Origin of the sequence: Halomonas sp. LES1 (genome assembly GCF_031846005.1) — a bacterium.
Taxonomy (GTDB): domain Bacteria; phylum Pseudomonadota; class Gammaproteobacteria; order Pseudomonadales; family Halomonadaceae; genus Halomonas.
Map to the genome: position 1 here is coordinate 396,268 of NZ_JAVRGC010000002.1, position 57,121 is coordinate 453,388.

49 protein-coding genes (2 of these 49 running past the window's edge) are annotated in these 57,121 nt (G+C 65.3%); 30 read left to right on the forward strand and 19 right to left on the reverse strand.

The window, feature by feature from the left end; translation table 11 throughout:
• On the forward strand, positions 1-811 hold the 3' portion of the coding sequence (gene xthA / locus RM463_RS06070) for an exodeoxyribonuclease III (RefSeq protein ID WP_311429371.1). 26 nt of this gene lie to the left of the window's left edge; the window shows 811 of its 837 coding nt (coding positions 27-837); its start codon lies beyond the left edge, outside the window; its stop codon occupies positions 809-811.
• 95 nt (positions 812-906) lie between these two features.
• On the opposite strand, the gene RM463_RS06075 is transcribed toward xthA, so the two are convergent.
• On the reverse strand, positions 907-1,983 hold the full coding sequence (locus RM463_RS06075) for a 3-deoxy-7-phosphoheptulonate synthase (protein WP_299231618.1): 1,077 nt from the start codon (positions 1,981-1,983) through the stop codon (positions 907-909).
• A gap of 323 nt (positions 1,984-2,306) precedes the next feature.
• Here RM463_RS06075 and rpoE point away from each other — a divergent pair, with 323 nt between their 5' ends.
• The 11 genes from rpoE (at position 2,307) to acpS (ending at position 12,935) form a co-directional block, all read left to right on the forward strand.
• Entirely contained in the window at positions 2,307-2,912 is a 606-nt protein-coding gene (gene rpoE / locus RM463_RS06080) for an RNA polymerase sigma factor RpoE (RefSeq protein ID WP_195687697.1), read from the forward strand.
• 189 nt (positions 2,913-3,101) lie between these two features.
• Complete coding sequence (locus RM463_RS06085; RefSeq protein ID WP_311429372.1) at positions 3,102-3,830, forward strand: sigma-E factor negative regulatory protein; 729 nt, start codon at positions 3,102-3,104, stop codon at positions 3,828-3,830.
• A gap of 13 nt (positions 3,831-3,843) precedes the next feature.
• On the forward strand, positions 3,844-4,815 hold the full coding sequence (locus RM463_RS06090) for a MucB/RseB C-terminal domain-containing protein (RefSeq protein WP_311429373.1): 972 nt from the start codon (positions 3,844-3,846) through the stop codon (positions 4,813-4,815).
• 113 nt (positions 4,816-4,928) lie between these two features.
• The gene (locus RM463_RS06095; protein ID WP_311429374.1) at positions 4,929-6,344 is read left to right on the forward strand and encodes a DegQ family serine endoprotease; all 1,416 of its coding nucleotides are present in this window, start codon (positions 4,929-4,931) and stop codon (positions 6,342-6,344) included.
• 156 nt (positions 6,345-6,500) lie between these two features.
• Positions 6,501-8,318 carry a translation elongation factor 4 gene (gene lepA, locus RM463_RS06100; protein ID WP_195687693.1) on the forward strand — a complete coding sequence of 606 codons (1,818 nt, stop codon included), beginning with the start codon at positions 6,501-6,503 and terminating at the stop codon, positions 8,316-8,318.
• A 28-nt stretch (positions 8,319-8,346) separates the two neighbouring features.
• A complete protein-coding gene (lepB, locus tag RM463_RS06105; protein WP_311429375.1) occupies positions 8,347-9,150 on the forward strand; it encodes a signal peptidase I in 804 nt (267 codons plus the stop codon).
• 210 nt (positions 9,151-9,360) lie between these two features.
• Positions 9,361-10,050, forward strand: a complete 690-nt coding sequence (gene rnc / locus RM463_RS06110; protein ID WP_311429376.1) for a ribonuclease III — start codon at positions 9,361-9,363, stop codon at positions 10,048-10,050.
• Positions 10,047-10,946, forward strand: coding sequence for a GTPase Era (era, locus tag RM463_RS06115; RefSeq protein ID WP_195687690.1), 900 nt, complete (start codon positions 10,047-10,049; stop codon positions 10,944-10,946). Before rnc ends, era begins: the two co-directional genes overlap by 4 nt.
• Positions 10,947-10,952: 6 nt before the next feature.
• Complete coding sequence (gene recO, locus RM463_RS06120) at positions 10,953-11,654, forward strand: DNA repair protein RecO (protein ID WP_311429377.1); 702 nt, start codon at positions 10,953-10,955, stop codon at positions 11,652-11,654.
• A 102-nt stretch (positions 11,655-11,756) separates the two neighbouring features.
• Positions 11,757-12,554: a pyridoxine 5'-phosphate synthase gene (gene pdxJ, locus RM463_RS06125; RefSeq protein ID WP_311429378.1), complete on the forward strand. Its 798-nt coding sequence runs from the start codon at positions 11,757-11,759 to the stop codon at positions 12,552-12,554.
• A 3-nt stretch (positions 12,555-12,557) separates the two neighbouring features.
• Positions 12,558-12,935, forward strand: coding sequence for a holo-ACP synthase (acpS, locus tag RM463_RS06130; RefSeq protein ID WP_311429379.1), 378 nt, complete (start codon positions 12,558-12,560; stop codon positions 12,933-12,935).
• Here acpS and RM463_RS06135 read toward each other — a convergent pair.
• Positions 12,875-15,595, reverse strand: coding sequence for an ATP-binding protein (locus RM463_RS06135; protein ID WP_311429380.1), 2,721 nt, complete (start codon positions 15,593-15,595; stop codon positions 12,875-12,877). The two genes, acpS and RM463_RS06135, sit on opposite strands and share 61 nt — an antisense overlap.
• Before the next feature lie 110 nt (positions 15,596-15,705).
• Between RM463_RS06135 and cysM the strand changes: the two genes are divergently transcribed.
• From cysM to ppc, 5 genes are read left to right on the forward strand one after another with little or no spacing between them, the layout of a single operon-like run.
• Entirely contained in the window at positions 15,706-16,602 is an 897-nt protein-coding gene (cysM, locus tag RM463_RS06140; protein WP_311429381.1) for a cysteine synthase CysM, read from the forward strand.
• A 3-nt stretch (positions 16,603-16,605) separates the two neighbouring features.
• Positions 16,606-18,057 carry a TRAM domain-containing protein gene (locus RM463_RS06145; protein WP_311429382.1) on the forward strand — a complete coding sequence of 484 codons (1,452 nt, stop codon included), beginning with the start codon at positions 16,606-16,608 and terminating at the stop codon, positions 18,055-18,057.
• A gap of 13 nt (positions 18,058-18,070) precedes the next feature.
• Positions 18,071-20,353, forward strand: coding sequence for a GTP diphosphokinase (gene relA, locus RM463_RS06150; RefSeq protein ID WP_311429383.1), 2,283 nt, complete (start codon positions 18,071-18,073; stop codon positions 20,351-20,353).
• On the forward strand, positions 20,350-21,273 hold the full coding sequence (gene mazG / locus RM463_RS06155) for a nucleoside triphosphate pyrophosphohydrolase (RefSeq protein WP_311429384.1): 924 nt from the start codon (positions 20,350-20,352) through the stop codon (positions 21,271-21,273). Before relA ends, mazG begins: the two co-directional genes overlap by 4 nt.
• On the forward strand, positions 21,270-23,918 hold the full coding sequence (gene ppc / locus RM463_RS06160; RefSeq protein WP_311429385.1) for a phosphoenolpyruvate carboxylase: 2,649 nt from the start codon (positions 21,270-21,272) through the stop codon (positions 23,916-23,918). Before mazG ends, ppc begins: the two co-directional genes overlap by 4 nt.
• Before the next feature lie 113 nt (positions 23,919-24,031).
• Here ppc and RM463_RS06165 read toward each other — a convergent pair whose 3' ends face one another.
• The 3 genes from RM463_RS06165 to RM463_RS06175 form a co-directional block, all read right to left on the reverse strand.
• Positions 24,032-24,655 (reverse strand): hypothetical protein, encoded by a 624-nt coding sequence (locus RM463_RS06165; RefSeq protein ID WP_311429386.1) that lies wholly within the window; start codon positions 24,653-24,655, stop codon positions 24,032-24,034.
• Between the two features lie 184 nt (positions 24,656-24,839).
• Complete coding sequence (locus RM463_RS06170) at positions 24,840-25,757, reverse strand: 2-dehydropantoate 2-reductase (protein WP_311429387.1); 918 nt, start codon at positions 25,755-25,757, stop codon at positions 24,840-24,842.
• Entirely contained in the window at positions 25,757-27,688 is a 1,932-nt protein-coding gene (locus tag RM463_RS06175; RefSeq protein WP_311429388.1) for a DNA topoisomerase III, read from the reverse strand. Before RM463_RS06175 ends, RM463_RS06170 begins: the two co-directional genes overlap by 1 nt.
• 119 nt (positions 27,689-27,807) lie before the next feature.
• Here RM463_RS06175 and RM463_RS06180 point away from each other — a divergent pair, with 119 nt between their 5' ends.
• Together RM463_RS06180 and RM463_RS06185 are read left to right on the forward strand one after the other, a co-directional pair.
• Positions 27,808-29,049: an AarF/ABC1/UbiB kinase family protein gene (locus RM463_RS06180; protein WP_311429389.1), complete on the forward strand. Its 1,242-nt coding sequence runs from the start codon at positions 27,808-27,810 to the stop codon at positions 29,047-29,049.
• 66 nt (positions 29,050-29,115) lie between these two features.
• A complete protein-coding gene (locus RM463_RS06185; RefSeq protein WP_311429390.1) occupies positions 29,116-30,948 on the forward strand; it encodes an SEC-C domain-containing protein in 1,833 nt (610 codons plus the stop codon).
• A gap of 28 nt (positions 30,949-30,976) precedes the next feature.
• Here RM463_RS06185 and RM463_RS06190 read toward each other — a convergent pair whose 3' ends face one another.
• Positions 30,977-32,344 (reverse strand): AmpG family muropeptide MFS transporter, encoded by a 1,368-nt coding sequence (locus tag RM463_RS06190; protein WP_311429391.1) that lies wholly within the window; start codon positions 32,342-32,344, stop codon positions 30,977-30,979.
• Positions 32,345-32,481: 137 nt separating this feature from the next.
• Here RM463_RS06190 and rfaH point away from each other — a divergent pair, with 137 nt between their 5' ends.
• The 3 genes from rfaH to ccoM all read left to right on the forward strand — a co-directional run bounded on the left by rfaH (position 32,482) and on the right by ccoM (position 33,808).
• Positions 32,482-33,015 carry a transcription/translation regulatory transformer protein RfaH gene (gene rfaH, locus RM463_RS06195; RefSeq protein WP_311429392.1) on the forward strand — a complete coding sequence of 178 codons (534 nt, stop codon included), beginning with the start codon at positions 32,482-32,484 and terminating at the stop codon, positions 33,013-33,015.
• Between the two features lie 47 nt (positions 33,016-33,062).
• Positions 33,063-33,569: a peptidylprolyl isomerase gene (locus RM463_RS06200; protein WP_311429393.1), complete on the forward strand. Its 507-nt coding sequence runs from the start codon at positions 33,063-33,065 to the stop codon at positions 33,567-33,569.
• Positions 33,570-33,697: 128 nt separating this feature from the next.
• On the forward strand, positions 33,698-33,808 hold the full coding sequence (ccoM, locus tag RM463_RS06205; RefSeq protein WP_311429394.1) for a cytochrome c oxidase subunit CcoM: 111 nt from the start codon (positions 33,698-33,700) through the stop codon (positions 33,806-33,808).
• Between the two features lie 488 nt (positions 33,809-34,296).
• Here ccoM and RM463_RS06210 read toward each other — a convergent pair whose 3' ends face one another.
• Positions 34,297-35,205, reverse strand: coding sequence for a DMT family transporter (locus RM463_RS06210; RefSeq protein WP_311429395.1), 909 nt, complete (start codon positions 35,203-35,205; stop codon positions 34,297-34,299).
• Positions 35,206-35,285: 80 nt separating this feature from the next.
• Complete coding sequence (locus RM463_RS06215) at positions 35,286-35,990, reverse strand: SDR family oxidoreductase (RefSeq protein WP_311429396.1); 705 nt, start codon at positions 35,988-35,990, stop codon at positions 35,286-35,288.
• A 106-nt stretch (positions 35,991-36,096) separates the two neighbouring features.
• Between RM463_RS06215 and RM463_RS06220 the strand changes: the two genes are divergently transcribed.
• Positions 36,097-36,978: a LysR substrate-binding domain-containing protein gene (locus tag RM463_RS06220; protein WP_311429397.1), complete on the forward strand. Its 882-nt coding sequence runs from the start codon at positions 36,097-36,099 to the stop codon at positions 36,976-36,978.
• Between the two features lie 492 nt (positions 36,979-37,470).
• Here the strand turns inward: RM463_RS06220 and RM463_RS06225 are convergent, their stop codons facing one another.
• Entirely contained in the window at positions 37,471-37,692 is a 222-nt protein-coding gene (locus RM463_RS06225; protein ID WP_311429398.1) for a hypothetical protein, read from the reverse strand.
• On the opposite strand from RM463_RS06225, the gene RM463_RS06230 reads away from it, so the two are divergent.
• Positions 37,677-38,888 carry a PqqD family protein gene (locus RM463_RS06230; protein WP_311429399.1) on the forward strand — a complete coding sequence of 404 codons (1,212 nt, stop codon included), beginning with the start codon at positions 37,677-37,679 and terminating at the stop codon, positions 38,886-38,888. The genes RM463_RS06225 and RM463_RS06230 overlap by 16 nt on opposite strands.
• A 10-nt stretch (positions 38,889-38,898) precedes the next feature.
• Here RM463_RS06230 and RM463_RS06235 read toward each other — a convergent pair whose 3' ends face one another.
• On the reverse strand, positions 38,899-39,507 hold the full coding sequence (locus RM463_RS06235; protein ID WP_409228283.1) for a lytic transglycosylase domain-containing protein: 609 nt from the start codon (positions 39,505-39,507) through the stop codon (positions 38,899-38,901).
• A 40-nt stretch (positions 39,508-39,547) separates the two neighbouring features.
• On the reverse strand, positions 39,548-41,272 hold the full coding sequence (locus tag RM463_RS06240) for a proline--tRNA ligase (protein ID WP_311429400.1): 1,725 nt from the start codon (positions 41,270-41,272) through the stop codon (positions 39,548-39,550).
• 252 nt (positions 41,273-41,524) lie between these two features.
• Here RM463_RS06240 and RM463_RS06245 point away from each other — a divergent pair, with 252 nt between their 5' ends.
• The gene (locus RM463_RS06245) at positions 41,525-43,069 is read left to right on the forward strand and encodes an acetyl-CoA hydrolase/transferase family protein (RefSeq protein WP_409228281.1); all 1,545 of its coding nucleotides are present in this window, start codon (positions 41,525-41,527) and stop codon (positions 43,067-43,069) included.
• Positions 43,070-43,162: 93 nt separating this feature from the next.
• On the opposite strand, the gene RM463_RS06250 is transcribed toward RM463_RS06245, so the two are convergent.
• The 4 genes from RM463_RS06250 to RM463_RS06265 form a co-directional block, all read right to left on the reverse strand.
• The gene (locus RM463_RS06250) at positions 43,163-43,924 is read right to left on the reverse strand and encodes a DUF3307 domain-containing protein (RefSeq protein WP_311429401.1); all 762 of its coding nucleotides are present in this window, start codon (positions 43,922-43,924) and stop codon (positions 43,163-43,165) included.
• Positions 43,921-44,589 (reverse strand): hypothetical protein, encoded by a 669-nt coding sequence (locus RM463_RS06255; RefSeq protein WP_311429402.1) that lies wholly within the window; start codon positions 44,587-44,589, stop codon positions 43,921-43,923. Before RM463_RS06255 ends, RM463_RS06250 begins: the two co-directional genes overlap by 4 nt.
• A 101-nt stretch (positions 44,590-44,690) precedes the next feature.
• A complete protein-coding gene (locus tag RM463_RS06260) occupies positions 44,691-45,881 on the reverse strand; it encodes a VWA domain-containing protein (RefSeq protein ID WP_311429403.1) in 1,191 nt (396 codons plus the stop codon).
• A gap of 3 nt (positions 45,882-45,884) precedes the next feature.
• Entirely contained in the window at positions 45,885-46,739 is an 855-nt protein-coding gene (locus RM463_RS06265) for a MoxR family ATPase (RefSeq protein WP_311429404.1), read from the reverse strand.
• A 200-nt stretch (positions 46,740-46,939) separates the two neighbouring features.
• Between RM463_RS06265 and RM463_RS06270 the strand changes: the two genes are divergently transcribed.
• The 4 genes from RM463_RS06270 (at position 46,940) to RM463_RS06285 (ending at position 50,793) form a co-directional block, all read left to right on the forward strand.
• A complete protein-coding gene (locus RM463_RS06270) occupies positions 46,940-47,260 on the forward strand; it encodes a cupin domain-containing protein (protein ID WP_195687660.1) in 321 nt (106 codons plus the stop codon).
• Between the two features lie 79 nt (positions 47,261-47,339).
• A complete protein-coding gene (locus tag RM463_RS06275; RefSeq protein ID WP_311429405.1) occupies positions 47,340-48,110 on the forward strand; it encodes a metallophosphoesterase family protein in 771 nt (256 codons plus the stop codon).
• Positions 48,107-48,409 carry a DUF1294 domain-containing protein gene (locus RM463_RS06280; RefSeq protein ID WP_311429406.1) on the forward strand — a complete coding sequence of 101 codons (303 nt, stop codon included), beginning with the start codon at positions 48,107-48,109 and terminating at the stop codon, positions 48,407-48,409. The genes RM463_RS06275 and RM463_RS06280 overlap by 4 nt, the downstream gene beginning before the upstream one ends.
• Positions 48,410-48,414: 5 nt before the next feature.
• A complete protein-coding gene (locus RM463_RS06285) occupies positions 48,415-50,793 on the forward strand; it encodes a DNA polymerase II (RefSeq protein ID WP_311429407.1) in 2,379 nt (792 codons plus the stop codon).
• An 18-nt stretch (positions 50,794-50,811) separates the two neighbouring features.
• On the opposite strand, the gene RM463_RS06290 is transcribed toward RM463_RS06285, so the two are convergent.
• Both RM463_RS06290 and RM463_RS06295 read right to left on the reverse strand, forming a co-directional pair.
• Positions 50,812-52,587 carry an ABC transporter transmembrane domain-containing protein gene (locus RM463_RS06290; protein ID WP_311429408.1) on the reverse strand — a complete coding sequence of 592 codons (1,776 nt, stop codon included), beginning with the start codon at positions 52,585-52,587 and terminating at the stop codon, positions 50,812-50,814.
• Positions 52,588-52,597: 10 nt separating this feature from the next.
• Positions 52,598-53,611, reverse strand: coding sequence for a nucleoid-associated protein (locus tag RM463_RS06295; protein WP_311429409.1), 1,014 nt, complete (start codon positions 53,609-53,611; stop codon positions 52,598-52,600).
• Between the two features lie 164 nt (positions 53,612-53,775).
• Between RM463_RS06295 and RM463_RS06300 the strand changes: the two genes are divergently transcribed.
• Positions 53,776-54,396, forward strand: a complete 621-nt coding sequence (locus RM463_RS06300) for a hypothetical protein (protein WP_311429410.1) — start codon at positions 53,776-53,778, stop codon at positions 54,394-54,396.
• A gap of 122 nt (positions 54,397-54,518) precedes the next feature.
• On the opposite strand, the gene RM463_RS06305 is transcribed toward RM463_RS06300, so the two are convergent.
• On the reverse strand, positions 54,519-56,519 hold the full coding sequence (locus RM463_RS06305; RefSeq protein ID WP_311429411.1) for a VWA domain-containing protein: 2,001 nt from the start codon (positions 56,517-56,519) through the stop codon (positions 54,519-54,521).
• A 150-nt stretch (positions 56,520-56,669) separates the two neighbouring features.
• Positions 56,670-57,121 carry the 3' portion of an ABC transporter permease gene (locus RM463_RS06310; protein WP_311429412.1) on the reverse strand. It continues 310 nt past the right edge of the window, so only the last 452 of its 762 coding nucleotides appear in the window; its start codon lies beyond the right edge, outside the window; the stop codon is at positions 56,670-56,672.

Sequence of the window (57,121 nt, forward strand, 5' to 3'; positions counted from 1 at the left end):
TGGCATTCGTGCGCGCCTTCATCAGCTGGAGGCATTGGTCACGGCCCAGCGGCCGGCGCTGATCGGTCTGCAGGAGACCAAGGTGCAGGACGCCGAGTTTCCCCGCGAGGCGGTGGAGGCGCTGGGCTATCGAGTCGTCTACCACGGCCAGAAGGGGCACTACGGCGTCGCGATGATGCTCGATACGGCCCAGTGCGGCGAGCCCGAGGCGGTCCACTACGGCTTTCCCGATGACGCTGATGAGGCTCAGCGCCGCATGATCGGCGTGACCCTGCGGCTATCAGACGGTGAGCCGCTGACGGTATGGAATGGTTACTTCCCCCAGGGCGAGAATATCGAGCACCCGCTGAAGTTCCCCCACAAGCGGGCGTTCTATGCCCAGCTGAGGTCGCTGCTCGAGCGCCACCATCGCCCCGACGAGCGTCTGGCGGTGATGGGCGATTTCAATATTTCGCCCGAGGATATCGATATCGGCATCGGCGAGGCCAATCGCAAGCGCTGGCTGCGCGAAGGCAAGACCAGTTTCCAGCCGGTGGAGCGTGAGTGGCTGGCGGGTATCAAGGCCTGGGGCCTGGTGGACAGCTACCGGCTGCACTATCCCGAGGTGGCCGACCGCTACAGCTGGTTCGACTATCGCTCCAAGGGATTCGATCGCGACCCGAAGCGGGGCCTGCGCATCGACCATATCCTGGTGACCGCGCCGCTGGCGGAGAAGGTGGTCGACGCCGGCATCGACTATGAGCTGCGCGGCATGCAGAAGCCCTCCGATCATGCCCCCGTATGGACCGAGCTTTCTCTGCCGAAAGCGTGACGGCATAACGAGAAAGCCCACGCCGCGGAGGGGCGTGGGCTTTCGTGGTAGGCGCCTGCACCGGGTGGGTGGGCCGGCGCCATCGGCCGTGTCGATCAGCGCTCGATACGCTTGGCCAGGACCGGTGCCAGCTTCTCGTTCATCTCCTTGAATGCCTGCTCGGTGGTCTCCCAGTCGATGCAGGCATCGGTGATGGAAACGCCGTACTGGAGCTGGTCGAGATCCTCCGGCAGCTTCTGGTTGCCCCAGCCGATATTGGACTCGACCATCAGGCCGATGATCGAACGGTTGCCGTCGAGCAGCTGGTTGGTGACGTTCTCCAGCACCAGCGGCTGCAGCGCCGCATCCTTGTTGGAGTTGGCGTGTGAGCAGTCGATCATGATGTTGGGCTTGATGCCGGCCTTGTTGAGCTCCTGCTCTGCCAGAGCCACGCTGACGCTGTCGTAGTTGGGCTTGCCGTTGCCGCCGCGCAGCACCACGTGGCCGTAGGCGTTGCCGCGGGTGCGAATGATGGCCACCCGCCCCTTGTAGTCGATGCCCAGGAAGTTGTGCGGATGGGCCACCGATTGCAGGGCATTGACCGCTACACCCAGGCTGCCGTCGGTGCCGTTCTTGAAACCGACCGGGCAGGAGAGGCCCGAGGACATCTCGCGGTGCGTCTGGGACTCTGTCGTGCGTGCGCCGATGGCCGACCAGCTGATGCAGTCCTGAATGTACTGAGGCGAGATCGGGTCGAGTGCCTCGGTAGCCAGCGGCAGGCCCATCTCGGACAGCTCCACCAGCAGCTTGCGGGCCGTATGCAGGCCCTTCTCGATCTCGAAGGAGCCATTCAGGTTGGGGTCGTTGATCAGCCCCTTCCAGCCGACGGTGGTGCGCGGCTTCTCGAAGTAGACGCGCATCACGATATACAGGCTGTCCTTCACCTCGTCGGCCAGGCGGCGCAGGCGGCGGGCATAGTCGAGGGCGGCATCCACGTCGTGGATGGAGCAGGGGCCCACCACCACCAGCAGGCGCGGGTCTTCGCCGTCCAGGATGCGCTGGATGGTATGGCGCCCTTCGATCACGGTCTGCTCGGCGGCGTCGGTAAGCGGAATCTCCTGCTTGAGGGCTTCCGGGGTGATAAGCACGTCCTGGGAGAGGACGTTGAGGTTGCTGACCTGTTGATCTGTCATGCGATTTCCTGTGGGTCGTGTCTGCGCTGAAGGCCTGACGGCATGGTTGTTTTGGCTCTACTATACACCGGCCGGGGTAGGCCGGATCAATCACGGGAACCTGCGAAGGGCCGCCGGTGTCATAGCGGCCGCGTCCGGTGAGGATCCGCGGCTTGATGGATGAACAGGAAAAGGGAACACTTGTGCGACTCTTGATGATGGTCTTTGACCCCCAAACGCCCAGGCTTCAGGTAGACGCTATGCAAGCACGCCGTATTGTTGAAGTTTCCATGCCTTCCGGACGACGCTCCCTTTCCCGTCGTTTGATGACGGGGAGGGGTTAGATGGGCGCCAGGGAAACCGACCAGCAGCTCGTCGAACGGGCTCAGAAGGGGGATACCCGCGCCTTCGACCTGCTGGTGAGGAAGTATCAGCACAAGATCATCGGCCTGATCGGGCGCTATGTGCATGATCATGCCGAGGTGCAGGATGTCGCCCAGGAGGCCTTTATCAAGGCCTATCGTGCCCTTGGCAAGTTTCGTGCCGAGAGCGCCTTCTATACCTGGATGTATCGAATCGCCATCAACACGGCCAAGAATCATCTGGTCTCCAGGGGGAGGCGCCCGCCCGGCAGCGACCTGGATATCGTCGATGCCGAGATCCTCGACCAGAGTGGCCGCCTCTCCGACACCGAGACCCCCGAGTCGGCCATGGCCCGCGACCAGCTGAAGGGGGCCATCTTCGAGGCGATCGAGGGCCTGCCCGATGACCTGCGTACCGCGATCACGTTGCGAGAGCTGGAGGGCCTCTCCTATGAGGATATTGCCACCATCATGGAGTGTCCGGTGGGTACCGTGCGCTCGCGGATCTTTCGGGCACGAGAGGCGGTCGACCAGCATATCCAGCCGCTGGTGACCACCTCGCGCAACCGTGAACCGGTGGGCGAGTGATGCTCGGCAGTAATTTGTCGATTTATTGTCGATTCGCTGAACTGACCGATGCTTTTGGCGTCTCAAGCAGTGTTCGACCCGCCAACGGCGGTTCAGAGTGTCGGCATTCGTGGGGTGGCTACCGTGAATGGCGATATCTGGGTGATAACGGATGCAAGGCCGGGGCCTTGCCAGGTTGAGGTGTAAAGAATGAGTCAGAACGCACGGGAATCGCTTTCTGCCCTGATGGACAACGAGGGCGACGAGCTGGAACTTCGCCGCGTGCTGAAATCGCTGAGTGATGAACCCGATGCCGCCGACGCGTGGCGACGCTACCATCTGATGCGCAGCCTGATGAGGCAGGAATCGGATGTGGATGTCAGTGTCGACCTGTCGGCGGGCATCCTGGCGCGCCTCGAGAGTGAGCCGGCCCCCGTCCTCGATGAGGGGCATCGCGACGATGAGGTTCGGCCAGCTGCCGTTCGCCGCTCACTGCCGCTGGCACGCAGCGCCGGCATTGCCGCCGCGGTGTCGTTGATGGTGATCACCGGAGTGCAGTTCTACAACGGTGGCGGCCTGCCCGGCGGCGGGGGAAGCCCGTCTGCCGAACTCGCCGGAGGCGCCCCGGAGGGCGCCACCCAGGCGTCGCCCGCCAGCCTGGCAGCCACCGGCATGCAGCGTCCGTCATTGGCGGACCTGCCACTCTTCCAGTTGCCCCAGGGAGGCTCCAGCGGCCTGATGACCGTTGGCGCCGGCATGCAGAGCACGCCGATGTTCCTGGCTCCCAGCCAGCGGCAGTCGTTGATGGCCGATGAGGAGCAGGCGCGCCTGTTGCAATCCTACCTGGATCGTCACGCCGAAGGGACCGCCTACCGCAGCGGTGATGCCTGGATGCCGCTGCTGCGCGCCAGCGGTGGCGACAGCCTCGGTCAGCGCTGACGGGAGGTCGGCGATGCGCGTCTTTCGCAGCTGCGCCATGGTGCTTCTGCCGCTCCTGCTGGCGGCGGCTGCTCCTTCGGTCGTCGCCCTGGAGGCCACTCCCGATGATGACCGTTTCGACTGTCGTCTTCTCGCCACGGAGCCGACCCCGCAGACCGCCCGCGACTGGTACGAGCTCAATCTCTGGGCCGGCCACTGCTACCGCTACGATGCCCACGCGGTGCGCATCGGTTTCGATGGGGTGCGCACCCTCGTGATCAGTCACGACGTCAACGATGGGGTCGAGCGGGGTAGGGCGCGCTTCCTGGATGGTCCCCCCGAGGCGTTCGAGCGGCGCAGTCGCATCGGGCGCCTGGGCTGGTCGGAGGGCGGCTCGGCCCCCACGACCCCGGCCGGCATCGCGGCGAAGATCTCGTCTCACTACCGCTTGAGCCTGACAGGTGAGGAGCGTATCGCCAACCGGCGGGCCTATCGTCTGGATATCTCGCCGCTCGACAGCTTTCGCTACGGCAAGCGGCTGTGGCTCGATGCCGAGACCGGCCTGACCCTCAAGCAGAGTCTGCTCGATGAGACCGGGCGCGCGGTGGAGACCTTTCAGCTGACGGTGCTCGAGCGGCCACGGCTGCACCAGGGCGAGGTGAGCATCGACGCTCCCCGCGAGGCGCCTCGAGATGCCTGGCGCACCGGCTGGCTGCCTGCCGGGTTCAGCCCTCAGCCAGTGGAGACGCACAGTGGGCGTCATGGCAGCGACGTGACCCACCGCCTGTTCAGCGACGGCCTTTCCACCTTCAGTCTCTTCGTCGCGCCACTCGGCGAGATCGAGCCCCTGGCCCCCGGGCTGCACCGGCTCGGCGTCTCTCATGCCGTTGTGCGACACCGCGACCTGGACGGTACCCCGCGTCAGGTGGTGGTCATGGGGGAGATGCCGCCGCGGGTGCTGCTGCGGGTTGCCGATGGCTTGAGCTGGGCCGCCGCGGACTCCTGATGCGGTGACGCCGTGATATTGTCATTACGCTTTTCGCCTTGCCTATTTCAACCTGGTTCATCCCAACTCGATTCATTCCAACCCTGTTCATCCCAAGCTACGCAGGAGCCAACATGATGCGAACGCTGCGACACTTCTCCCTATGGATGCTGCTGGCCGTGACGCTGATGGCCTGGCAGGGGGCCATGGCCCGTGAGCTGCCCGACTTCACCGAGCTGGTGAAGGAGGCGGCACCCGGTGTGGTGAATATCTCGACGACCCGCATGGTGCAGAGCCGCAATCCCTTCCAGGGATTCGGTGGCGAGGAGGTTCCCGAGATCTTTCGTCACTTCTTCGGCGATCGCTTCCCGATGCCGCCGGACCATGGGTCGGGAAGGCCTCAGGAGCGTCAGTCGCTGGGTTCCGGCTTTATCATCAGCGAGGATGGCTACATCATGACCAATGCCCATGTGGTCGATGGTGCCGACGAGATCCTGGTGCGCCTCAATGATCGCCGTGAGCTGCCCGCCGAGCTGGTGGGCAGCGACGAGCGTACCGATGTGGCGGTGCTCAAGGTCGATACCGAGGACCTGCCCACACTGCGCCTGGGTGACTCCGATGGCCTCCAGGTGGGTGAGTGGGTCGCGGCCATCGGCTCCCCCTTCGGCTTCGATCATTCGGTCACGGCGGGCATCGTCAGCGCCATCGACCGAACCCTGCCGCGGGATGCCTATGTGCCGTTTATCCAGACCGACGTGGCCATCAATCCGGGCAACTCGGGTGGCCCGCTGTTCAACCTCGAGGGTGAAGTGGTGGGGATCAACTCCCAGATCTTTACCCGTAGCGGTGGCTTCATGGGGCTGTCGTTTGCCATCCCCATCAATGTGGCCATGGACGTGGCCGACCAGCTGCGCAGTGACGGTGAAGTGCGGCGCGGCTGGCTGGGCGTGATGATCCAGCCGGTATCGCGCGACCTGGCGGAGTCCTTCGGCATGGACGAGCCCCGCGGTGCGCTGATCGCCGATCTGGACCCCGAGGGCCCGGCGGCCGAGGGTGGCCTCCAGGCCGGCGACGTCATTCTCGAGGTTGATGGCGCCCGGGTGCATGACTCCAGCACCCTGCCGCGGCTGATCGGGCGTACCGCCCCGGGGAGCGATGTCGAGCTCGAGCTGATGCGTGACGGCAAGCGTCGCTCCCTCGAGGTGACGCTGGGGGACTGGCCCGACAGCGGCAGTGTCGCCGAGGAGAAGGGGGGTGACAGCCAGCAGGCGCGCCTGGGGATCACCGTGACCGAGCTGGACGACGCCGAGCGCAAGCGTCTCGGGATCGAGGGTGGTGTGCGCATCGCCTCGGTCGACCCCGCCGGGGCCGCTGCAAGAGCGGGAGTGCGGGCCGGTGACATCCTGGTCAGCATCGATCACCGGGACATAACCGACGCCTCACAGCTGGTCTCCCTGGCGCGTGATCTACCCACGGATCGTGCCGTTCCGGTGCGCCTCTATCGTGATGGTCGTTCGCTGTTTGTCGCGCTGCGCCTGGCCGGCGACTGATCCTCTCTCGACGCCAACTCACCAGCAGCCCGACGGTCTTCCCGTCGGGCTGCTGTATCTGGCACCGGCATACCGGTACAATGCGCCTATCCTGGCCGCCGGCCAGCGTCGCTGTGCCCGGCCCCGGCCCGAACTCTATTCAGGTAGAAGTCCCCGATGTCTCAAGACGCCTCCTTCGACAAGCTCAAGCATATCCGTAATTTCTCGATCATCGCCCATATCGATCACGGGAAGTCCACACTGGCCGACCGGTTGATCCAGACCTGCGGCGGCCTGACCGAGCGCGAGCTCAAGGAGCAGGTGCTGGACTCCATGGACCTGGAGCGCGAGCGAGGCATCACCATCAAGGCGCAGTCGGTCACCCTCGACTATCACTCGCCGGACGGGAACACCTACCAGCTCAACTTTATCGACACCCCCGGGCACGTCGACTTCTCCTATGAGGTCTCGCGTTCGCTGTATGCCTGTGAGGGCGCGCTGCTGGTGGTGGATGCCGGGCAGGGGGTCGAGGCACAGTCGGTGGCCAACTGCTACACCGCCATCGAGCAGGGGCTCGAGGTGTTGCCGGTGCTGAACAAGATGGACCTGCCCCAGGCCGATCCCGACAAGGTCTCCCACGAGATCGAGGAGATCATCGGCCTGGACGCCACCGATGCCTGTCAGGTCTCGGCCAAGAGCGGGCTGGGCATCGATGCCCTGCTGGAGCGTCTGGTGCGCGATATTCCGCCGCCCAAGGGTGACCCGGGTGGTCAGCTTCAGGCGCTGATCATCGACTCCTGGTTCGACAACTATCTGGGGGTGGTATCGCTGGTGCGGATCTTCGACGGTACCCTCAAGAAGGGCGAGAAGATCCGTATCAAGTCCACCGGTCGCGACTGGCAGGTCAACGAGGTGGGTATCTTCACCCCGCAGCGCCACCAGACCGATGTGCTGCGTGCCGGTGAGGTAGGCTTCATCGTGGCCGGCATCAAGGAGATCCAGGGAGCACCGGTGGGCGATACCATCACCCACACCAAGACGCCGGATGTGGCTCGCCTGCCTGGCTTCCAGAAGGTCAAGCCCCAGGTCTATGCCGGCATGTTCCCGGTCAGTGCCGATGACTACGAGGATTTCCGCGACGCCCTGGAGAAGCTGGCGCTCAACGATGCCTCCCTGGAGTACGAGCCGGAGAACTCCGACGCCCTGGGCTTCGGTTTCCGGGTCGGCTTCCTCGGCACCCTGCACATGGAGATCATTCAGGAGCGTCTCGAGCGCGAGTATGATCTGGACCTGCTGACCACCGCGCCCACCGTGGTCTACGAGCTTGTGCTCAAGGATGGCGAGGTGATCTATGTCGCCAACCCCTCCAAGCTGCCCGATATGGCCGACGTCGAGGAGATGCGCGAGCCCATCGTGCGCGCCAGCATCCTGGTGCCCCAGGAGTTCGTCGGCAATGTCATCACCGAGTGCGAGCAGCGCCGCGGTACCCAGAAAGACATGCAGTTCCTGGGTAGCCAGATCCAGCTTACCTACGAGCTGCCCATGTCCGAGGTGGTGATGGACTTCTTCGACCGCCTCAAGTCGATCTCCAAGGGCTATGCCTCGCTGGAGTACAACTTCGAGCGTTTCGAAGCCGCCAAGCTGGTGCGCCTGGATGTCTTGATCAACGGCGACAAGGTCGATGCCCTGGCGGTGATCATTCACCGCGACCATGCGCACTCCCGCGGGCGCCTGCTGGTGGAGAAGATGAAGGAGCTGATCCCGCGGCAGATGTTCGACGTGGCGATTCAGGCGGCCATCGGCGGCCAGGTGGTGGCCCGCTCCACCGTCAAGGCACTGCGCAAGAACGTGACCGCCAAGTGTTACGGCGGCGATGTGTCCCGCAAGAAGAAGCTGCTCGAGAAGCAGAAGGCGGGCAAGAAACGCATGAAGCAGGTGGGCCGGGTGGAGATTCCCCAGGACGCCTTCCTTGCCGTGCTCAGGGTCAACGACTGATTCCACCAGCTAGGGACAACGAACCGCCATGGACTTCTCACTGCTGTTGGTGATTGCCGTTGCCGTCACCGGCGTGATTACCCTGCTCAACTATTTCTGGTGGCGTCCGGCGCGTCGCCAGTCACTGCAAGCCGCCGAGGCCGGGACCACCGAAGGCCTGCCGTCCAATGCCCGCGAACAGGTGCTGAAAGAGCCCTGGCCGGTGGACTACGCCCGCTCGTTCTTTCCGGTGCTGCTGGTGGTGCTGGTGCTGAGGAGCTTCGTGGTGGAGCCGTTCCAGATCCCGTCAGGCTCCATGCGCCCGACCCTGGAAATCGGCGACTTCATCCTGGTCAACAAGTTCGCCTACGGGCTGCGCCTGCCGGTGGTGCATACCGAGATCGTCGATCTGGGTGAGCCCGAGCGTGGTGATGTCATGGTGTTTCGCTTTCCCAGCGAGCCCTCGGTCAACTTCATCAAGCGAGTCGTCGGCCTCCCCGGTGATCGCATCCGTTACGAGGGCAAGCAGCTTTATGTCAACGGAGAGCCGGTGCACAAGTCGCTGCTGGCCGAAGGGCCGGCCGAGGCGCCGGGAGAGTTGATGTATGCCGAGCAGCTGGGCGAAGTGGAGCACCGCATCTACAATAATCCGCGGGACCTCGGTCCCCAGATGCGCGAGCTGGTCGTGCCGGAGGGGCATTACTTCACCATGGGTGACAATCGCGACCACTCCAACGACAGCCGCTACTGGGGGTTTGTGCCGGCAGACAACGTGGTGGGGCGTGCCTTCGCCGTATGGATGCACTGGGATGATGGCCTGCCGAGCTTCACCAGCATGCGACTCATTCACTAGGCCTTGTCTGAAAAGTCGGCGGGCGAAGGTTAGGCAAGGCAAAAATCGGCGAAAAGACGGAGTTTACGGAGTGTAAATGAGGACTTTGAGTCGATTTTTAACGCCGTATAGCCGAGCGCAGCCAGTTTTCGGACGAGCCTAAGTGCCTCGTTGTACTTTCAGAAGCTGTACTACCAGAATCAGACGACAGAATCGGATAACAGGATTTTCGTGAGCCAAACCCTCAACGCCTTCAGCCGACGTCTCGGCCACGACTTCGGCGACGACACGCTGCTCGAGCTTGCCATGACCCACCGCAACTATGGTGGCCAGAACAACGAGCGCCTCGAGTTTCTGGGTGACTCCATCGTCAACTTCGTCATCGCCGAGGCCCTGTTCCGTCGCTTCCCCGAGGCGCGAGAGGGACAGCTCTCCCGCCTGCGTGCGCGCCTGGTCAAGGGCCAGACCCTGGCGGAGCTGGCTCGCGAGATGGGGTTCGGAGAGCACCTGCGGCTCGGGTCCGGAGAGATGAAGAGCGGTGGGCATCGCCGTGACTCGATCCTCGCCGATGCCGTCGAGGCGGTGATCGGTGCCATCTATCTCGATGCCGGCATGGAAGCCGTGCGCGCCCGGATACTCTCCTGGTATGCGGGACGCCTGGAAGACACCAGCCTGCAGCATACCCAGAAGGATCCCAAGACACGCCTGCAGGAATTCCTGCAGTCGCGTCAGGAGCCACTGCCCCGCTACGAGGTGGTCAGCGTCGAGGGCGAGGCCCATGCCCAGACCTTTACCGTGGAGTGTCATGTGGAACTGCTGCAGGATCATACCACCGGCATCGGCTCCAGCCGCCGTCACGCCGAGCAGCAGGCCGCCGAGGTGGCCCTGAAGCAGCTTGAGCCAAGAGGAGTCCGGTCATGACCCAGACCTGTGGTTTCGTGGCCATCGTCGGCCGCCCCAACGTCGGCAAGTCCACGCTGATGAACCGTATTCTCGGCCAGAAGGTGTCGATCACGTCGCGGCGGCCCCAGACGACCCGCCATCAGGTGATGGGCATCAAGACCGAGGAGGAGACCCAGTTCATCTACGTCGACACGCCCGGCATCCATATCATGGCCAAGGATCGCAACAAGGCGATCAACCGCTTCATGAATCAGGCGGCCGTGCAGGCGCTGCGCGATGTCGACTGTGTGGTGTTCATCATCGACCGCACTCGCTGGAGCGATGAGGACCAGGTCGTTCTCAAGCGCCTCGAGCATGTCAACGCACCGGTGATTCTGGCCGTCAACAAGGTCGATCGCCTGCAGGACAAGTCCGAGCTGCTGCCCTGGCTCGAGTCGGTCGGCGCGCGCCGGGATTTCGCCGCCATTGTGCCGATCTCCGCGAAGCACGGCACCAACGTGCCGGAGCTCGAGGCCGAGGTGGCCAAGCACCTGCCGGAAAGCGTGCATTTCTTCCCCGAGGATCAGGTCACCGACAAGAGCCAGCGATTCCTGGCGGCCGAGCTGGTGCGCGAAAAGGTCATGCGCCAGCTTGGCGATGAGCTGCCCTACCAGATGACCGTGGAGATCGAGGAGTTCCGCGACGAGGGCAGGGTGGTGCATATCAGCGCCCTGATCCTGGTGGAGCGCCAGGGCCAGAAGAAGATCCTGATCGGCGAGAAGGGCGAGCGCATCAAGAGCATCGGCCGCGAGGCGCGTCTCGATATGGAGCGTGCCCTGGGGGCCAAGGTGATGCTGAATCTGTGGGTCAAGGTCAAGCGTGGCTGGTCCGATGACGAGCGAGCGCTCAAGAGCCTGGGTTACGACCTCGACTGAGGTGACATGACCCCCGAGCCGGCCTTCCTGCTGCACAAGCGCCCCTATCGCGAGACCAGTGCGCTGGTGGAGTTGTTGACGCTTCACCGCGGTCGAGTGCGGGCCGTCGCTCAGGGCGTGCAGCGGCCCGGGTCGCGGTCGCGTGGCAGGCTGCAGCCCTTCGCTCCACTGCATGTGACCTGGGCCGGCGAAGGCGAGCTCAAGCGCCTGAGGCTGATGGAGAGTCGTGGTGGGGTGGCGCTGCTGGCGGGCGAAGGGTTGCTGTGCGGGCTCTATGCCAACGAACTGCTGACACGCACCCTCCCGGTGGAGTTTCCGGTAACGGAGGTGTTTGCCTTCTATACCTCGCTGCTCGAGGCCCTTCCCAGGCCGGGTTCACGCGCCGGTGCTCTTCGACGCCTGGAGTTCACCCTGCTCGAGTCGCTGGATGCCGCCCCGCGCTTCGTGGCGACCGAGGGTGGCGAGCTCGATCCCCAGGCTCGCTATGTCTACGACGCAGCCAGCCGCGCCTTCCGCCTCGGCCAGCCGGGGATCGATGGTCGTACCCTGCGCCTGCTCGCCGCCGGTGAGTGGAGTGCGCCGGGACTCGCCGGCCCCGCGAAGGCGGTGGCTCGCGCCGCCCTGGCGCCACTGCTGGGCAGCCGCCCGCTGCGCTCCCGGGAGCTGATGCGCGAACTTGCCGAGACCCGGCGTGCCGGGCTTCGCTAGGAGCACGGCTGCGCTGAGAGCGATTAAACTTTACGCCCCCCTCTGTCGCTAGCCTTGCCGGCTTACGCTAAGCTGGCTACGGCTTATTTCAAGGAGACTCTTATGCATCCCCCGCGTATTCTGCTTGGCGTCAATATCGATCATATCGCCACCCTGCGTCAGGCTCGAGGCACTCGCTACCCGGACCCGCTCCAGGCAGCGCTGCTCGCCGAGGAGGCCGGTGCCGATGGCATCACCATCCACCTTCGTGAGGACCGCCGGCATATCCAGGAGCGTGATGTTCGCCTGCTGGCGGAGGTGCTGAATACCCGCATGAACCTCGAGGTCGCGGTGACCGAGGAGATGATGGCCCTGGCCGAGGAGGTGCGCCCGGCCCATGTCTGCCTGGTGCCGGAGAAGCGCGAAGAGCTTACCACCGAGGGAGGGCTCGATGTGGTCGGTGGTTTCGAGACGATTCGCAACGCCTGTCGACGCCTGGCCGCGGCGGGCTGTGAGGTCTCGCTGTTCGTCGACCCTGAGCCGGAGCAGATCGCTGCCGCCGCCAGGGCCGGCGCGCCGGTCATCGAGCTGCACACCGGTGGTTATGCCGAGGCCACGGGAGAGGAGGCCGTCCGTGAGCATGCGCGGCTCGCCGCGGCCGCCGAAATGGCCCTCGAGCTGGGGCTGGTCGTCAATGCCGGTCATGGTCTGCACTACCATAACGTCGAGGCGGTGGCCGCCATTCCGGGGATCCATGAGCTCAATATCGGTCATGCGATCATCGCCCGGGCACTGTTCGTGGGTCTCAAGGAGGCGGTTGCCGAGATGAAGCGTCTGGCAATCGCCGGGCAGGAGGCAGGCTTCGTCGCCTCCCTCGAGGAGCACGACCACGACCATGACCACGCTGATCACGTGCACTGAGTCATGATTCTGGGGATCGGCACCGATATCGCCCGGGTGGCCCGTTTCGAGGCGGCGCTGTCACGCAGGGGCGAGCGCTTTACCCGTCGTCTGCTGGGGGAAGTGGAGCTCGAGCGTGTCCAGGGACACCCAAGGCCCGCGGCTTTCCTGGCCAAGCGCTTTGCGGCCAAGGAGGCCTTCGTCAAGGCGCTGGGCACCGGGCTGCGTCACGGCATGCGCTGGACCGAGATCCAGGTGGTCAATGATAGCCTCGGTCGGCCCTCCTTGCTGCTGGCCGGCAAGGCCCATGAGCTGGCGCGCAGTGCCGGCGTGCGGGCCACTCACCTGACCCTGTCCGATGAGGAGGAGTTCGCGGTCGCCTTCGTGGTACTGGAGGACTGAGTTTCTTCGAGCTGCGCCTTGCGCCACCGGCGCAGCTCCTCCATGGCGTCGGTCAGGTCCCCCATCAGCGGGGCCATGGCCATGCGTCCACGGCTACGCAGGCGTGTTTCCATGGTCTCCGCGAGCAGCCCCAAACGTGGTGCCCCGCAGTAACGACAGGCACCGTTGAGGGCGTGTATGGCGTCCAGTAACGCCTCATCGTCCCGATCCTCATAGGCCTGGTATATCGCCTTCTCGCTCGCGTCGAGAGAGTCGGCGAGCTGGACGAGCAGCTGGTGCGCCAGCTGCTCCCGTCCACCGGCCAGCCGCGCACCCAGAGAGAGGTCCACCGCGGCCAGCTCCGATGACCGGGCGTCCGCCGATGAAGTGTCGGTCGCCATGAGGTGGGCGGGAACACTCCCCAGATGGCGACTCAACAGGGCCGCCAGGTCCTTGCCTCCCAGCGGCTTGATCAGCACGTCATCCAGGCCGCTGGCCAGCAGCCGACGGCGTTCATCCTCCAGGGCGTGGGCCGTCACGGCGATGATCGGGGTGCGTCGCCACCTCTGGTTCAGGCGGCGCAGCGCTCGGGTCGCCTCGACACCATCCATGCCCGGCATGCGGATATCCATCAGCACCAGATCGAAGTGCTGCTTACGGCCCAGCGAGACGGCCTGTTCGCCACCGCTGGCCAGCGTGACCTCCAACCCGGGGCCGGTCAGCAGCTCGCTCAACAGGCGGCGGTTGGAGTCGTTGTCGTCGACGGCGAGTAGCCGCAGGCCGGTGTCGGGCGTGTCTGCCGAGCGTTCGGTGGCGGCCGCTCCGGCGTGCTGTCCGCTTGCCAGGATGCGTTCGATGGCATCGGCGAATGCACGCCGGGCCAGCGGCTTGGCCAGCATCTCGCCCCCGGCGGGGAGCATGATGTCGGGCAGCTCGAGGGGGCTGACCGTGCAGAGCACGAGTGCGGGGCACTGCAGCTCGACGATCCGTTCCTGCCAGTGGTGAAGAAGTTCGGGAGCATAGGGCGGTGCGCCCAGGCTGACGATCAGCAGGCTCGGGAGAGGCGGCGAGGCGGTGTCGGCCGGCAGCGGCGTGGCTCCCCAGCGGCGCAGCAGGTGCAGCAGGGTGTGCCGGCTGGGGGCGTGCGGCTCCTCCAGCAGGATGGTTTCGCCCTTCAGGTGCAACTCGGGCGGTCGTTGCGACTCGGCCTCGCCGGCCAGTGGCAACGTAAACGAGAAGGTGCTGCCGTGGCCCGGTTCGCTCTGCACGTCGATCTCGCCCCCCATCTGTTCCACCAGCTGGCGGCAGATGAAGAGGCCGAGCCCGCTGCCGCCGAACTCTCGACTGTGGCTCGGGGAGGTCTGGTGGAAGGCATCGAAGAGGCGCTGCCTGTGCTCATTCGACAGCCCGATGCCGGTGTCCGTCACGCTGATGCGCAGGGTGACGCGGTCCGACTCGCTCTCTTCCACCATGACCCGGACCAGCACGTCGCCGTGCTCGGTAAATTTCACCGCATTGCCGACCAGATTGGTCAGCACCTGGCGGATGCGCATCGGGTCGCCCTCCAGCAACGATGGCACGTCATCATAGACCATGCCGAGCAGCTCCAGCCCCTTCTGCTGGGCCGTGGGCGCCTGTAGCGCCAGGACCTCGTCGACCAGTTCCACCATCTCCACCGGCATTCGCTCGAGCTCCAGCCTGCCTGCCTCGAGCCTGGAGTAGTCCAGGATATCGTTGACCAGCATCAGCAGGTTGTCACAGGCCCGGTCGACATGTTCCAGCCACTCCTGTTGACGGACATCCAGAGGCGAGCGCCCCAGCAGTCGGCAGAAGCCGATGATACCGTTGAGGGGCGTGCGGATCTCGTGGCTCATGTTGGCGAGGAACTCCGATTTCACCCGGTTGGCTTCCACGGCGCGTCGGTGTGCCATATCGAGCTGCATGTTCTGGATCTCGACGGTCTCCATCGACTCCTCCAGCTCCATGGTGGCCTGAGCGATCTGGCGCTGCATCTCTTCGCGAGACGCCTGCAGGCGCGAGGCCAGCACATTGATATGGGTATCCAGCGGGGGCAGCTCGGGGGGAGAAGGGGGCAGCGGCTGTGCGCTCTCCTCTCGGGCCAGTTGCGACAGCGTGGCATCGATCCGCGCCAGGGGTCGCTGCAGGCGCCGATAGGTGCTGGCGGTGGCAAGCCCTAGGATGGCGGCGCCAAGGACAAGCAGCAGGCCGCTGGCACCCAGCTGCCGGTAGTGGCCCAGCAGCAGCCCGCTGGCATCGATATCCATCACCAGGCGTGTGGCGTCGTCGTCCGCAAGAGGATAAGTCATGCGCCAGTGGCCGTTGTTCTGGCGTACGATGGCGCTGGTGTGCGCCAGGGGGGCTCCCTGGGTCAGGCGACCGGCCTCAATCAGTGGCATGCCGCTGGCGTCGATGATGGCCGCGGCCGTGACCTCCCGCAGGCCGAGCAGGCTGGCGGTATGCGTCCTCAGAGCCGGCAGATCCTCCGCGCGCAGCGCGGCCAGCAGGCTAGGCTCGACCAGTGCCGTGGCCTGGTACAGCTCGGCCTCCAGCTCCGCGTCATGATCATCACGGTGCAGGGACAGGGTGATGACCGCCACGGCGAGCATCAGCAGCAAGGGGAGAACCAGTGTGGTCAGCAGCAGTCGCAGCTTCAGAGGCATGGAGGTTTCCGGCGATGAGTGAGATGAGGGCCGTGGCCGAGTGGAGTGCCTGTCCACCCCGGAGTCACACGGATATAATGGTGAAAATACCTTTGGAGAAGGATGCTTGCATGCACTTTCCGACCATCGAGGACGTTGTCGGCCAGACGCCGCTGGTGCGCCTCAAGCGCATCGGGGCCGGTCGCAACAATGTGCTGCTGGCCAAACTCGAGGGTAACAACCCTGCGGGTTCGGTTAAGGACCGGCCTGCCCTGGCCATGCTGGAGCAGGCCGAGGCACGCGGCGAGATCGTTCCGGGCGACACCCTGATCGAGGCGACGTCGGGCAACACCGGCATCGCCCTCGCCATGGCGGCGGCCATCAAGGGCTATCGCATGGTGCTGATCATGCCCGATAACGCCTCGGAGGAGCGCAAGCAGTGCATGGCGGCCTACGGCGCCAGGCTGATCACCGTGAGCCAGGAGGGCGGCATGGAAGAGGCCCGTGACCTGGCAGAGGCCATGCTCGCGCGGGGTGAAGGCAAGCGGCTGGATCAGTTTGCCAACCCCGACAATCCGCTCTCCCACTACCGTGGCACCGGCCCCGAGATCTGGGAGCAGACCGCCGGCAGCGTGACCCACTTCATCAGCTCGATGGGCACTACCGGTACCATCATGGGAGTTTCCCAGGCCCTCAAGGAGCGCAACCCCGACGTCGAGATCATCGGCCTGCAGCCCGAGGACGGCGCCAGTATCGCCGGAATTCGCCGCTGGCCCGAGGCGTACCTGCCAAGCATCTTCGATGCCAGTCGCGTCGATCGGGTGCTCGATATCGGCCAGCACGAGGCCGAGGAGCATATGCGACGCCTGGCTCGGGAGGAGGGCATCCTGGCAGGCGTCAGCTCCGGTGGGGCCCTGGCCGGCGCCCTGCGAGTCGCCGAGCAGGTCGAAGATGCGGTGATCGTGTTTATCGTCTGCGACCGCGGCGACCGTTATCTTTCCACCGGTCTCTACGCCCCGGAGGGCTGAGTCATGGCGATGCTGGGCAAGCGGCGACCGCGTCGCGAGCGGTCGGGTGTTTCCGGCCTGCAGGGTCGACAGCCACACTCGCCGCCATACTCCAATGCCAGGGGGGATGCGTCCTCGAGGGAGGGCGAGGCCCAGGGCCTGATGATCGAGCGCCTGGCCCATGACGGCCGTGGCGTGACCCATGATGCCGAGGGCAAGACGCTGTTCGTCGACGGCGCGCTGCCCGGAGAGCGGGTCGAGGTGGCGGTCCATTTGACCCGCAAGCGTTTCGATGAGGCCCATGTGCGCGAGGTGCTCGAGGCCTCGCCGGAGCGCGTCAAGCCGCCCTGCGACTATTACCAGCGCTGTGGCGGCTGCGATCTTCAGCATCTGTCAGTGCCCGCCCAGCGTCGCCACAAGCAGGCGGTCCTCGTCGATCTGCTGGCGCGTCAGGGAGTCGAGATCGCCGGTGAGCCAGAGTTGCTGGCCGGTGCCAGCCAGGGCTATCGGCGCCGTGCCCGGCTGGGAGTGAAGCTGGATGCCGAGGGGCGTCTGTACCTTGGGTTTCGCGCACGCCATAGCCATCGTCTGGTGGATATCGCGCACTGCACCATCCTGATGCCTGAGCTCGATGCCCTGCTGGCTCCCCTGCACCGTCAACTGATGGTGCTGCAGGCGCCACGCCAGGTGGGGCATCTGGAGCTGCTGGCCAGCGATCAGGGCAGCACCCTGGTGATCCGCCAGCTCAAGGAGCATGCCGTCGATCGCGAGGCCTGGCGTGTCTTCGCCCGCGAACATGGGATCCACCTGGGCTGGCTGGCAGGGCGTGATGCCCCCGCCCTGGAGTGGCTGACGCCTCCCCCGCGTCTGAGCTACCGAGTGCCCGGGGCCCAGGAGGACCTCGAGCTGGGCATCGCCCCCGGTGACTTCCTGCAGGCCAATGAGGAGGTCAATCGACAGATGGTTGAGACGGCACTCGGCTGGCTCGATGATCTTGCCGGGACGGTGCTGCTCGACCTGTTTGCCGGTGTCGGCAATTTCAGCCTGCCGCTGGCCTCCGCCGGGGCACGGGTGGTCGCGGTGGAGGGGAGTCCGTCGATGGTCGAGCGCCTGGGCGCCAACGCACGTGCCAATGCCAGTGCCAACGGTGGGGGGCTGCAGCTGTCGGCGCGCCAGGCCAACCTGGCGAGTCTGGGGACAGTGGCAGCGCTTTTGGAAGAGATCGGCCCCGAGGTGGTGGTGCTCGATCCGCCACGCGAGGGTGCCGAAGGTGCCGCCCGGGCCCTGGCGGCGGCGCCGGTGCCCCGCGTGCTCTATATTGCCTGCGACCCGGCGACACTGGCTCGGGATGCCGCACACCTGGCGCAGGGAGGCTATCGGGTCACGCGTATCGCCGTGGCCGATATGTTCGTGCACACCTCTCATCTGGAATCGATGCTGCTGTTCGAACATTCAGGGATGGAAGAGCGGCGGTAAGGAGCCTTGGCCGATGGTTAAAGTACGTGAGGAGCAGCCTCTCACCGCGACGGGAAAGGTGGATATCGAACGCTGGGTGGAGCGCCTGCAGGAGGATGTGAGGCTGCGCGACCCGGCCGAGATGATCGAGGCCTGTCGGCTCGCCGAGCGGCTGGAGAGTGAGTCGGAGCGCCCCCACCGGGCCTGGTTGGCGGAAGGGTCCAGCTTTCGCATGGGCCTGGAGATGGCCGATATCCTGGGTGAGCTCAAGCTCGACCAGGTGGCACTGGTTGCCGCGGTACTCTATCGTGCGGTGCGCGAGGGTCTGGTCGGCCTCGAGGCCGTCGGCAAGCAGTTTGGCAAGGAGGTGGCCGGACTGATCGATGGCGTGCTGCAGATGGCGGCGATCAGTGCGACCCAGTTGCCCAGCCGCGACATGGGCCAGCATGACCAGCAGGACAATCTGCGCAAGATGCTGGTCAACATGATCGACGATGTTCGCGTGGCACTGATCAAGATCGCCGAGCGCACCTGTGCGCTGCGCCAGGTCAGGGAGGCGTCCCGAGAGAAGCAGCAACGCGTGGCTCGTGAGGTGTTCGATATCTTTGCCCCCCTGGCGCATCGGCTGGGGATCGGTCACCTCAAGTGGGAGCTCGAGGACCTCTCCTTCCGCTATCTCCATGAGGATGACTACAAGGCCATCGCGCGGCAACTGGCGGAAAAGCGCCTGGATCGCGATCGCTATATTACCGAGATCGTCGCCACCCTCAACGGCCTGCTGGATGCCCAGGGCATCCAACACTACGACGTCGATGGTCGGGCCAAGCACATTTACTCGATCTGGCGGAAGATGAAGCGCAAGCGCATCGACTTCTCTCAGGTCCATGATATCCGGGCGGTGCGCATTCTGGTGCCCGAAGTCACCGACTGCTACACCGTGCTGGGGCTGGTGCACTCGCGCTGGCATCACGTACCCAACGAGTTCGACGACTATATTGCCAATCCCAAGCAGAATGGCTACCAGTCGTTGCATACCGCGGTCCTCGGCCCCGAGAACAAGGTCGTTGAGATCCAGATCCGCACCTTTGCCATGCATGAGGAGGCGGAGCTGGGGGTCTGTGCTCACTGGCGCTACAAGGGGCATGACACCCGGGCCAAGAGTACCAGCTACGAGGACAAGATCGCCTGGCTGCGGCAGGTGCTCGAGTGGCAGGAGGAGGTCGGCGATCTCGGCGACCTGAGTGAAGGACTCAACAGCGACGTGGCCCCGGACCGCATCTACGTTTTCACCCCGGATGGCCATATCATCGACCTGCCGCGTGTCGCGACCCCCATCGACTTCGCCTATCGGGTGCATACCGAGGTGGGGCATCGCTGCCGTGGGGCCAAGGTCAATGGCCGCATCGTGCCGCTTACCTATACGCTGAAGACCGGCCAGCAGGTGGAGATCCTTACCGCCAGCAAGGGTGGGCCGAGTCGCGACTGGCTCAACCCCAGCCTGGCCTATGTGCGTACCTCCCGGGCCCGTTCCAAGATTCAGGCCTGGTTCAAGTACCAGGCCCGTGACCAGAACATCATGGAGGGGCGCGCCCTGTTCGAGCGCGAGATGAAGCGTCTCGACCTCGAGGACATGGCCCTCGACACCCTGGCTCGCAAGGTCAACTACGCAACGCCCGATGACATGTACGCCGCCCTGGGAGCGGGGGACCTGCGCATCGGGCAGGTGCTGAACCAGGCTCAGCAGCTGTTCGGTGAGAACGATGACCAGGAGCAGCTCGACCGCCTGCTGGCCAAGCCCAGGCGCACCACGGGCAAGGGCGAGAAGAGCGATATCACCGTGCTGGGCGTAGGTAACCTCAAGACCAGCATGGCCAACTGCTGTCATCCGGTGCCGGGTGAGCCGATCGTCGGCTTCATTACCCAGGGGCGTGGAGTCACGGTGCACCGCGAGGACTGCCCCAATATCCTGCAGTTGAGTGTGGACGAGCCCCAGCGCATCATCGAGGTGGAGTGGGGCGAGCGGGCGCGAACTCAGTACCCGGTCAATATCGAGGTGCAGGCGTGGGATCGCTCCGGCCTGCTGCGCGACGTCACCGGGGTACTTGGCAACGAGAAGGTCAACGTGCTGGCGGTCAATACCCTCACCGATACCGATGATGGCATCGCGCGGCTGACCATTACCGTCGAAGTGGATGGCCTGGAGTCGCTGGGGCGGCTCTTCTCCCGCATTCAGCAGCTGCCCAACGTTATCGAGGTGAGGCGCCTGCGCAGCGGCGGCAAGCCCGGCAAGCGCAAGGGAAAGGAGAAGAAGACATGAGCCAGCGCCATGGTCTGGATGATCTGCTGACCCTGATGGCGGTGCTGCGTGACCCCGACCAGGGGTGTCCATGGGACCTCAGGCAGGACTGGGACACCATCGTGCCCCACACCCTGGAGGAGGCCTATGAGGTCGCCGACGCCATCGAGCGCCGTGCCTGGGAGGAGCTGCCCGGTGAGCTGGGTGACCTGCTCTTTCAGGTGGTCTACTACGCCCAGTTCGCGAGTGAGGAGGGGCGTTTCGACTTCCACACGGTCGTGGATACCCTGACCACCAAGATGCTGCGTCGCCACCCCCATGTCTTCCCCGATGGCAGCCTGGCCTCGCGGCGCCCACCCGACGTTGATGCCGCGGATAGCGAAGCTCGCCAGCTCCCCGAGCTCGAAGGCATCAATCGCCGCTGGGAGGCCCTAAAGGCCGAGGAGCGAGCGCAGCGGATGCGTGAGACCCACGAGACCCCCGATGCCTCGGGGAGCGACGCCGTGGCGCCCTCGGTTCTGGATGATGTGCCGCGCACACTGCCGGCGCTGTCGCGAGCCGCCAAGCTCTCGAAGCGTGCCGCCCGGGTGGGGTTCGACTGGCCCGACTCCCGCGGGGTGATCGCCAAGATTCGCGAAGAGCTCGACGAGGTCGAGGAGGCGCTGACCGAGGGGAGTCGAGAGCATGCCGTCGAGGAGGTGGGTGACCTGCTGTTCGCGGTGACCAACCTCGCCCGGACCCTCAAGGCCGACCCCGAGCAGTGCCTGCGAGCCACCAACAACAAGTTCGAGCGCCGCTTTCGTCACGTGGAAGCGGCCCTGGCGGCGACGGGTAGTAGCCCCGCCGATGCCGACCTCCCGACCATGGAACGCCACTGGCAGGCCGCCAAGCGCAATGAATACAACGATACTGCCATATCTTCCGGAGACCCCCTGTCATGAGCCATGATCTTCATGAATCCCTGCGTGACAACGTGCGTATCCTTGGCGACAGCCTGGGGCGTACCATTGCTGATGACCTGGGGGGCGACTTCGTCGACAAGATCGAGGCCATCCGCGACTTCGCCAAGCGAGGTCGTCAGGGCGACGAGCAGGCTCAGCGTGAGCTGATCGAGTACCTGCGTCGCTTGCCCGACCGCGACCTGCTGCCGGTGACCCGCGCCTTCAACCAGTTTCTCAACCTGGCCAATATCGCCGAACAGCACTATCGGGCCCGCTTTCGTCGCGTCGAGGATTACCGGCCGGGAACGCAACCGGTGCTCTCCGAGCTGGTGGAGCGGGCGCGCCATGCCGGCCACTCACCACGCAAGCTGGTCGAGAGCCTGGCCGGCATGCGTGTCGAACTGGTATTGACCGCCCACCCCACCGAGGTCATTCGGCGCACCCTGATCCAGAAGTACGACGCCATCGACGACTGCCTGACCGCCATCGAATCATCGGGGGACTATCCCGAGCGCGGCGCCCGGGCCAAGGGGCGTCTCGAGGAGCTGATCAGCCAGGCTTGGCATACCGACGAGATCCGCCACGAGCGGCCCTCGCCGGTGGATGAGGCGAAGTGGGGCTTCGCGGTGATCGAAAACTCGCTGTGGCAGGCGGTGCCCGACTTTCACCGTGACCTGGACAACCTGCTGCTGGAGACCGCCGGCGAGCGGCTGCCTCTGGATGCCGCGCCGATCAGCTTCTCGTCGTGGATGGGGGGCGATCGCGACGGCAATCCCAACGTGACCTCCCGGGTGACTCGCGAGGTGCTGCTGCTGGGGCGCTGGATGGCCGCGGATCTCTACCTGCGCGACCTGGAACAGCTCAAGGCCGAGCTCTCCATGTGGAAGGCCAACAGCGCGCTCAAGGCCGAGGTCGGTGACGCACCGGAGCCCTACCGCGAGCTGCTGCGCCAGCTGCTGGCACGAGTCGAGGCCACTCGTGACTGGGCCAAGGCGAGCCTCGATGGCAAGCCCTACGACGGGGGGCCGATCATTGAGAGCCGTGACCAGCTCTACTCACCGCTGCTTGCCTGCTACCGCTCGCTGTGCGATGTGGGTCTCGACACCATCGCCAACGGTGCACTGCTGGATACCCTGCGGCGGGTGGCGGTGTTCGGTGTCACCCTGACCCGGCTCGATATTCGCCAGGAGGCGAGCCGCCACGCCCAGGTGATGGAGGAGCTCACCGCAGGTCTGGGCCTGGGGCACTATCGTGACTGGAGCGAAGAGCAGCGCCAGGCCTTCCTGCTCGAGGAGCTCGAGTCGCGCCGACCGCTGATACCGCGGCGCTGGGAGTGCTCGACGGAGTCGCGTGAGGTGATCGATACCTTCCGGGTCATCGCCAGCGAACAGGCCGAAGCGCTCGGGACCTATGTCATCTCCATGGCGGCAGAGCCCTCCGATGTGTTGACCGTGGCACTGCTGATGAAGGAGGTGGGGGGCGAGGTCAAGCTGCCGATCGCGCCGCTGTTCGAGACCCTCAACGACCTCAATCATGCCGGCGAGGCGATCGACCGCCTGCTCTCCCTGCCCGGCTATCGACATCTGATCGGCGGCCGGCAGGAGGTGATGATCGGCTACTCGGATTCGGCCAAGGATGCCGGTCAGCTGGCCGCCGCCTGGGCCCAGTACCGTGCCCAGGAGAGCCTGGTGACGGTGTGTCGTCATCACGCCGTGGACCTGACGCTGTTCCATGGACGCGGTGGGACCGTGGGGCGCGGTGGTGGCCCGGCCCATGCGGCGATTCTCTCTCAACCGCCTGGTTCGGTGAATGGCAGCCTCAGGGTGACCGAGCAGGGCGAGATGATCCGCTTCAAGTTCGGTCAGCCGGAGATCGCCCTGCGTTCCATGGAGATCTACGCCTGCGCGGTGCTGGAGGCAACGCTGCTGCCGCCACCCGACCCGGAACCCCACTGGCGCGATGAGATGGATCGCCTGGCCGAGATCGCCCATGGGGCCTATGTGGGGGTGGTGCGAGAGGATGACGATTTCGTGCCCTACTTCCGTGCGGTGACACCGGAGGGGTCGCTCGGGCGCCTGCCGTTGGGCTCGCGGCCTACCAAGCGGCGCCAGGATGGTGGAGTGGAGACACTGCGGGCGATTCCCTGGATCTTTGCCTGGACCCAGGTCCGCCTGATGCTGCCTGCCTGGCTGGGAAGTGGCGAGGCCTTCGCCACCCGTCTCGAAGAGGAGGGGGGGCGTGAGGTGCTTCAGGAGATGCGTGACCGCTGGCCCTTCTTCGGCACCTACCTGGACATGCTGGAAATGCTGCTTTCCAAGGCCGATGTGGGCATCTCTGCCTACTATGAGCATCGCCTGGTCGACGAGCCGACTCTCAAGGCGCTGGGGCAGCGCCTGCGGCAGCGTTTCGAGCGGCTCAATGAGGTGTTGCTGGAGATGCTGGAGCAGCAGGAACTGCTGGAGAAGACGCCGTTGATCCACCAGGCGATAGCCGTGCGCAATCCCTATATCGACCCGCTACATGGGCTGCAGGCGGAGCTTTTGCAGCGTAATCGCGACGCCGACGGGGCGATCAGCGCCGATCTGTCGCGAGCGCTGATGGTGACCATGGCGGGTATCGCCGCGGGGCTGCGTAATACGGGATAGGGCCTGCGGCCAGGTACTAGGTGCAAGGATTCCCCTTGTACTGCTGGGGATGAAGCCATTGGGGATGAAGCCATGATATTGCCTTGCGCCTTGAAACGGCGTAGCCGCGCTCTTTAGAAGGGAATATGGAGCGAGGCGGTCAGCAGATTGAGATGCGCCATATCGGGCGCATCGTACTCCTCGAGCTCGAGGCGGCTGGTAAAGCCCGGGAGCTGCAGGCGGGCGCCGAAACCCCGAACCCTGGTGGTGCCGGTCTCCTCGCCCTCGCCGCGCGGAATCACGGCATCGCCCTCCCAGCCGACCAGGCCTGACTTGGCATAGAGCCCGAAATCTCCCAGGCGTACTCCTGCCACCAGGCTGCCGCCGAGGCTGACGGTATTGACCAGCAGCTGCTGGCTATCGAGACGGGTGGGCATCTCGTCGCGCTGGTGGTAGCTGAATTCGGCACCGAGGTCCAGCTTGGGGAGCCGAAACGGGCTGAAGCCGGCAATCAGTCGAAAGCCGGAGGTATAGCCGTCGGGGCTCTCGATGTCCTGGCCGTCGATGACAACACCGTTCTCGAGTCGCATGAGATTGTCGGGCTGGCTGGCGTAGGCGGGGCTGTAGGCGGGATTATGCGGATCGACTTGCCTGACGACCTCTTCGGCGAGGGAGCCTTTTTCGGCGCCGACAGCGGCAAGCGACGTGCCTAGGGCAAGACCAGCCAGTAACGCGGCAATGGTATGACGGGATGACATGGGTCCGTGTCCTAGCTCTGAGGTCTGATTCATTCGGACCAGGCCCCAGGGCGAGTAGCGATGATATCCTTATAGGCTAGCAAGCCCACCCCCGGTTCGCCAGGCATTTGGCCCGGCGATAGCAGGGGCACTCTCGGGCAGTGTCGATGCTGCTGGCGTAATGCATAAAGACTGGCCTGATGGCTCAGCCGGGGACTGTCCCTTGGGCTTTAGCCAGGATCTTCAGCAATGAATCCAGTCTGGGTGTCGCCAGGTCGTGGCGCCTGGCGGCCTCGCAGAGCGGGCCGAGTATCGCGACATGCTCCGTGGGACGCCCCGCCAGCACGTCCTGGAGCATCGAGGCGCGATTGTTGGCGGTGGCCTCCACCACTCTCCAGACCAGGGTGCGCCAGCCATCGAGCCCGCTGCCTTCAGGCGGTGCGATGCCCTCGGCCTGCATTACCCTCGCCACTTCATCGATCACCGCCTCCACCTCGTCACGAAACGGCGTATCGCGAAGTTCGCCATTGCGAATCCTGTGGTGGGCAACCAGGGGGTTGATGGCGGCGTTGATGGCCAGCTTGTGCCATAGGCGTCGCCGAATGTCCGGCACCGCCCGGGTCGGCAGGCCGCTTGCACTCAGCAGGCTGGCCACTGTTCTCGCCAGATCGCCATGGCCACCCTTCAGGGAGCCGATCAGGGTGTTACCCCGGCCGGCGTGGACGACGCGATCATCCGCGGCAACATAGGCCCCTTCGGTGGTGGTGGCGCACAGCACCGGGCCTGGGTGACGTGTCGCGAGTCGTGGCTGGGTGTGGTAGCCGTTCTGCCACAGCACCAGCGGGAGGTCGGCGGGAAGTCGGGAAGCGAGCTCAAGATAGGCCGCCTCGGCGGCGTAGGCCTTGGTGGTCAGGTGGAGGAGGTCGGGAGAGCCGCCGGGGGGGCGAGTCCGTGTGATCACCTCCAGGCTTAGGACATCACCCTGGGGAGTGACCAGTGTCTGACGGTCGGGAAGGGGACGGCGGCCGAGCAGTGTTATCCGCTGGCCATGTTGGGCCAGACGCAGGGCGAGCAGGCGGCCGATGGCACCTGGTCCCACGATCCAGTGTGTTTGAAGCGCCATCAGCGGCCCTCCTTGCGACGTTGGGGAGTGCGACGCTTGCCGCTCCTGGCCGAGCGTCCGGTGCTGCGGCGGCCGCTGGTGCGACGGGACGCCTTGGCCTCGGCGCCCTCGGCGCTGTGCAGAGCCTGACGCAGGCGTCCGGCATCGGCGGCGCCGAGCAGGGTGCGCAGGTCGGCGACCAGTGACTCGAGGAAGGGAGCGGGGGCGGCGTCCTCTTCGGCGATGGCCCCCAGGCGCTGCTCCCATAGCGCGGTGCGTTCGGGGCGGCTGACCGCTTCGGGCAGTGAGGCGATCAGTGCGCCGCCCAGGCGGGTGGCACGCAGGGCCTTGCCCTCACGGACCAGATACCCGCGCGCAACCAGCGTCTCGATGATGCCGGCGCGGGTCGCCTCGGTGCCCAGGCCATCGTGTTCGCGCAGGGTGCGTCTCACGGTGGGGTCGTCGACGTAGCGGCCGATGTTCATCATCGCCTTGATCAGGCTGGCGTCATTGAACGGCTCCGGCGGACGGGTCTCGCGATCCTCCACGCCGCCGCTCTGGACGCGACACCCCTCGCCCTCGCTGAGCGGCGGCAGCGGTGGTGCCTCGTCGCGGGTGGTGAACAGCGGCTTCCAGCCGGGGTCGAGGATCTCCTGACCCCGGGCACGGAACGTTTCCCCGAGGATCGAGAACTCCGCCTTCACGTCGCGGGTGGAGAGCGGCGGATAGAACTGGGCGATCACGTTGCGGGCGATCAGCCGAAAGACGTTCGCCTCGGTGGCCGTGAGGCGTGCCATGTCCGCCGGTCGTCCGGTGGGCGCCAGGGCGTGGTGCACGCCCACCTTGCCGTCACTCCAGGCTCGCGATCGGCGCGTGAAGTCGGCCCCGGCCAACCAGCCGCGCAGGGTGTCATCTTCACGACAGGCACCTTCCAGGGTGCCTCGGGCGGCGGCGAAATGCTCCTCGGGAAGATAGCGACAGTCGGAGCGCGGGTAGGTGATCAGCCGGTGGCGCTCATAGAGCGACTGGCAGGTGTCCAGCACGATCTTGGCGGAAATGCCATGGCGCCTGGCGGCATCGACCTGCAGCGCCGACAGCGAGTAGGGCAGGGGGGCGGGCTGGCGCTTCTGCTGGGTCTCCAGTGCCATCAGTCGGCCCTCGGCCCCGGGCAGGCGTTCGGCGAGGCTGGCCGCGGGCTCCCGGGCCAGCAGGCGTCCCTGGTCGTCGAGCGGATGGTGTTCACCGGGTGTCCACCAGGCGCGCAGCTCGCCCCGGGTCACCGCAAGATCGGCCCACAAGACGAAGAAGGGCCTGGGCGTGAAGCCACGGATCTCGGCGTCCCGGCGCACCACCAAACCGAGCACCGGGGTCTGTACGCGGCCTACCGAGAGTACACCGTCATGACCGGCCTGACGGCCCGTCAGCGTCCAGGCCCGGGTCAGGTTGATGCCATACAGCCAGTCGGCGCGGGAGCGTGATTCGGCGGCCCGGTAGAGTGGCTGGTAGCGCCGGTTGTCCTCCAGTCGCGACAGGGCCCGCTGAACGGCGGGGCGGTTGAGATCGCTGATCAGCAGTCGTGAGACTTTGCCCTTCCAGCCGAGGTATTCGATCACCTCCTGAACCAGCAGCTGGCCTTCGCGGTCGGGGTCGCCGGCATGCACCACCTCGTTGGCGGCCTTGAGCAGCCTGCGAATCGCCGCCAGCTGGCCGCGAGCCTTGGGGCGTGGGGTGAGCTTCCAGTGCTCGGGCAGGATCGGCAGGGTGTCCAGCCGCCACTGTTTGAGGGTCGGGTCATAGGCGTCGGGAGGCGCCTGCTCCAGCAGGTGGCCAAGGCACCAGGTCACGGTGGTGTCGCCCACGACGATCGCCCCCTCCTGCTTGCGGGGGGCGCCGGGCAGGGCGTCGGCGATGGCCCGGGCCAGGCTGGGCTTCTCGGCGATGATCAGGCGCATGGCGGCCTCGCTTGCGGTGAGAGTTGAGGATTCTTCCAGTGTTACCGACGCTTGGCTAGGTGTTGCATTGCGATTATGGTGTACAGTTGTTGTATCATTATTCTTGTGGAGTCCGGGCGATGCGCGAGCGAGGCAGAACACGCCGGCTGATGGGGCTGGGAGCGCGCACCGGTGGTGCGCTGCTGCGCACTCGCCTGGGCGGGCAGGCCGACTGGCGGGCCCTGGGCGAGGCGCTGTTCGAGGGACTCTCCGAACTCAAGGGGCCGGCCATGAAACTGGCCCAGATCATGTCCCAGTGGGACGACCTGCTGCCTCCGGACCTTGCCGAGGAGTTGGCCAGGCTGCAGCGCCAGGCCGAACCGATGCCCTGGGAGTCGATCCGTCGCACCCTGGATGATCACTATGGCGATATCGACAGGGTGTTTCGCGAGGTCGAGACACGTCCCTTCGCCAGCGCCTCCATGGGCCAGGTGCATCGCGCCGTGACGCATGAGGGGGAGACGCTGGTGCTCAAGGTGCAGTACCCGGGGCTGGCCGAGGTGCTGGAGGGAGACCTCGCTCAGGTTCGTCGCCTGATGCGTCTCGGCCGATGGTTCAAGGTGCCTCAGGCGCGACTCGATGCGCTGTTCGAGGAGCTGGCGGCGAGCCTGCGCGGAGAGCTTGACTACTGCGCCGAGGCCGAGGCACTGGCGCGCTATCGACAGCGCTATGTCGACTGGCCGGGCGTGGTGATTCCCGAGCCTCTGCCGGCCTACTCCGGTGAGCGCGTGCTGGCCATGCGCCATGTGCCGGGCACCCCGCTGCGTGACCTGGAGACGGCGGATGACGCCACGCGTCAGCGCATCGCCGCCACCCTGGCCGACTGGCTCACCGAGGAGCTCTTCACACATGGCGAGCTGCATGCCGACCCCCATGCCGGCAACTTCGCCGCCGATGATCAGGCTCGGCTGGTGATCTACGACCTGGGGGCGGTGATCCCGGTGCCTGACGAGCGGCTCAAGGCGATGATGCATCTGCTCGACGCCACCTTGCACGGGGATGCCATGGCCATGGATAGTGCCCTGCTCGAGCTGGGTGGCCGTCAGGGGCAGGGCGCGCCGCTGTCGCTTTACCGAGAGGCGGCGGAGGCCGTCTCGGCGCTCTTCGCCCCCGGCGAGCAGGACTTTGGCGATGTGCGCGTGCATCGTCGCCTGCGTGAGCTCTCACCCAAGGTGTGGGTGGCCATGGATCGCCTGCAGCCGCCCGCCGACACCCTTTTGCTGTCACGCACGCTGAACGGTCACTACTGGAACCTGGTGCGACTCGGCGCCCGGCTCGATATGCAGGCCCGCACCGCACCGCTGTTAGCCTGGGCGCGGTAGCAAGCGGCTGCCAAGCCCCCCGGCGGGCTGGTAGACTGTGGCGTTTTCCGGATGGTGGAGTGCGCAATGCTGGCGGTATGGGTGGAACAGCTGCTGGGATTTGCCTCGGGGGCGCTCAAGGCGATTCGCCAGGATGAGCGCTATCCGGCGCTGATGGTCTGGGCGCGGGAAGAGGGGCCTCGACTGGTGGGCGGCGATCTGTCACTGGCCCAGGCGCTGGCGCCGGAGCTGTGGTCACAGACGCCCCTGGCGCGCCTGGACTTCCGCTGCGAACCGCTGGCGCGCCCCGGGCGAAACGAGCCCTGCTGGTGTGACTCCGGTCGCAAGACCAAGCACTGCTGTGGCGCGGTGACGCTGCCCGGCTCGGTGCCCGAGCACCTGATGTGGATGCTCTCGCTGCGCGACTGGAAGGGCGACACCCTCAAGGCGGCGCTGGCCAGCGGCCGTGCCCCCGCCCAGGCGCTGCTCGAGGCGGGGCTGATCGCGGCCGAGACCGGCCAGCGCGGCCGCGCCCAGCAGATTCTCGAGTCGCTCTTCGAACGTGGTGACTGGTCTCGGCTGCCTGAGCAGGCCGAGCCCGCCTTCGAGATCCTGATCGACCTCTTCCAGGAGCGCGGCTTTCATCGCAAGCGCGAGGCGCTTCTCGATGCGGTGCTCGAACATGGCCCGCTATTCCTGCGCGGTGTGGCGCTGGAGCGCCTGTGTCTGATGCATCTCGACAACGACGATCTGGACAGTGCCCGGACGGCCTTCGTGCGTGCCCAGCAGGCGCTGCCGGACTCGCCGACCCTGGCCTATATCGAGGCCATGCTGCTGCTGCACGAGGGGCATGAGCAGGAGGCCGCCGAGCGGGCGAGTTTCTGGTTCCGGCGCCTGGCACGCCAGGGAGATCTGGCGCCGGAGCAGCTGCAGTTCCTCGCCGACCTGGCCGAGAACCCCGGTGCCACCCTGGCCGAGCAGCTGCTCAATGCCGAGGAAGACCTGGCCGAGCCGCTGGCGTCGCTGCAGGCGCTTCTCGAGGAGCTCCCGACCGCCCCGCGCCTGGCCGTGTCATGCAGCGGGGAGGGGCGGCTCGAGTATCACACCACCGCACGCGAGGACACCCTGCATGCCGCCTGGCGACGGGTCTTCCCGGTATCGGGGGTGTCCGACTCCCCACTGGGGCTCGATGATGATCCCTGGCCCGCCGCCGCGGAGTGGCTGCCCGAGCTCTGTCGTCATCCGGAGTGGCTGGATGCGCCGGCGGTCGTCCAGGAGCTGACCCTGGCGCTGACCTCGCGCTTCGGCAGCCTGCCCTGGATGGCACCGAGCCTGTTCGTGCCGCTTGCCGTCCGGCTGGAGCGCTGGCTGGAGCAGGTAGCGGCCGAGGGGCCGGGCACCCTGGCCTGGGAAGATGCCGACAACACGCTGCTGTTGCGGACGGGGCTGGCGTTGGTGGTCGGCATGGAGCGCGGGGCGCGGGAGCGCTCACGACGACTCGCCGAAGACCTGCTGGCCCTGGATCGACATGACAGCCTGGGGCTTCGCGAGCTGGTGCTCGACCAGCTGTTGCGGGACGGACGCGACAGCGAGGCGCTGGCACTCAGTGAGCAGCCACCGGAAGCCGAGGCCGAGGGGCCGGTGCTGGGCGTGCTGATGGGCCGCGCCCTGGCACTCTATCGCCTCGACCGACTCGAGGAGGCGGCCCAGGCGCTGGACGAGTCTCATGCCCACAATGCTCACGCGGTGAAGCTGATGTGCGGCGACAGCTCGGCGCCGCCGACGCCGGTGGGCGATGATGGCCCAGTCGAGCCAGGCAGTCGGGCCGAAGCCTGGCAGTATCGCACCCTGATGCGCGATCAATGGCGGGCCACGCCCGGGGCCCTGGCGTGGCTGCAGGAGTGGCTTGCCCGGCGCTGAGCCACTGTGCCAGGTAGGCGCCCGGTATTTATGCTCTCGATGCCTCGGGGGCCGGCATCAGCTCACGGTCGCGGCTGATCCAGAGTGCCAGCAGCACCGCCGGAATTCCCATGACGGCGGAGATCAGGAAGAAGGTGGCGTAGCCCTCGACCTCGACGACCAGCCCGCCGAAGCCGCTCAGGAACTTGCCCGGCAGGGTCATCAGCGACGAGAACAGCGCGTACTGTGTCGCGGTATAGGCTCTCGAGGTCAAACTGGAGAGGAAGGCGATAAAGACCGCGCTTGCCAGGCCGTTGGCCAGGTTGTCGCCGACGATGGCCATGACCAGCATGGGCAGGCTCTGGCCGGTCAGCGCCAGGGCGCTGAACAGCAGATTGGTCAGGGCGGCGGCCGTGGCTCCCAGCACCAGGAGAGGCCCGATGCCGTAGCGTGCCACCAGCAGCCCCCCCAGCATGCCTCCACCGATGCTCATGGCGATACCGAACGCATTGGTGACGTTGGCGATCTCCTTGAGCGTGAAGCCCAGGTCGATATAGAGCGGGTTGGCCATGGACGCCATGGCCAGGTCGCTGATGCGAAATACCGCCACGAAGAGCAGCAGCCACAGGGCCTTGTGCCGATAGCGGGTAAAGAAGTCGGTGAAGGGGCAGACGATGGCGCCGATCACCCAGGCGCCCAGGCGCCGCAGGGGCTTGGGTCTTCCGCGACTGGCCCTCAGGAAGGCCCGTACCCGCGGCTCGTGTATCAGCTGGGTACCCAGCGAGAGCCGCTCGGGCTCGGGGCGCACCAGTACCGTGATGATACCGATACCCACCAGCGCCGCCATGGTCAGGTAGGCGGCCTCCCAGGAGAGCCAGGAGGCGACGTAGAGCGCCCCGGCACCGGCCGCCAGCAGGCCGCCCCGGTAGCCGATGATATAGGTGGAGGCCATGGCCGCCTGGATATCCTCGGGAGCCGATTCGATGCGGAAGGCATCGATGGCGATATCCTGGGTGGCGCTGCCGAAGGCGACCAGCAGGGCGAAGGCGGCCACCAGGGGCAGCTGCCCGAGCGGGTCGATCCCGGCGAGCCCCGCCAGCCCGGCGATGATCATCGCCTGAGCCAGCAGCATCCAGCCGCGGCGCTGGCCGAGGCGGCGAGTCAGCAGCGGCAGTGGCAGGCGGTCCACCACCGGCGCCCAGAAGAACTTGATCGAATAGAGCATGCCGATCCAGGCGAAGAAGCCGATCGCCGCCACCTCGACGCCGTCGCTGCGCAGCCAGGCCGACAGCGTGGAGAACACCAGCAGGAAGGGCAGGCCGGCGGAGAAGCCCAGGAACAGCATGGTGATGACAGGCGCACGCAGATAGATCGCCAGGGCATCTCGCCAGCTTCTCTGCACGGTAGGCGTCGGCATGGGGCTCTCCTTGCAACGGTGTTAGAATCCTTGCCTCTTTCGCCGGGCGCCCGGCCCGCAAGCGGGGCGCACAAGCAACGAGCGATTGTTGCAGAGCCCCGGCAGTGATACCAGCATCCAGAGCGACGGGAGACCCCATGAAGGAGAGCGATACGATCCGCCAGGAAGACGCTGCGGCCGTGCCGCGCTGGTATGTGATCCAGTGCAAGGGGGGCGAATCCTTTCGCGCCACCGAGAATCTGCTCAACCAGGGCTTCGAGGTCTTCCATCCGGTACTCGACGTTCAGAAGAAGCGCCGCGGCAAGCTGACCTGGATCACCGAGCCGCTGTTTCCCTACTATCTGTTTATTCGCCTCGACCGGCTGGTCAGCAACTGGCGGCCGATCCGCTCCACCCGGGGCGTATTGAAGCTGGTCACCTTCGGCGATACGCCGATCGCCGTGGACGACAGCCTGGTGGCGGCCCTGCGCGACAAGGGAGACGAGCGCGACCAGGATGCCAACTTCTACTTCCAGGCCGGCGAGGCGGTACAGATCACCGAGGGGCCCTTCAAGGAGCTGCAGGCGGTGTTCGAGAGCCACAAGGGGGAAAAGCGCGCCATCGTGCTGCTCAACATGCTGCAGCGTCAGCAGCGTCTGGAGATGCCGGTCGCCAATCTACGGCGCGGCTAGGCCGCCCCCGACCAGTCACGTTATCCCCTCCCACTCAGGAGAAGCCCATGACCATCGCTCCCCAGTGTGTCGTCACGCTGCACTATGTGCTGGTTGATGCCGCCGGCCAGGTCCTCGATGACTCCCGCGCCCGTCAGCAGCCCCTCGAATACCTGCACGGCCATCACAATATCGTCGCCGGGCTGGAGCGTGCCCTGGATGGCCAGGCCGAAGGGGCCGAACTGACCGTGACCCTGATGCCCGCCGAGGCCTACGGTCTGCGTAATGAGGCCCTCAAGCGCGAGGTGGGGCGGGACGCCTTCCCGGTCCCCGAGCTCTCGCCCGGCATGCGTTTCCAGACTCCCGGCGATGATGGCCCCCAGGTCGTCACCGTCCTGGAGGTGCGCGACGACAGCGTGCTGATCGACACCAACCACCCCCTGGCCGGTCAAGCCCTGCGCTATGAGCTCGAGGTGCTGACGGTACGCGAGGCCACCCGTGCCGAGCTCGCCAAGGGGCACCCGCTGCCCCCCGACACGGACCACACCCAGGTCGAGGACAAGAAGTTGCTCTGAAAACTGACCTGAATCAATTGCCTGATGGCTCCCGGCAGGCGCCGGAGCGTAACTTGATTCAGATCAGAATTCCCCCCGCCGTTCCGGCTTACAGTGGACTCAACACATCAGGCGGGGAGGAGATCAACATGTATCTGGATGACGCCGTCGTCTTCGGGTTAGTTACCGTCGCGATGATGATCGCTTTCATGGGTGGCTGGATCGCCTTCATCGTGCGGGACCACCGCAAGAAGCGCTGAAGTCAGTCACGGCACGAGTCGTCAGGGGAGGGGGGAGTCATCCCCCCAGTGGGCCGACCTTCACGGGTCGGCCTTTTTTTGGTATCCGGATTAACTGGTTGAAGGGGGCTGCCAGCCCCTCCAAGTGCTTAGTCCCGCCAGAAGGTTGATAGATCAACGCCGAAGTTCTTCTCAGGCCACAGGGACCGGAGCTTCATCCTGAAAGTGGAGATCATGTTCTTCCACCTTGGTGCCCAAAACGTGATATTCCGGCAAGTGAAGTATGTTGTCGGGCATGCTGGTCATGCGGTGTGTTCTCTGTGTGGGGACCAAGCGCTATCAGGGTCGGTAGCATCCGGCTCGCCCAGCCTGGTTCGCTCTGATTCTATCTATAAGATGAAGCATCTGATCCCGTACTTCGCTCTCGGAGTGGAATTCTGTGAGCGGATGCCTGCCCTCATGGGCATGCTAATGCTATCAGAAGCAACAAAGGCCGCCCCGGAATCAGTCTACTCCTCAGCTTGGTGCTGAGCGGGAGCAGGTGTGGTGCTGAGCTTCCCCGTCTGGATCAGCACCACGCCCCCGAGGATCAGTACCAGCGCAAGGATGGCGGCACCGGTGATTTCCTCGCCGACCGCAGCGCCAATGATCACGGCCACCACCGGGGCGATGTAGGTCGCACCGGATGCCTGCACGGAACCGAGTTTTTCGATGATGAAGTAATAGCTGAAGAAGGCCCCGCCGGTACCCAGCACACCTAGGCCAAGGACCGCTCCCAAGAGTGCGCGCGAGTCCGTCGTTATGGCAGCCATGCCGTCAAAGTCGGTCAGTATCACCAGGGTCAGAAGCGCGAGTCCCGTCTGCCAGGTCGCCAATGCCAGCGGGGGCAGTTTCAGCGGCGACAGAAACCGCTGTGCATAAACGAATGACACCCCGAGACTCAGCGTCCCGGTCAGCATCCAAAAGACCCCTGTCAGCGCCACGCCATCGGTGCCCTCCCAGGGGTGGGCGCTCAGTGCAATACCGATGAAGCCCAGGGCAACGCCAGCCGCCATCTGACCGGTCGGGCGATCCTGACGCAGGAACAGGAAGGCGCAGATGAACGTGAAGATGGGAATGGAGCCGCTCAGGAGCCCAGCGATGCTCGAAGGAAGCCGGGCCGTGCCGGCCACGAACCCGTAATAGTAGAAAGTCGTCGCGATCACCGACATGGCCGCGAAGTGCGGCAGATGACGGAGCTGATCGCGAGTCAGAACCTTGGCTCGCCAGGCCACCAGGGCCAGGGGAAGAAAACCGAACAGCACACGCAGAAATACCGTCTGGGTGGGTGAGATCAGGTCGGTAGCCCACTTCATGAAAATGAAGTTCGAGCCCCAGATGATGCCGAGCACGGCGAGCGCAGCATAAGCACGCAACATGGCGTATCTCCTTCGGGAAAAGCGCAACGAGCGCCTTCCCGGAGGAAAGGCGGCCCGTTGTGGCGGTAGGACAGGCGTCGTCAGATGGAGCGGGTCACGCCGCCATCGACGCGAAGGTTCTGGCCGGTGACGTAGCCCGCGCCTTCCGACAGCAGAAAGGCCACGGTGTCTGCGATTTCCTCGACGGTCCCATAGCGACCCATCGGCACGCTGTCGCGGCGCTCATCGACCTCGGGAAGGCTATCGATCCAGCCGGGCAGCACATTGTTCATGCGGACATTCTTCGCCGCATAGGCATCCGCGAAGAGTTTGGTGAAGCTCGCCAGACCCGCCCGGAATACTACCGAGGTCGGGAATACGCTGGACGGCTCGAAAGCCCAGGTAGTCGAAATGTTGACGATGGCACCACCACCCTGTGCTTCCATGATCGGCGCGACTAGGCGGATCGGGCGCACGGCGCTAAGGAAATAGACATCCATGCCCTGGTGCCAGTCCTCGTCAGGGATATCGAGGATCGGTGCGCGCGGACCATGACCTGCGGAATTGACCAACGCGTCGATCCGCCCCCATGTCGCCATCGTCAGATCCACGACCCGCTTCACGTCGTCGGGTGACTGGTTCGAGCCGGTGACACCGACTCCACCCAATTCCTTGGCCAGAGCCTCGCCCTTGCCCGACGAGGAGAGGATGGCGATACGATAGCCATCCTGAGCCAATCTGCGCGCGGCAGCGGCTCCCATACCGGATCCACCGCCCATGATGAGAGCCACTTTTTCTTCAGCCATGACAGCCTCCTTTGGTCAGGTTCTGGAGGCATTGTGTCAAGTGATAGCCGAAGTTTCGCGTGATAAATAAACGTGTAAGACTGTAGAAAAACTATAGGGCACCGCCATGACGCTATCTCGCCGCAAGCTCCCCCCTCTCAATGCCCTGCGTGCCTTCGAGGTCTCAGGCCGCCGACTGAGTTTCCGGGCCGCTGCCGAGGAGTTGGGCGTCACTCAAGGCGCCGTTGCGCAGCAGGTGCGTGCGCTGGAAGAGCACCTGGGCCAGGCCCTGTTCCAGCGCTTGCCGCGCGGCCTCGCCCTGACGCCACAGGGCGCGTCCTACCTGACGGACGTGACCCGCGCCTTCGATACGCTCGGGGACGCCACCGGACGACTCCTGGAGCGACCGGACACTGTCACGATCAGTGTTGCGCCGACCTTCGCCGCGAAGCTGCTGATCCCTCGTCTAGCCGAGCTGAACGCCGCGCTACCCGGAGTGGAATTGCGCACGGTCGCCACCGAGGCGCTCTCCGATTTTGAGCGCGACCAAGTGGACATCGCAGTGCGGCTAACCCGCCCCCCGTTCCCATCCGGACTGGATACTGAGCTGCTATTCCACCAGGAGCTGGTCGCGGTCGCTAGCCCCCATCTGGTCAAAGAGTTACCGCTCCCCCTCTCTACCGAACGGCTTGGGGAGCTTCCGCTCTTGCATGACGCGCACGATCACTGGCCGATGTTTCTGCGTGCCGACGGCAAGCTGCCCGGTGCGGTATTCAACCAGACGACACTGGCCCTGGATGCAGCCCTGGCTGGCCAGGGCGTCGCCTTGGCATGCCGGGCATTTGTGGCGGGGGATCTCGAGGCCGGGCGTCTAGTGCAGGTCACGCATGAGACCATGATCAAAGAGCCCAGCTATTTCCTCGTCCGCAAGCGGTCATCCTTACCTCTTGCTCCGCGAGATGCGGTATGGGACTGGTGCGTGGCTCGGCTCTCGCTTCGTGTCGATTAGCGGGGCTGGCCACCGTCTTCTGGTGACGACTCTGTTAACAGATGGGGCAATCTTCTAACCATCCACCAACCCGCTAGTCCGTTGAGTAGACGTGGTGTGATCTCGACGTGATATCTACTCATCAACCATTTATTCCGGATACCTCTTTTTTTTATTGGTCATCGGGTGTCGCGACTCTGCAACGCTCATGGAAAAAATCGACAACACTCGTCCGACGGCCGCTTCTCGCCTTCTCAATGGTTAGGATGAACAGTGTTCGATTATGGCCTATTGGGTAAGCTGGAGGCTGATATGTCACAACAGGATCATGAGAATACGGCTGCTGAGCAGCATCGCCAGCGCCGCCGACGGTTGCTTGCCACTCTGGGGGCAGGAGTGGCCAGTGCCTATGTAGCCCCCACGTTGCTCAGTGTTGGCCAGGCCCATGCCTGGGGCGGGGGACATCGTTCGCGACCCAGCCACTCACGACCCAGCTGGTCGCGTCCCAGCCATTCACGACCCAGTCGTTACGATGAGGGCTATCGCAAGAAGAAGAGGGATCACCACCATCATCATCGGGACGGTGATCACTACAGAAATGGCGATCGCTATCATTCGCACCGGCAATATGAGCAAGACCGTCGTCGCCTGCGTGAATATCGCGAGGACCCATTGACGATCGTCGAGGATATCGTCTTTGGTCGGCCCGATTATCGGCGATGATGGACGGTTCATATGACATTTCCTTCCCCGGTCTCGGTCGCTGCCTGCGTGTAGAGGAGTCGCCCGACGTCGTCGAGGCGCTAAGGCAGGCACTATCGCGCTGGCCACTCTCCATCAGGCGAGCCCGGGGATTGGCGCCCGCCATCCGACTGCGGAGAAGCCCCGGGGGCTATCTGCAGCGCTCGCCCCGGCTGCCCCGCGGACTCGAGTTACCGACGTCGACGGCGGCGGTATGCAGCCTGATCGCGGATCTGGGCGGTGATTATCTCGACCGTGAGGTTTCATTGCTGGGGCTGCATTGTGCTTCTGTCGAAGTTGATGGCCGTTTGGTGCTGTTCCCGGAGAATCATCGGGCCGGCAAGAGCACTCTGGCGGTGGCCTTTTCCGCGGCCGGTTATCGGCTGTTCGGGGACGATGTACTGGGTCTGACACGAGAGGGGGAGGGTGTCGCGCTGGGCATGGCGCCGAGGTTACGTCTACCGCTTCAGGAGAGCTTCTCGCCGCCGTTGGTCGAGTATGCCGAGGCCCATGCCGGCCCCGAGGATTCACGCTACCGCTTCGTATTGCCGCCGGGCAATGGGCTTGCTGAACATGGTGAGCGGTGTGCGGTGGGTGCTCTGGTTCTCCTCGAGCGCGATGACCGGTTAACCAGCCCCGATATCATCCGGCTCCAGCCTGGGGAGGGGTTGCTGCAGCTGCTTGCTCAGAACTTCGCCTACCATGCCCGTCCCGAGGCGTTGATGGCACACTTGCTTCCGCTGATGGAGCGTGTCCCCTGCCTGCTGTTGCGCTATGCCGAACCGCTGGCGGCAGCGCGCCATCTGGGAGCCACGCTCGAAGGAGGCATGCAGGAAAATCAAGGCTGTGACATCGGCAGACGCGAGGCGTCTCAACCTGATAGGCGTGGTGCGCCCGGGATGAATGACCCGGTGCCGGCGCAGCGGCGCTGGGTGACAAGCCGGGAGATGCGAACCTATCCGGTTGGCCGGGAGCTTTTCCTGATCCAGTCTGGTCGCGGCGAGATACATCGACTGAACGAAACGGGCACGATGATCTGGCGTCTGTTGGATCAGGAATCGCTTGCCGGGAAGGAGCTGGGAGAGCTGCTGGCCGAGCACTACGGCGAGCCGCTTGCGTCGGTCACCGAGGATGTCTGTCGCCTGCTGTCAGGTCTTGCCGATGCCGGTCTGGTGACCGCCGCCGAGTAGCTGCGCCGGTTCAGCGCTGTACCGTCAGGCGCTCCTCGGCGGGGCGCCAGTGGCGCTGCCAGGCGCGCATCACCCGCTCCGGGTACCAGGTCTTGCCCAGGCTGCCGTTGTAGCGGGCCAGGGCGTCGGTGAGGTCGCCGTTCTCCACCGCCAGATAGTGGGCCAGTATCGTGCAGCCATAGCGCAGGTTGCGCCAGGGGTCCTTGAGATCATCGGCAGGCAGCCCCAGCTCGCGGATCCAGAACGGCATGATCTGCATCAGGCCAACCGCCCCCGCAGAGGAGACCGCGTCGATTCGAAAGGCGCTCTCCACCTGGATCAGGGCCAGCACCAGCGCGGGAGGCAGGCCCGCCAGGGTCGCCTCGTGATAGACCCGGCGCAGCAGCTCGCGGCGCAGTGTCGGCTCCTGGATATAGCGCTCGAGCGAGGGCTCCATGGCGTTGAGCCACTGACGCGCGGCCCATACCTCGGCCGGTGGGCGAGGGCGGGAGAGAGCCTCGTTGAGGGTGGTGCGCAGGGTGTGCGGCGCGGGCGGCAGCGGCTGGACCAGCAACGGCTTGTCCTCGGCCTCGAGCGCGCTCAGGAAACCCTGCTCCTCGGCCGCTGACGCCGTGGCCAACCACCCGCCCATCACCAGGGCGACAAGCGGGCGCTGCGCGTTAACCCAGCTGAACCTTCTGACGCAGGAAGTCGAGGATCTCCCCGGCCGGCACCATGGTGGCATCGCTGTCACGGCGTCCCTTGTACTCCAGTTCACCCTTGTCCAGTCCGCGATCGCCCACCACCAGGCGGTGGGGAAGTCCCATCAGCTCGTGGTCGGCAAACTTCACCCCGGGGCGCAGGTCGCGGTCGTCCAGCAGCACCTCGAAACCGGCGGCGCTCAGCTCGGCATAGAGCTTCTCCGACTCCTCGCGTACGCGCTGGGACTTGTGGGCATTCATGGGCACCAGCGCGATATGGAAGGGGGCGAGGGCGTCGGGCCAGATGATGCCGGCGTCGTCATGGTTCTGCTCGATGGCGGCGGCCACCACGCGGGTGACACCGATGCCGTAGCAGCCCATCCAGGGGTGGATGGCACGGCCTTCGTCACCCAGCACGCTGGCGTTCATGGCCTCGGAGTATTTCTGCCCCAGCTGGAAGACATGGCCGACCTCGATGCCGCGCTTGATGGCGAGCACACCCTTGCCATCCGGTGAGGGGTCGCCCTCGACGACATTGCGGATATCGGCCACCCTGGGCAGCGCCACATCACGCTCCCAGTTGATGCCGAAGTAGTGCTTTCCGTCGATGTTGGCGCCGGCACCGAAGTCGCTCATCAGCGCCACGCTGTGGTCGATGATGATCGGCATCTCGAGGTTGACCGGCCCCAGGGAGCCGGGACCGGCGCCCACCGCGGCGCGGATCTCCTCTTCATTGGCCATGGTCAGCGGGGCGGCCACCTCGGGCAGGTTCTCGGCCTTCACCTCGTTGAGCTCGTGGTCGCCACGCACCAGCAGGGCGATCAGGCCGCCCTCGGCGGCGTGAACCATCAGTGTCTTGATGGTCTTCTCGATGGGCAGGCCGTGCTGCTCCACCAAAGCGGCGATGGTCCTGGCATCCGGGGTGTCGACCAGGCGCAGCTCCTCGCCGGGGGCGGCGCGCCGAACATCGCTGCCCAGCGGCGCCGGCAGTGCCTCGGCCTTCTCCATGTTGGCGGCGTAGTCGGAGTCGGTGGAGAAGACGATGTCATCCTCGCCGGACTCGGCCAGCACATGAAACTCGTGGGAGCCGGTACCGCCGATGGCGCCGTTGTCGGCGATCACCGGGCGGAAGTCCAGCCCCAGGCGGGTGAAGATCCGCGTGTAGGCGTCATACATCGCCTGGTAGGTCTCCTTGAGGGAATCCTCATCCACATGGAAGGAGTAGGCGTCCTTCATGATGAACTCGCGGGAGCGCATGACCCCGAAGCGCGGGCGAATCTCGTCGCGGAACTTGGTCTGGATCTGATAGAAGTTGGCCGGCAGCTGCTTGTAGCTGGCGATCTCCTTGCGGACCAGGTCGGTGATCACCTCTTCGTGGGTGGGGCCCACGCAGTAGTCGCGGTCGTGGCGATCCTGGAGGCGCAGAAGCTCCGGGCCATACTGCTCCCAGCGGCCGGACTCCTGCCACAGTTCGGCAGGCTGAACCGCCGGCATCAGCACTTCCTGGGCGCCCGCCCGGTTCATCTCCTCACGCACGATGCGCTCGACCTTGCGCAGGGTCTTCACTCCCAGCGGCAACCAGGTGTACAGGCCGGAGGTGAGGCGGCGGATCATGCCGGCCCGCAGCATCAGCTGGTGGCTGATGACCTCTGCATCGGCGGGGGTTTCCTTCAGGGTGGAAATCAGCATCTGGGTAGCGCGCATGGGTCCGGCGTTTCCTCGGTAGTCAAAGGGGGAGCCGCAAGGGCGGCGATGATGCTGGCATTGTACGGCCAAGCCACGGGCGCGGCAAAAGGCGGCCATTTCCAGGGGTGCACAGAGGCTTGCACAGACAGCTCATGGCCAAGGTTAAATTGACTGTTCTTACAACTAGCGTGCTAAATAAAAGCATGTAAGCATCATGACATGATCCATTCTGTCTTTTGGCCTCCATGCCGACCGTAAAAGGAGATGATCTTGGATAAGAGCGACACAAGTTCGATCGCGGCGCGTTGCCGCTGGGCCGGCTGGCAGGACAAGCAGCGTACCGCGGAGCAGGCCGCGGCCTTGATCGAGGATGGCATGACGGTGGGCATGAGCGGCTTTACCCGGGCCGGTGAGGCCAAGGAGGTGCCGCGTGCCCTGGCCGAGCGTGCCGCACGGAGTCCGCTCTCGGTTACCCTGATGACCGGCGCATCGCTGGGCAATGACCTCGACAAGGTGCTGACCGAGGCCAAGGTGCTGTCGCGGCGCATGCCGTTTCAGGTCGATGCCACCCTGCGCCGGGCCATCAATGCCGGCGAGGTGATGTTTATCGACCAACACCTCTCCGAGACCGTGGAGCTGCTGCGCAATCGTCAGCTGGCCGAGATTGACGTGGCGGTGGTGGAGGCCTGTGCCATCACCGAGGAGGGCGGCATCGTGCCCACCTCCTCGGTGGGCAACTCCGCCAGTTACGCGATCCTCGCCGACAAGGTGATCATCGAGCTCAATCTCGACGCTCCCGCTGAGCTCGAGGGGCTTCACGATATCTATATCCCCCAGGTGCGGCCCACGCGCACGCCGATTCCCGTGGTGGCGCCGGACTCGCGCATCGGCTCCCCCTATATCCCGATCGACCCGCAGAAGATCGCCGCCATCGTGGTGACGAAGGGCAAGGACAGTCCCTCCACGGTGCTGCCGCCGGATGTCGATACGCAGCGAATCGCCGATCATCTGATCAGCTTCTTCTCCGACGAGGTCAGGATCGGACGACTGACGCCCTCGCTGCTGCCCCTGCAGGCCGGCATCGGCACCATGGCCAATGCGGTGATGACCGGGCTTGCCGAGGGGCCCTTCGAGCATCTGACCATGTACTCCGAGGTGCTTCAGGACTCGACCTTCGACCTGCTCGACTCGGGCAAGCTCGATTACGCCTCCGGCTGCTCCATCACCCTCTCTGAGGCCTGTGGCGAGCGGGTGTGGCCTCGTCTGGATGACTATCGCGACCGCCTGATCCTGCGTCCCCAGGAGCTCTCCAACCATCCGGGGATCGTGCGTCGTCTGGGCATCATCGCGATCAACACCGCCCTCGAGGTGGATATCTACGGCAACGTCAACTCCACCCATGTGGGGGGGACGAAGATGATGAACGGCATCGGCGGCTCGGGCGACTTCGCCCGCAACGCCCAGCTCTCGATCTTCATCACCAAGTCGGTGGCCAAGGGGGGTGATCTCTCCAGTGTGGTCCCCTTCGCCAGCCATGTGGACCATACCGAGCACGACGTCGATATCCTGGTGACCGAGCATGGTTTGGCCGATCTGCGTGGGCTGGCGCCCAGGGAGCGTGCGGTCAGGGTGATCGAGCAGTGCGCCGACCCGCTCTATCGTTCGGCGTTGCGTCGCTACTTCGAGGAGGCCTGCCGACGCGGTGGCCATACGCCGCACTGCCTGGAGCAGGCGCTGTCATGGCATATGGCGGTGGAGCGTGATGGTCATATGCGCAGCCTTCAGGAGGAGGAGGTCGGCGCCCTGAGTGCCTGATTGGCAATAGCGGTGGTCCCGGTACCATCTTCGGTGAGAGCCCGCTTTATCGGTGATGGCGGTGATCTCAATGCCATCGTCGAATCGCACTCCCTATGTGGGGCTGGATAGCAGAAGTCGCAGCGTCAGTCCCAGCACCAGCGTCGTGGCAACGCTGACCAGGGTGCCCAGCAGCACGTATTCGGTCAGCTTGCGATCCCCCGCCTCACGCAGGTCGCCGTAGCGCAATACCGACTTGGCCGCGAGCAGAAAGCCCACGGCGGCGAGCTGATCCAGCAGCACCAGGGAGAGCACCAGCAGGCGCTCGAGCATGCCGATGTGTGCCCCGGCCTGGTCCAGCGTACCGGTCTCCTCGATCTGGCGGCTCCAGGGCGTCAACACCATGGCGATGGCAAACGACAGGGGGCGCGTCACGATCAGGTAGGCCGCCGCCACGCCCAGAACCCCGGGCGAGAGCAGCCAGGAACCGAGGACTTCCAGCGGCGCCATGCTGCCGAGCCAGGCCAGCCAGATCAGGATGAGCACGCCCAGGTGCAGCGCCTGATCGAGCAGGAACCAGCGTAAGGTGCCGGGTAGCCGGGCCTTCATCAGGTCGATTATCCAGTGGCTGACTCCTACCCCCAGGGCGCCGACGAGCACCCCTGCCGGCCCCGGCGAGTCAGGCAGCAAGAGGCTTGCGACAAGCAGCACCAGGGCGGTGAGTCCCCCATGCACGACACTGTGATAGTAGAGATGGCGTGAGCGGTGGCGTAGCCGAAAGCGCTCTTCGACCCAGTGACGCGGCTGCAGCAGGAAGTCGCCGACCAGATGGGCAAGCACCAGGCCCAGCAGCAGCGAGAGTTCGTTCGGTGTCATGATGAGCCAGCGTCCTTGTCGGCCAGGCGGGTCTCTAGATAGGCGAGGGTATCGCTGAGCAGGGGCCAGCGTGCCGCCTTCAGGCGTTTGTAAACGCTGGGCTGGCTGATGCCGAGATGCGTCGCCATGGCTTGCTGGGACAGGGTCCGCTCGAGGCTCAGCTGGACCACCTCCGCCGAATAGGGGGACCAGCCAGCGAGCAGATCATCGAGGAAGCGCATCAGCAACGCCAGGCTGCCATCGTCAGGGTCGTCGAGTAGTGTCAGCGCGAGATGCTCGTCGCCCTCTCCCAGGCGATCCAGTCGGCGCCCCGAGGCGACGAAGGGGGCGTCATCGGCCTCGGCGATGCGCAGGTCGGCGTGCCATCTGGCCGGCCCCACGGCCACCGCGATACGGGCATCCCAGCGTTGATCGGGTTCGGAGTGTTCGATCAGCGCCGCACGCAGGGCGATGGCCGCCGTCATGGCATGCCGAGCCTGGGGCAGGGCGACCTGGAATCCATCGCCGCGAAAACGCTCGGCATGACCCTGCTGGTGTCTGGCCAGGCGCTGCAGGCTGTCGTCCAGGAGGCGATAGAGGCGACGGCGGTCGCTCACCTTGCGTGAGTCGACCACGTCGCCGGTCAGCACGGCGATGCGTTGGGTCGGGGCGGTCTTCTCGAACACGCAGTCACTCCTTGAGCATGCGTCTCAGTATAGCCGCCTGTGGCTATGTCGCCAGTTTATAGCCCGTAAAGGCTATTAAATGGGTTTATAGCCCTTATGGGCTATTTGGCCAGCTCCCGCATGGCGCCCTCCAGCCCCTCGAGGGTCATGGGGTACATGCGATCCTCGAGCAGCTGACGGATCAGCCGGGTGGAGTGGGTAAAGTCCCAGCTATGACGTGGCATGGGGTTGAGCCACACCAGACGTGGGAACTTGTCGATCACGCGCTTCAGCCACACCGCGCCGGCCTCGTCATTGAAGTGCTCCACGCTTCCGCCGGGATGGGTGATCTCGTAGGGGGACATGGCCGCATCGCCGACGATTACCACCTGATAGTCATCGCCATAGGTGTGCAGCAATTCCATGGTCGGGAGGCGTTCGGCATGGCGGCGAGTCTGGGTGCCGGCACTGCTGCGCCACACCCCCTCGTAGATGCAGTTATGGAAGTAGTAGGCTTCCAGATGCTTGAACTCCGAGCGGGCCGCAGAGAACAGCTCCTCGCAGGTGCGGATATGATCGTCCATGGAGCCGCCCACATCGAGCAGCAGCAACACCTTCACCGCGTTATGGCGCTCGGGGCGCATCTGCACATTGAGCAGGCCGGCATCCCGGGCGGTTTCGCGTATGGTGGCATCGACATCGAACTCCTCCGCGGCCCCCTGGCGCGCGAACTTCCTGAGCCGGCGCAGCGCCATCTTGGTATTGCGCGTGCCAAGCTCCAGGGAGTCGTCGTAGTCGCGGAAGCGGCGCTCATCCCACACCTTGGCCGCACGCCGATGGCGGGAGCCATCCTGGCCGATGCGAATTCCCTCCGGGTTATAGCCGTAGGCGCCGAAGGGGCTGGTGCCGCCGGTACCGATCCACTTGTTGCCGCCCGCATGGCGCTCCTGTTGCTCCTCGAGACGCTTCTTGAAGGTCTCGATCAGTTGCTCGAGGCCGCCCAGAGATTCGATTTGGGCCTTCTCCTCATCGGAGAGCTGCTTCTCGAACTCGCGGCGCAGCCAGTCATCGGGGATCAGCGCCTCGATGGCGGCGTCGAGGTTCTCGAGACCTTCGAACCAGGCGGCGAAGGCGCGATCGAAGCGGTCGAAGTGGCGCTCATCCTTGACCATCACGGTGCGGGCAATCTGGTAGAACGCCTCCATGTCGGCGAAGACCACGCCGCGTTCCACCACCGCATGGAGGTCGAGCAATTCGCGCAGCGATACCGGGACGCCGGCACGCTTGAGGGTCTCGAACAGGCCGATAAACATGGTTCAGCGCCTCTGGTTGCCCTGGCGGCGCATCATGAAGGCCAACCGCTCCAGTAACTGGGTATCCTGTTCGTTCTTGACCAGCGCGCCTGCCAGCGGCGGGATCGCCTTGACCGGGTCACGCTGATAGAGCGATTCGCGGGCCAGCTCGTCGCTCATCAGCAGCTTCAGCCAGTCGACCAGCTCCGAGGTGGAGGGCTTCTTCTTGAGGCCCGGGGCCTGACGCAGGTCGAAGAACACCTCCAGTGCCTCGCTGACCAGCTTCGGGGCGATATCGGGGAAGTGCACATCGACGATCGCCTGCATGGTGTCGCGGTCGGGAAACTCGATGTAGTGGAAGAAGCAGCGGCGCAGGAAGGCGTCGGGCAGCTCCTTCTCGTTGTTGGAGGTGATGATGATGATCGGCCGGTGGCGGGCGGTGATGGTCTCGCCGGTCTCGTAGACATGGAACTCCATGCGATCCAGCTCCTGGAGCAGATCGTTGGGGAACTCGATGTCCGCCTTGTCGATCTCGTCGATCAGCAGTACCACCCGCTTGTCGGCGGTAAAGGCGTCCCACAGCTTGCCGGGCTTGATGTAGTTGGCGACGTTCTCCACGCCCTCGACGCCCAGCTGGGAGTCACGCAGGCGGCTTACCGCATCGTACTCGTAGAGCCCCTGGGCGGCCTTGGTGGAGGACTTGATATGCCAGGTGTGCAGCTCGGTGCCCAGCGAGGCCGCCAGCTCCTCGGCGAGCAGGGTCTTGCCGGTGCCGGGCTCGCCCTTGATCAGCAGCGGGCGCTCCAGGGTCACCGCGGCGTTGACCGCCTGCTTGAGTGCCTCGGTGGCTACATAGGTGGAAGTGGAATCAAACGCCATGAGTCATGCCTCGGCTAGTCTTCAGAGGGGTAGAGGGATCAAACAAGTGTACGGAAGGGCGTCAACCGGGACAAATTTCCTCTTGCCCATATTGGATAGAAAGAGGATAGAAAGTGAGAGCATGGAAGTGGGGTAGATGGAGGATGGATACTGCCGGCTAATGAGAAATCGAGTGTGGCACCTCAAAAGGAGAGCATGGCATGTTGGAAAATCTGTTCGCGTCGATATCGGACACAATGCAGGAAGAGCAGTTCGATGAGCTGGCCGCCGGCCAGGGGGTGCGCATCGAGCGCATCGTCTCGCGCGGTCACAGTTCGCCTGAAGAGGGATGGTACGATCAGCCCCAGCACGAGTGGGTAGCGGTGCTGCAGGGGCGTGCGGTGCTGGCCTTCGCGACGGGCGAGGAGCGAGAGCTCGGCCCGGGCGATCATCTGGTGATTCCGGCACACTGCCGACACCGCGTGACGTGGTCGGATCCGGAGCAGACGACCATCTGGCTGGCGGTGCACTATGACGGATAGCCTTCGTCTGGGCGCATAGCCTTCTCTAGAAGTCTTCATCACACTGTCACCAATGGCTTGCCGTAAAGGGATCTGAACCATGCGATTGAGGATACTCTCCGATCTGCACCTCGAGTGCTTCGATGAAGGGCGAGAGCTGCCGGATGTGGAGTGCGACGCGGTGATTCTGGCCGGTGATATCTCGCGCAGGACCCGAGGGCTCGAGTGGGCGGCCGAGCGCTTCGCCGGCACGCCGATTCTCTATGTCCCCGGCAACCATGAGTTCTACCGGACCCGCATGCCGGTGCTTCGCCGGGAGCTGGCCGACGAGGCGACCAGGCTCGGCATCCACCTGCTCGACAACCGCTCACTGACCCTGGACGGCGTGCGCTTCTATGGCACCACCCTGTGGACCGACTTCGACCTCTATGCCGGCGAGCCCGATCACGACCCGGCGCTTACCGAGGAGAGGGTACTGGCCTTTATGCCGGACTTTCGCATCGTCGAGCAGCCGAACGGAGTGGTGTTCACCCCGGCGGAGAGCCGCCGCCTGCATGCCAAGGCGCGGGGCTGGCTGGAGTCGGCGCTCGCCGAGCCCTTCGGCGGCCCCCGGGTGGTGATCAGCCACCATGCGCCGCTGGCCGAGTGCATTCCGCCCGGCTATCGGGGCGATGCGGCCTCGCCGGCCTTCGCGTCTCACCTGCCCGAGCTGATGGGGCGCATGGACCTCTGGATCCACGGCCACGTCCACGAGCCGGTCGATATCGAAATCGCGGGGACCCGCGTTATCGCCAACCCAGGCGGCTACCCGGGAGAGTTCGACCCGCCGCTCTTTGCTCCCGACCTGGTCGTTGCGGTGCCAACCTCATGACGCCGCTGTTATGGGGCTACATCCTGGCCAGTCTGCTGGCCCTGTGTCTCTATGGGATCGACAAGGTCGCGGCGCGCCGGAACTGGCGGCGCATCCGCGAGTCGACGCTGCATCTCGTTGCCCTGGTGGGCGGTTGGCCGGGTGCCTTGCTGGGGCGTCACTGGTTTCGACACAAGACCCGTAAGCAACCCTTCGGTCGCATTCTGTGGGCATGTGTCGCGGCGAATATCGCTGTCTCGGCCTGGCTGATACTGGCCGATTCGGCGGCAGGTGTGCGCCAGCTGAGCGAACTGGGGTAGGACCCTTGTCGACCCATCAAGGCTTTATTCTCAGCCGCCACTGGCAGGACACCCCCGAGGGAATAGACGTATGGCTGTGGCTGGCCACGGATGAGGGCCCGCTGCGGGTCTCGCTGCCGCGCCAGACGGGGGTGGCCTTCCTGCCGAAGGAGCATGTGACCCTTGCCGAGCGTGTCGTGGGGCGGGAGAAGGGCGTGCAGCTGCGTGAGCTCAAGCTCAAGGACTTCCAGCACCGCCCGGTGGTTGGCCTCTACGCTCGGCAGTATCGTCGGCTGCTGGCGCTGGTACGTCGCCTGGAGGAGGCCGGTGTCAGTGTGTACGAGGCGGACATTCTTCCGTCCGAGCGTTACCTGATGGAGCGGTTCATTACCGCACCGGTGGAGGTTGGCGGCGTGACCGGCGGGGAGGGTGAATGGGTCGAGGCACGGCTGCGACCGTCGCCACACTATCGCCCCCGGCTGCGTACGGTCTCGCTGGATATCGAGACCAGTGGCCAGGGGGAGCTCTACTCCATTGCTCTCGAAGGGTGTGGGCAGCGTCAGGTCTTCATGTTGGGCCCCCCCAGTGGAACGACGGGAGAGCTCGACTTCCGGCTCGACTACTGTGAATCTCGGCGCGAGCTTCTCCAGTGTCTCAATGCCTGGTTTGCCGAGCATGACCCCGACGCCATCATCGGCTGGAATCTGGTGCAGTTCGATCTGCGGGTGCTGCGTGAGCATGCCGAGCGGCTGGGTGTGCCGCTAAGGCTCGGGCGAGGTGGCAGCGAGATGGCATGGCGAGCGCACGGCTATCAGCCTCACCACTTCTTCGCCTCCGCCGAGGGGCGCCTGATCATCGACGGCATCGAGGCGCTGCGCTCGGCCACCTGGAGCTTCCCTTCATTCAGCCTGGAGAGCGTGGCGCAGACGCTGCTCGGTGAGGGCAAGGCGATCGAGGATCCCTATCGGCGGCTGGAGGGGATTCTACGGATGTTCGCCGAGGACAAGCCCGCCCTTGCCCGCTATAACCTCAAGGACTGTGAGCTGGTCACGCGTATTTTTGAGAGAACCGAGCTGCTGGATTTCCTGCTCGAGCGAGCGTCGGTAACCGGGCTTTCTGCCGACCGTAGCGGGGGTTCGGTAGCGGCCTTCACCCATCTCTATCTGCCACGCCTGCATCGCCTGGGGTGGGTGGCCCCCAATCTTGGCGAGGGAGACGTCGCCGAGAGTCCCGGGGGATTTGTCATGGATTCACGCCCCGGGCTCTACGATTCGGTACTGGTGCTGGATTTCAAGAGCCTCTATCCGTCGATTATCCGTAGCTTTCTGATCGACCCGGCGGGGCTGGTCGAGGGACTGGCCGAGCCGACAGACGCGGCTTCCGTGCCGGGCTTTCGAGGGGCGCGCTTCTCTCGTACCCGGCATGCGCTGCCGGCCATGGTCGAGAGGGTATGGGCCGGCCGCGAAGAGGCCAAGGCGGGGGGGAATGCACCGCTCTCCCAGGCACTCAAGATCATCATGAACAGCTTCTACGGTGTGCTGGGTTCGAAGGGCTGTCGTTTCTTCGATAGGCGCCTCGCCTCGTCGATCACCATGCGCGGCCACGCCATCATGCTCCGCACCCGGGAGCTGATCGAGGCCGAGGGGTATCGCGTGATCTATGGGGACACCGACTCCACCTTCGTATGGCTCGGGCGGCCCCATGAAGAAGAGGAAGCGGCAGAAATCGGTCGACGACTCGCTGCCCATATCAACGCTTGGTGGCGGGAACATCTGCGGGTCGAGCATGGCCTGACCAGTGCGCTGGAGCTTCAGCTTGAGGCACACTTTCGACGCTTTCTGATGCCCAGGATCCGCGGGGCCGAGGTAGGCAGCAAGAAGCGCTACGCCGGCCTGGTACGTGAGCCATCGGGCGAGGAGCGGGTGATCTTCAAGGGGATGGAGACGGTGCGAAGCGACTGGACGCCCCTGGCCCAGCAGTTCCAGCGTGAGCTCTACCGGCGTGTCTTTCGGCGGGAACCCTACCGGGACTATCTGCGCGACTACGTGAACACCTTTATCGAAAAGGCTCAGGGGGAGTCACTGGATGAGCGGCTGGTCTATCGCAAGCGCTTGCGTCGAGGTCTCGATGAGTACCAACGCAATGTGCCGCCCCATGTCAGGGCGGCACGTCTGGCCGATGAAGCCAACGACCGGCTGGGCCGGCCGCGTCGTTATCAGCGCGGTGGCTGGATACGCTATGTGATGACGGTGGCGGGCCCCGAGCCGTTGGAGGAGTGGTACTCACCGATCGATATCGACCACTACCTGGGTCGTCAGCTGCAGCCGGTGGCGGATGCCATCCTCGCCTTCGTCGGCGATGACTTCAGCACACTGATCGATCGTCAGCTCGGCCTGTTTGGCTAGACCTGCAAGAGCGTCACGTCACTGCCGGGCTGCCTGCCGTCCGAACTGCAGCTCGGCCAGGCGGCGGTAGAGCGGGCTCGTGTCGAGCAGCTGGTCATGGCTACCGGCGGCCACCAGGTGCCCCTCGTCGATCACCAGGAGTCGGTCGGCGGCGACCACCGTGGCCAGGCGATGAGCGATCACCAGGCTCGTGCGCCCCACCATCAGCCGGTCCAGGGCCTGCTGCACCAGCCGCTCGCTCTCGGCATCCAGGGCGCTGGTCGCCTCGTCCAGCAACAGCACTCGGGGATCCTTGAGCAGCGCCCGGGCAATCGCCAGGCGCTGGCGTTGGCCGCCGGAGAGCTGCACGCACCCGGGCCCCAGCGGGGTGTCGAAGCCCCTGGGTAGCGCCTCGATAAAGGCCAGGGCATTGGCCGCCTCGGTCGCCTTGCGCAGGGCCTGGTTAGAGGCATCGGGGTCCCCGTAACGCAGGTTGTCGGCCACGCTGCCGGTAAACAGCACCGGCTCCTGGGCCACCAGGCCCAGGGCCGAACGCAGCTCGAAGGGGGCCAGGTCGCGAAGGTCGATGCCGTCGAGGCGCAGGGTGCCGCGGTCCGGGTCATGGAAGCGCAGCAGCAGCGCGAGCAGGGTGCTCTTGCCGGCACCCGAGGGGCCGACCAGCGCCACCCGCTCGCCCGGGCGGATGGTCAGGTCGATGGCCTCGAGCGCCGGGGTCTCCCGGCCCGGATAGGTGAAGCTCACTCCCTCCAGGCGAATCTCCCCGGCCAGTGGCCGAGGCAGGGGTGTCGGCCGACTCGGTGGTGCGATGACAGGGCGGGTGTCGAGCAGCTCCAGCAGTCGCTCGGCGGCCCCCGCGGCGCGTTGCACATCGCCGGCCACCTCGGCGAGTGTGGCCACAGCGCCGGCCGCCAGGACGGCATAGAAGACGAAGGCCGAGAGCTCGCCGGCGCTCATCTCACCGTCGAGCACCGCCAGTCCGCCCTGCCATAGCATGATGCCCACCGCCGCAAAGACCACCAGCATGGCGATGCCGGTCAGCCAGGCGCGTTGGCGGGTGCGCGCGATGGCGCTGGCAAAGGCCTCTTCGACGCGGCCCGCATAGTCGCGCCGATCGAGCCGCTCATGGGTGAAGGCCTGGATGGTACGGATGCCGGAGAGCGCCTCGTCGGCATAGCGGCCGAGTTCGGCCACCCGGTCCTGGCTGGCCCGCGAGAGCCCCCGCACCCGCCTGCCGAACCATAGAATCGGTAGCACCGTGGCCGGGATGCCCACCAACACGATGGCCGACAGCCATGGCTGGGTCGCCAGCATCAGCATGACGGCACCGATCAGCATCAGCAGGTTGCGCAGGGCCAGGGAGATCGAAGAGCCGAACAGGCTCTGCAGCACGCTGGTATCGGCGGTGAGTCGCGAGGTGATCTCGCCGGCGGCCTGGCCCGGTGCCTGGGCACTCTCGAAGAAGCCGGGCTCCAGGGTCAACAGGTGGTCGAAGACCCGACGGCGCAGGTCCGCGGCCAGCCGCTCACCGATCCAGGACACCAGGTAGTAGCGTAGTGCCGAGGCCATCGCCAGCACCGTGACCACGACCAGCATCATGCCCAGGGTGCGTCCCAGGGCGGCGCTGTCGGCATCCATGAAACCGCGGTCGATCACCAGGCGCAGCCCCTGGCCCAGCAGCAGCACGCTGCCCGAGGCCAGCAGCAGGGCCAGGGCGGCGAGCAGCAGGCGCCATCGGTAGGGGGCCAGCAGGCCCAGCAGGCGCAGCAGTACGCGAGGGTCGGGACGTGACGACATCACAGCCTCCCTAGCCCTGACCCTTGAGCTGCTCCTTGAGCTGCTTGGGCACCTGCTTGATGATCAGCCGGTCGCCTGTCTCGTCGTACTCGACGCTGGAGCCCAGCAGATGGGAGTCGAAGCTGATCGAGACGCCGCCGGCGCGCCCGGTAAAGCGCTTGAACTGGTTCAGGGTCTTGCGATCCGGGGGGATCTCCGGCGACAGCCCATAGTCGGCGTTGCGGATATGGTCGTAGAAGGCCTTCGGCTGCTGCTCGTCGAGCAGCCCCGAGAGCTCCTCCAGGGTGATCGGCTCGCCCCGGCTGGCCTGCTCGCTGGCATAGTCCACCAGGGTCTCGGTCTTCTCACGGCTGCTCTCTTCGGGCAGGTCCTCTTGCTCCACATAGTCGCTGAAGGCCTTGAGCAGGGTGCGGGTCTCCCCCGGGGCATCGACGCCCTCCACGGCACCCAGCAGGGCCGCGAAGCCCTCGGCCAGCGCCTTGCCGCCGCGCTCGCGGGTCCAGGAGAGGTACTGTCGGGAGTCGCCGCGCTGCCACTGGCTGATATCGAGCCGGGCGGCCAGGCTCATCTGGGTCAGGTTGAGCTGGCGCGCCGGCGTCGGCTGCAGGTCGTCGTCGATGGTGAACCCCTCGCGATGGTGCAGCAGGGCCAGGGTCAGGAAGCGAGCATCGCCGAAGCGCGTGTCCAGCACCATCAGGTCACCGGAAACGGAGAGGTGCGCATCCAGCAGCCTGGCGAGGCGTTCGGCGAGGCCGCGTGTCAAGACAACGAAGTCGCGCTGCTCCTCGAGGTAGGCGGCAAGCTCCGTCGCCAGCGCCGAGGCGCCGGCATCACCCTCATCGACCTGGTCGCTCTCCGCGAAGTGGCCCCACGCCTTGTTCTTGGCGTGGTAGGCGCGGGTCAGCCCCTCGAGCATGGCCTCCAGGGCCTCCGACTCGGGCAGGGGGGCGCTTGCCGGCAGCAGGCGGGGCGGGGTGTCACCGCTCTTCTCGATGCGATGAACGATGGCGTTGAGGATGGGCATGGGACCTCCCGCGATGGTGGACGAGGGCAGGCATGATACCCGCCGTCGCCTTCTGCCGATAGGCGACCACCCGCCAGCGTCCGTCGAGGCAGGCGGTCATCGAGTCGGGGGTGAGCTACCTTCAATATCGATAGCATGGACCCCGCATGGACGAGGAAACCAATATGAAACGCAGCATGGCACTCTTTGCAGCAGGTGCGCTGAGCCTGAGTGGCTGGGCGACGCAGGCCCAGGCCGATGAGGTCACGGAGCAGATCGAGCTGGGCCTGGAGCTCTACCAGGAAGAGGAGTATGGCGCGGCGATCACCGAGCTTGAGTTCGCCATCAGCGATATCCGCAAGCTGATGTCGGCGCGAATCGCCGAGACCTTTCCCGATCCTCCCGAAGGGTGGAACGCCGCCGAGGTCAGCACCAGTGGCGGTGGCGGGGCGGCGATGTTCGGGGGCAGAGGCAGCATGCTGGAGCGGGAGTATCGGCAGGAGGGGGGAGAGGGTCGGCTGACCGCTCAACTGATGATCGACAATCCGATGATTCAGGCCATGTCGGCGATGTTCAGCAATCCGGCGCTGATCGCCGCCCAGCCCGATATGGAGCGTATTCGCATCGGGCGTGAGTCGGCCATCCTCAAGTGGGACGCCGATAACGGCAGCGCCGAGGCCTCCTTCCTGATGGATGGGCGCATTCTGATGCAGGTCAACGGCAGCGGGTTGGCGTCGGAGAAGCCGGCGGTGTCATTGCTCAAGGCGTGGGATCTCGACGCCGTGCGCGAGCACTCCGCGCGCTAGCCTCCTGGTCAGGTCCCTTTACTACACCACTACAGCTACTACAGCCCCCTCTACAGCCCCCTTTCTTCGCCGGGGGCTGTAGAGGGGGCTGTGCCTTTCGTAATTCGGGGCATTCGATCTATCTACTTTATCTCGAAGGAGTGGCGCTCCAGCACCTCCCCGCTGTCACTGGCCGTGTAGCGCAGCTCGTAGCTGCCCGCTGTCGATGGGGCGAACAGCTGCAGCGGACTGCCCTGGCTGGCGCGTGCCTCGCGGATGGCCTTGGCATCATCGGGGGCATCGGCCGCCACGATCTGGATAACGTCCTCGTAGCGCCCCGGGCCCTGCCAGTTCACCTTGATCACCCCTCCGGCCTCGGGGCTCCCCTCGATGGCCAGGCTGACCTCGCCGGCGCCCACGCTGACCGGTAGGCTGGCCAGGGTTCTTCCCGACTGCTGAATCACATAGCGCACCTCGTACTCGCCCGGCTCGGCGGGAGCGTCGAGGGTGACTGGCGAGCCTCTGCTGGTCCGCACATAGTCGGTATAGCTCCCCTCGGGGGCACCAGCCTCGACGATGGTGATGTAGTCACGGGGGTTGTCCGGGCCTATCCACTCCACCTGAAACCTGCCGCTCGGCAGAATGGGGTCGTTGACCATCAGTTGCGCCCTTGCGGGCACGAGAGTGATCGGCTGGCTGGCAAGGGTGCGCTTGGACTGCTGGATCACGTAGCGGATCTCGTGGTTGCCCAGCGCATCCGGGGCGGTGATCGTCAGTGGCGATCCCTGGTTGGTGCGGGTGTAGTCGAGATAGCTCCCCTCGGGGGCACCGGCCTCGACGATGGTGATGTAGTCCCGGGGGTTGTCGGGCCCCTCCCACTCGACCTCGATCACCGAGCCCGCCACGGCCTCGTCGGCAGCCGTGATGCTGGCGGAGGCCGGCGTAAGAGTGATCGGTTGACTGGCAAGGGTGCGCTTTGACTGCTGGATCACGTAGCGGATCTCGTGGTTGCCCAGTGCATCCGGGGCGGTGATCCTCAGTGGTGATCCCTGATTGGTGCGGGTGTAGTCGAGATAGCTCCCCTCGGGAGCACCGGCCTCGACGATGGTGATGTAGTCCCGGGGGTTGTCGGGCCCCTCCCATTTGACCTCGATCACCGAACCCGCCACGGCCTCATCGGGGGCGTCAAGACTGGCCTCCACCGGGGTCAGGGTCACCGGGTGAGTTGCCAGGGTATCGCCACTCTGTTGATGCACGTAGCGGATCTCGTAGCTGCCCAGTGCATCCGGAGCGGTGATCGTCAGCGGTGACCCCTGGTTGGTGCGGGTGTAGTCGAGATAGCTCCCCTCGGGGGCGCCGGCCTCGACGATGGTGATGTAGTCCCGGGGGTTGTCGGGTCCCTCCCATTCGACCTCGATCACCGAGCCTGCGGGCGCCGTGTCGGCTGTGGCCAGCTCGGCGGTGGGCACGGGGTCCGGTGCTGGTTCCGGTGCGGGTTCGGGCGCTGGCTCGGCGGCGACCTCCTCCACCCGAGAGAGGGCGCTTGCCAGTTCGGCGCCGGAGTGGGTCTGGAAGAGCTCGCCTCCGGTCTGGCCGGTCACGCATGAGAGCTGCTGGATCTCTTCGTCGCTGAGCCCGAAGCCCACCACATGGGCGCGAATCGCCAAACCCTGTTCGGCGAGCCGCGCCGCCACGGCACAGGGGTCGCCGTCGCAGGTCTCCAGGCCATCGGTCACCAGAATGATATCGGCGGCCTCGGCGGTGCGCGGGATCTGCTCGGCGGCCAGCGCCAGGCTCTCGGCGATGGGTGTCATGCCCTGGGGATTCAATGCACGGATCTGCTTGGCCAGGGTCTCGGCACGCTGGTGCTCCATGGTGGCGATGACCTCGATATCGCCGCAGTCCCCGCGACGGTTGTGTCCATACGCCAGTACGCTCAGCGGGAGTTCGGGATTGCGACCCTGCAGATACTCATCGATAACGTCCCGGGCCACCTCGATGCGGGTGCTATTCCCCTCCATGCGATTCCACATGGAGCCCGAGGCATCGAGCACCAGGACACTGACCCGGTCGGCCATGACGGGGGAGGCCCCCAGCAGCAACGCCGCAGGGAGCAGAATTAGTGGCTGAGCGAAGCGTGCCATCGGGTACCTCCGGGCTGCGAGTGGATCCACACTCAGCATAGGCAAGGAGGGCGCCCAGGGGGCTCCCTCCATATCAACGGGGAGCCTGGGGCGAGTCGCGGGGGGTGACTGCTCCCCGCCCGAGTGGGGGAGGATTTACGCGGATTTTGGCTAAGGCTTCAGCCGGTAGCCGGTGCGGAAGATCCAGGCCACCACCGCCAGTGCCGCGGCCAGGAACAGCACGATCATTCCCAGGCTGATCAAGGGGCTGACGTCGCTGATGCCGTAGAAGCTCCAGCGAAAGCCGCTGATCAGGTAGACCACCGGATTGGCCAGGGTCACCGCCTGCCAGAAGGGCGGCAGCATATCGATGGAGTAGAAGGTGCCGCCGAGGAAGGTCAGCGGCGTGATCACCAGCAGCGGGACCAGCTGAAGTTTCTCGAAGCCATCGGCCCAGATGCCGATGATAAAGCCCAGCAGGCTGAAGGTTGCTGCCGTCAGCACCAGGAACAGTGCCATCATCACTGGGTGCTCGATGGAGTAGGGCACGAAGAGGCGTGCGGTGATCAGCACGATGATCCCCAGTATCAGCGACTTGCTGGCCGCGGCCCCCACATACCCCG

Excerpts from the sequence above, each read along its gene's own strand:
- RM463_RS06075 (WP_299231618.1), bottom strand. The coding sequence starts at position 1,983 with ATGACAGATCAACAGGTCAGCAACCTCAACGTCCTCTCCCAGGACGTG.
- rpoE (WP_195687697.1), top strand. The coding sequence starts at position 2,307 with ATGGGCGCCAGGGAAACCGACCAGCAGCTCGTCGAACGGGCTCAGAAG.
- RM463_RS06085 (WP_311429372.1), top strand. The coding sequence starts at position 3,102 with ATGAGTCAGAACGCACGGGAATCGCTTTCTGCCCTGATGGACAACGAG.
- RM463_RS06090 (WP_311429373.1), top strand. The coding sequence starts at position 3,844 with ATGCGCGTCTTTCGCAGCTGCGCCATGGTGCTTCTGCCGCTCCTGCTG.
- RM463_RS06095 (WP_311429374.1), top strand. The coding sequence starts at position 4,929 with ATGATGCGAACGCTGCGACACTTCTCCCTATGGATGCTGCTGGCCGTG.
- lepA (WP_195687693.1), top strand. The coding sequence starts at position 6,501 with ATGTCTCAAGACGCCTCCTTCGACAAGCTCAAGCATATCCGTAATTTC.
- lepB (WP_311429375.1), top strand. The coding sequence starts at position 8,347 with ATGGACTTCTCACTGCTGTTGGTGATTGCCGTTGCCGTCACCGGCGTG.
- era (WP_195687690.1), top strand. The coding sequence starts at position 10,047 with ATGACCCAGACCTGTGGTTTCGTGGCCATCGTCGGCCGCCCCAACGTC.
- recO (WP_311429377.1), top strand. The coding sequence starts at position 10,953 with ATGACCCCCGAGCCGGCCTTCCTGCTGCACAAGCGCCCCTATCGCGAG.
- pdxJ (WP_311429378.1), top strand. The coding sequence starts at position 11,757 with ATGCATCCCCCGCGTATTCTGCTTGGCGTCAATATCGATCATATCGCC.
- acpS (WP_311429379.1), top strand. The coding sequence starts at position 12,558 with ATGATTCTGGGGATCGGCACCGATATCGCCCGGGTGGCCCGTTTCGAG.
- RM463_RS06135 (WP_311429380.1), bottom strand. The coding sequence starts at position 15,595 with ATGCCTCTGAAGCTGCGACTGCTGCTGACCACACTGGTTCTCCCCTTG.
- cysM (WP_311429381.1), top strand. The coding sequence starts at position 15,706 with ATGCACTTTCCGACCATCGAGGACGTTGTCGGCCAGACGCCGCTGGTG.
- RM463_RS06145 (WP_311429382.1), top strand. The coding sequence starts at position 16,606 with ATGGCGATGCTGGGCAAGCGGCGACCGCGTCGCGAGCGGTCGGGTGTT.
- relA (WP_311429383.1), top strand. The coding sequence starts at position 18,071 with ATGGTTAAAGTACGTGAGGAGCAGCCTCTCACCGCGACGGGAAAGGTG.
- mazG (WP_311429384.1), top strand. The coding sequence starts at position 20,350 with ATGAGCCAGCGCCATGGTCTGGATGATCTGCTGACCCTGATGGCGGTG.
- ppc (WP_311429385.1), top strand. The coding sequence starts at position 21,270 with ATGAGCCATGATCTTCATGAATCCCTGCGTGACAACGTGCGTATCCTT.
- RM463_RS06165 (WP_311429386.1), bottom strand. The coding sequence starts at position 24,655 with ATGTCATCCCGTCATACCATTGCCGCGTTACTGGCTGGTCTTGCCCTA.
- RM463_RS06170 (WP_311429387.1), bottom strand. The coding sequence starts at position 25,757 with ATGGCGCTTCAAACACACTGGATCGTGGGACCAGGTGCCATCGGCCGC.
- RM463_RS06175 (WP_311429388.1), bottom strand. The coding sequence starts at position 27,688 with ATGCGCCTGATCATCGCCGAGAAGCCCAGCCTGGCCCGGGCCATCGCC.
- RM463_RS06180 (WP_311429389.1), top strand. The coding sequence starts at position 27,808 with ATGCGCGAGCGAGGCAGAACACGCCGGCTGATGGGGCTGGGAGCGCGC.
- RM463_RS06185 (WP_311429390.1), top strand. The coding sequence starts at position 29,116 with ATGCTGGCGGTATGGGTGGAACAGCTGCTGGGATTTGCCTCGGGGGCG.
- RM463_RS06190 (WP_311429391.1), bottom strand. The coding sequence starts at position 32,344 with ATGCCGACGCCTACCGTGCAGAGAAGCTGGCGAGATGCCCTGGCGATC.
- rfaH (WP_311429392.1), top strand. The coding sequence starts at position 32,482 with ATGAAGGAGAGCGATACGATCCGCCAGGAAGACGCTGCGGCCGTGCCG.
- RM463_RS06200 (WP_311429393.1), top strand. The coding sequence starts at position 33,063 with ATGACCATCGCTCCCCAGTGTGTCGTCACGCTGCACTATGTGCTGGTT.
- ccoM (WP_311429394.1), top strand. The coding sequence starts at position 33,698 with ATGTATCTGGATGACGCCGTCGTCTTCGGGTTAGTTACCGTCGCGATG.
- RM463_RS06210 (WP_311429395.1), bottom strand. The coding sequence starts at position 35,205 with ATGTTGCGTGCTTATGCTGCGCTCGCCGTGCTCGGCATCATCTGGGGC.
- RM463_RS06215 (WP_311429396.1), bottom strand. The coding sequence starts at position 35,990 with ATGGCTGAAGAAAAAGTGGCTCTCATCATGGGCGGTGGATCCGGTATG.
- RM463_RS06220 (WP_311429397.1), top strand. The coding sequence starts at position 36,097 with ATGACGCTATCTCGCCGCAAGCTCCCCCCTCTCAATGCCCTGCGTGCC.
- RM463_RS06230 (WP_311429399.1), top strand. The coding sequence starts at position 37,677 with ATGATGGACGGTTCATATGACATTTCCTTCCCCGGTCTCGGTCGCTGC.
- RM463_RS06225 (WP_311429398.1), bottom strand. The coding sequence starts at position 37,692 with ATGAACCGTCCATCATCGCCGATAATCGGGCCGACCAAAGACGATATC.
- RM463_RS06240 (WP_311429400.1), bottom strand. The coding sequence starts at position 41,272 with ATGCGCGCTACCCAGATGCTGATTTCCACCCTGAAGGAAACCCCCGCC.
- RM463_RS06250 (WP_311429401.1), bottom strand. The coding sequence starts at position 43,924 with ATGACACCGAACGAACTCTCGCTGCTGCTGGGCCTGGTGCTTGCCCAT.
- RM463_RS06260 (WP_311429403.1), bottom strand. The coding sequence starts at position 45,881 with ATGTTTATCGGCCTGTTCGAGACCCTCAAGCGTGCCGGCGTCCCGGTA.
- RM463_RS06265 (WP_311429404.1), bottom strand. The coding sequence starts at position 46,739 with ATGGCGTTTGATTCCACTTCCACCTATGTAGCCACCGAGGCACTCAAG.
- RM463_RS06270 (WP_195687660.1), top strand. The coding sequence starts at position 46,940 with ATGTTGGAAAATCTGTTCGCGTCGATATCGGACACAATGCAGGAAGAG.
- RM463_RS06275 (WP_311429405.1), top strand. The coding sequence starts at position 47,340 with ATGCGATTGAGGATACTCTCCGATCTGCACCTCGAGTGCTTCGATGAA.
- RM463_RS06280 (WP_311429406.1), top strand. The coding sequence starts at position 48,107 with ATGACGCCGCTGTTATGGGGCTACATCCTGGCCAGTCTGCTGGCCCTG.
- RM463_RS06290 (WP_311429408.1), bottom strand. The coding sequence starts at position 52,587 with ATGTCGTCACGTCCCGACCCTCGCGTACTGCTGCGCCTGCTGGGCCTG.
- RM463_RS06295 (WP_311429409.1), bottom strand. The coding sequence starts at position 53,611 with ATGCCCATCCTCAACGCCATCGTTCATCGCATCGAGAAGAGCGGTGAC.
- RM463_RS06300 (WP_311429410.1), top strand. The coding sequence starts at position 53,776 with ATGAAACGCAGCATGGCACTCTTTGCAGCAGGTGCGCTGAGCCTGAGT.
- RM463_RS06305 (WP_311429411.1), bottom strand. The coding sequence starts at position 56,519 with ATGGCACGCTTCGCTCAGCCACTAATTCTGCTCCCTGCGGCGTTGCTG.